Annotated in this window: 53 protein-coding genes, 1 tRNA gene and 1 pseudogene (1 of these 55 only partly in view); 25 read left to right on the top strand and 30 right to left on the bottom strand. The window is 68.9% G+C overall.

The annotated features are described in order from the left end of the window. The 4 genes from Aple_RS17750 to Aple_RS17735 form a co-directional block, all read right to left on the bottom strand. On the bottom strand, positions 1–65 hold the beginning of the coding sequence (locus Aple_RS17750; protein ID WP_155345720.1) for an alkaline phosphatase D family protein. Its footprint begins 1522 nt before the window's first position; the window shows 65 of its 1587 coding nt (coding positions 1–65); the start codon lies at positions 63–65; its stop codon lies beyond the left edge, outside the window. Positions 66–129: 64 nt separating this feature from the next. Further along, a complete protein-coding gene (locus Aple_RS17745; RefSeq protein ID WP_246264553.1) occupies positions 130–1251 on the bottom strand; it encodes an alkaline phosphatase PhoX in 1122 nt (373 codons plus the stop codon). A gap of 192 nt (positions 1252–1443) precedes the next feature. Then, positions 1444–2319, bottom strand: coding sequence for an LLM class flavin-dependent oxidoreductase (locus tag Aple_RS17740; protein WP_155345718.1), 876 nt, complete (start codon positions 2317–2319; stop codon positions 1444–1446). A gap of 156 nt (positions 2320–2475) precedes the next feature. Continuing rightward, positions 2476–3213, bottom strand: coding sequence for an SDR family oxidoreductase (locus Aple_RS17735; protein ID WP_155345717.1), 738 nt, complete (start codon positions 3211–3213; stop codon positions 2476–2478). 95 nt (positions 3214–3308) lie between these two features. Here Aple_RS17735 and Aple_RS17730 point away from each other — a divergent pair, with 95 nt between their 5' ends. Beyond that, positions 3309–4148, top strand: a complete 840-nt coding sequence (locus Aple_RS17730) for an NmrA family NAD(P)-binding protein (RefSeq protein ID WP_155345716.1) — start codon at positions 3309–3311, stop codon at positions 4146–4148. A gap of 133 nt (positions 4149–4281) precedes the next feature. Here the strand turns inward: Aple_RS17730 and Aple_RS17725 are convergent, their stop codons facing one another. After that, complete coding sequence (locus tag Aple_RS17725) at positions 4282–4992, bottom strand: helix-turn-helix domain-containing protein (RefSeq protein ID WP_155345715.1); 711 nt, start codon at positions 4990–4992, stop codon at positions 4282–4284. A 295-nt stretch (positions 4993–5287) separates the two neighbouring features. On the opposite strand from Aple_RS17725, the gene Aple_RS17720 reads away from it, so the two are divergent. Further along, positions 5288–6907: a restriction endonuclease gene (locus tag Aple_RS17720; RefSeq protein WP_170321531.1), complete on the top strand. Its 1620-nt coding sequence runs from the start codon at positions 5288–5290 to the stop codon at positions 6905–6907. Positions 6908–7020: 113 nt separating this feature from the next. On the opposite strand, the gene Aple_RS17715 is transcribed toward Aple_RS17720, so the two are convergent. Both Aple_RS17715 and Aple_RS17710 read right to left on the bottom strand, forming a co-directional pair. Continuing rightward, positions 7021–7440 (bottom strand): hypothetical protein, encoded by a 420-nt coding sequence (locus tag Aple_RS17715; protein WP_155345713.1) that lies wholly within the window; start codon positions 7438–7440, stop codon positions 7021–7023. Then, positions 7437–7877, bottom strand: coding sequence for a MarR family winged helix-turn-helix transcriptional regulator (locus tag Aple_RS17710; protein WP_155345712.1), 441 nt, complete (start codon positions 7875–7877; stop codon positions 7437–7439). Before Aple_RS17710 ends, Aple_RS17715 begins: the two co-directional genes overlap by 4 nt. 252 nt (positions 7878–8129) lie before the next feature. Between Aple_RS17710 and Aple_RS17705 the strand changes: the two genes are divergently transcribed. The 4 genes and pseudogenes from Aple_RS17705 to Aple_RS56275 form a co-directional block, all read left to right on the top strand. After that, positions 8130–9020, top strand: coding sequence for a sigma-54-dependent transcriptional regulator family protein (locus Aple_RS17705; protein WP_155345711.1), 891 nt, complete (start codon positions 8130–8132; stop codon positions 9018–9020). Between the two features lie 444 nt (positions 9021–9464). Further along, a complete protein-coding gene (locus Aple_RS17700; protein WP_155345710.1) occupies positions 9465–10040 on the top strand; it encodes an IS607 family transposase in 576 nt (191 codons plus the stop codon). Beyond that, on the top strand, positions 10033–11460 hold the full coding sequence (locus Aple_RS17695) for an IS200/IS605 family accessory protein TnpB-related protein (protein ID WP_218038378.1): 1428 nt from the start codon (positions 10033–10035) through the stop codon (positions 11458–11460). The genes Aple_RS17700 and Aple_RS17695 overlap by 8 nt, the downstream gene beginning before the upstream one ends. Further along, a pseudogene (locus tag Aple_RS56275) lies at positions 11427–11498 on the top strand (hypothetical protein); the annotation flags it as partial. The gene Aple_RS17695 and the pseudogene Aple_RS56275, both read left to right, overlap by 34 nt. 66 nt (positions 11499–11564) lie before the next feature. Here the strand turns inward: Aple_RS56275 and Aple_RS54460 are convergent. Further along, on the bottom strand, positions 11565–12938 hold the full coding sequence (locus tag Aple_RS54460; RefSeq protein WP_246264551.1) for a hypothetical protein: 1374 nt from the start codon (positions 12936–12938) through the stop codon (positions 11565–11567). Beyond that, complete coding sequence (locus Aple_RS17685) at positions 12935–13516, bottom strand: hypothetical protein (protein WP_155345708.1); 582 nt, start codon at positions 13514–13516, stop codon at positions 12935–12937. The genes Aple_RS54460 and Aple_RS17685 overlap by 4 nt, the downstream gene beginning before the upstream one ends. 140 nt (positions 13517–13656) lie before the next feature. Between Aple_RS17685 and Aple_RS17680 the strand changes: the two genes are divergently transcribed. Further along, complete coding sequence (locus Aple_RS17680; RefSeq protein ID WP_155345805.1) at positions 13657–14199, top strand: RNA 2'-phosphotransferase; 543 nt, start codon at positions 13657–13659, stop codon at positions 14197–14199. A 5-nt stretch (positions 14200–14204) separates the two neighbouring features. On the opposite strand, the gene Aple_RS17675 is transcribed toward Aple_RS17680, so the two are convergent. Continuing rightward, positions 14205–14837, bottom strand: coding sequence for an alpha-ketoglutarate-dependent dioxygenase AlkB (locus Aple_RS17675; RefSeq protein ID WP_155345707.1), 633 nt, complete (start codon positions 14835–14837; stop codon positions 14205–14207). 112 nt (positions 14838–14949) lie between these two features. Here Aple_RS17675 and Aple_RS17670 point away from each other — a divergent pair, with 112 nt between their 5' ends. Next, complete coding sequence (locus tag Aple_RS17670; RefSeq protein WP_155345706.1) at positions 14950–15672, top strand: hypothetical protein; 723 nt, start codon at positions 14950–14952, stop codon at positions 15670–15672. Positions 15673–15676: 4 nt separating this feature from the next. On the opposite strand, the gene Aple_RS17665 is transcribed toward Aple_RS17670, so the two are convergent. Both Aple_RS17665 and Aple_RS17660 read right to left on the bottom strand, forming a co-directional pair. Beyond that, on the bottom strand, positions 15677–17089 hold the full coding sequence (locus Aple_RS17665; RefSeq protein WP_246264549.1) for an ATP-binding protein: 1413 nt from the start codon (positions 17087–17089) through the stop codon (positions 15677–15679). Then, positions 17086–18744, bottom strand: a complete 1659-nt coding sequence (locus Aple_RS17660; RefSeq protein WP_155345705.1) for an NAD(P)/FAD-dependent oxidoreductase — start codon at positions 18742–18744, stop codon at positions 17086–17088. Before Aple_RS17660 ends, Aple_RS17665 begins: the two co-directional genes overlap by 4 nt. Before the next feature lie 132 nt (positions 18745–18876). Here Aple_RS17660 and Aple_RS17655 point away from each other — a divergent pair, with 132 nt between their 5' ends. Further along, positions 18877–20055 carry a thioredoxin family protein gene (locus Aple_RS17655; protein ID WP_155345704.1) on the top strand — a complete coding sequence of 393 codons (1179 nt, stop codon included), beginning with the start codon at positions 18877–18879 and terminating at the stop codon, positions 20053–20055. 37 nt (positions 20056–20092) lie between these two features. After that, positions 20093–20947, top strand: coding sequence for an alpha/beta fold hydrolase (locus Aple_RS17650; RefSeq protein ID WP_155345703.1), 855 nt, complete (start codon positions 20093–20095; stop codon positions 20945–20947). Here the strand turns inward: Aple_RS17650 and Aple_RS17645 are convergent. Continuing rightward, entirely contained in the window at positions 20944–21750 is an 807-nt protein-coding gene (locus Aple_RS17645; RefSeq protein ID WP_155345702.1) for a MarR family transcriptional regulator, read from the bottom strand. The genes Aple_RS17650 and Aple_RS17645 overlap by 4 nt on opposite strands. Before the next feature lie 275 nt (positions 21751–22025). On the opposite strand from Aple_RS17645, the gene Aple_RS17640 reads away from it, so the two are divergent. Together Aple_RS17640 and Aple_RS17635 are read left to right on the top strand one after the other, a co-directional pair. Further along, positions 22026–22574 carry a 2-thiouracil desulfurase family protein gene (locus tag Aple_RS17640; RefSeq protein WP_155345701.1) on the top strand — a complete coding sequence of 183 codons (549 nt, stop codon included), beginning with the start codon at positions 22026–22028 and terminating at the stop codon, positions 22572–22574. Positions 22575–22584: 10 nt separating this feature from the next. Then, positions 22585–23028: a GyrI-like domain-containing protein gene (locus Aple_RS17635; protein WP_155345700.1), complete on the top strand. Its 444-nt coding sequence runs from the start codon at positions 22585–22587 to the stop codon at positions 23026–23028. Positions 23029–23232: 204 nt separating this feature from the next. Here the strand turns inward: Aple_RS17635 and Aple_RS17630 are convergent, their stop codons facing one another. Further along, the gene (locus tag Aple_RS17630) at positions 23233–23985 is read right to left on the bottom strand and encodes a GntR family transcriptional regulator (RefSeq protein ID WP_155345699.1); all 753 of its coding nucleotides are present in this window, start codon (positions 23983–23985) and stop codon (positions 23233–23235) included. Positions 23986–24370: 385 nt separating this feature from the next. Between Aple_RS17630 and Aple_RS17625 the strand changes: the two genes are divergently transcribed. Next, complete coding sequence (locus Aple_RS17625) at positions 24371–24955, top strand: Rossmann-fold NAD(P)-binding domain-containing protein (RefSeq protein WP_218038386.1); 585 nt, start codon at positions 24371–24373, stop codon at positions 24953–24955. Next, entirely contained in the window at positions 24952–25500 is a 549-nt protein-coding gene (locus Aple_RS17620; protein WP_155345698.1) for an NUDIX hydrolase, read from the top strand. Before Aple_RS17625 ends, Aple_RS17620 begins: the two co-directional genes overlap by 4 nt. A 4-nt stretch (positions 25501–25504) precedes the next feature. On the opposite strand, the gene Aple_RS17615 is transcribed toward Aple_RS17620, so the two are convergent. Further along, positions 25505–26731: a DUF4032 domain-containing protein gene (locus Aple_RS17615; protein ID WP_218038376.1), complete on the bottom strand. Its 1227-nt coding sequence runs from the start codon at positions 26729–26731 to the stop codon at positions 25505–25507. A gap of 78 nt (positions 26732–26809) precedes the next feature. Between Aple_RS17615 and Aple_RS17610 the strand changes: the two genes are divergently transcribed. Beyond that, positions 26810–28387 (top strand): DUF885 domain-containing protein, encoded by a 1578-nt coding sequence (locus Aple_RS17610; RefSeq protein ID WP_155345697.1) that lies wholly within the window; start codon positions 26810–26812, stop codon positions 28385–28387. Here Aple_RS17610 and Aple_RS17605 read toward each other — a convergent pair. Continuing rightward, positions 28384–29022 (bottom strand): class II aldolase/adducin family protein, encoded by a 639-nt coding sequence (locus Aple_RS17605; RefSeq protein WP_155345696.1) that lies wholly within the window; start codon positions 29020–29022, stop codon positions 28384–28386. The two genes, Aple_RS17610 and Aple_RS17605, sit on opposite strands and share 4 nt — an antisense overlap. Before the next feature lie 295 nt (positions 29023–29317). Here Aple_RS17605 and ngcE point away from each other — a divergent pair, with 295 nt between their 5' ends. Genes ngcE through Aple_RS17590 form a run of 3 tightly spaced genes read left to right on the top strand, consistent with a single transcriptional unit; the run spans position 29318 to position 32618 of the window. Further along, complete coding sequence (gene ngcE, locus Aple_RS17600) at positions 29318–30766, top strand: N-acetylglucosamine/diacetylchitobiose ABC transporter substrate-binding protein (RefSeq protein WP_155345695.1); 1449 nt, start codon at positions 29318–29320, stop codon at positions 30764–30766. A gap of 4 nt (positions 30767–30770) precedes the next feature. Beyond that, entirely contained in the window at positions 30771–31706 is a 936-nt protein-coding gene (locus Aple_RS17595) for a carbohydrate ABC transporter permease (RefSeq protein WP_155345694.1), read from the top strand. A 3-nt stretch (positions 31707–31709) separates the two neighbouring features. Next, entirely contained in the window at positions 31710–32618 is a 909-nt protein-coding gene (locus Aple_RS17590) for a carbohydrate ABC transporter permease (RefSeq protein ID WP_155345693.1), read from the top strand. Between the two features lies 1 nt (position 32619). On the opposite strand, the gene Aple_RS17585 is transcribed toward Aple_RS17590, so the two are convergent. Then, complete coding sequence (locus Aple_RS17585) at positions 32620–35214, bottom strand: LuxR C-terminal-related transcriptional regulator (RefSeq protein ID WP_155345692.1); 2595 nt, start codon at positions 35212–35214, stop codon at positions 32620–32622. Between the two features lie 107 nt (positions 35215–35321). On the opposite strand from Aple_RS17585, the gene Aple_RS17580 reads away from it, so the two are divergent. Beyond that, on the top strand, positions 35322–35912 hold the full coding sequence (locus tag Aple_RS17580) for a hypothetical protein (protein WP_155345691.1): 591 nt from the start codon (positions 35322–35324) through the stop codon (positions 35910–35912). 24 nt (positions 35913–35936) lie between these two features. Then, positions 35937–36206 carry a 4a-hydroxytetrahydrobiopterin dehydratase gene (locus Aple_RS17575; RefSeq protein WP_155345690.1) on the top strand — a complete coding sequence of 90 codons (270 nt, stop codon included), beginning with the start codon at positions 35937–35939 and terminating at the stop codon, positions 36204–36206. 86 nt (positions 36207–36292) lie between these two features. Here the strand turns inward: Aple_RS17575 and Aple_RS17570 are convergent, their stop codons facing one another. Further along, on the bottom strand, positions 36293–37141 hold the full coding sequence (locus Aple_RS17570; protein ID WP_155345689.1) for a spermidine synthase: 849 nt from the start codon (positions 37139–37141) through the stop codon (positions 36293–36295). Between the two features lie 59 nt (positions 37142–37200). On the opposite strand from Aple_RS17570, the gene Aple_RS17565 reads away from it, so the two are divergent. The 3 genes from Aple_RS17565 (at position 37201) to lat (ending at position 40880) form a co-directional block, all read left to right on the top strand. Beyond that, the gene (locus Aple_RS17565; protein ID WP_155345688.1) at positions 37201–38808 is read left to right on the top strand and encodes a penicillin-binding transpeptidase domain-containing protein; all 1608 of its coding nucleotides are present in this window, start codon (positions 37201–37203) and stop codon (positions 38806–38808) included. 86 nt (positions 38809–38894) lie between these two features. Beyond that, positions 38895–39500, top strand: a complete 606-nt coding sequence (locus tag Aple_RS17560) for an HdeD family acid-resistance protein (protein WP_246264546.1) — start codon at positions 38895–38897, stop codon at positions 39498–39500. A 99-nt stretch (positions 39501–39599) separates the two neighbouring features. Beyond that, positions 39600–40880, top strand: coding sequence for an L-lysine 6-transaminase (gene lat / locus Aple_RS17555; RefSeq protein ID WP_155345687.1), 1281 nt, complete (start codon positions 39600–39602; stop codon positions 40878–40880). 35 nt (positions 40881–40915) lie between these two features. Here the strand turns inward: lat and Aple_RS17550 are convergent, their stop codons facing one another. From Aple_RS17550 to Aple_RS17500, 11 genes are all read right to left on the bottom strand, one after another. Further along, the gene (locus tag Aple_RS17550) at positions 40916–41134 is read right to left on the bottom strand and encodes a helix-turn-helix domain-containing protein (protein ID WP_155345686.1); all 219 of its coding nucleotides are present in this window, start codon (positions 41132–41134) and stop codon (positions 40916–40918) included. A gap of 203 nt (positions 41135–41337) precedes the next feature. Further along, positions 41338–41413, bottom strand: a tRNA-His gene (locus Aple_RS17545). 57 nt (positions 41414–41470) lie between these two features. Then, the gene (orn, locus tag Aple_RS17540) at positions 41471–42067 is read right to left on the bottom strand and encodes an oligoribonuclease (protein ID WP_155345685.1); all 597 of its coding nucleotides are present in this window, start codon (positions 42065–42067) and stop codon (positions 41471–41473) included. A gap of 22 nt (positions 42068–42089) precedes the next feature. Then, positions 42090–43247 carry a DUF2510 domain-containing protein gene (locus Aple_RS17535; protein ID WP_155345684.1) on the bottom strand — a complete coding sequence of 386 codons (1158 nt, stop codon included), beginning with the start codon at positions 43245–43247 and terminating at the stop codon, positions 42090–42092. Between the two features lie 19 nt (positions 43248–43266). Then, a complete protein-coding gene (locus Aple_RS17530) occupies positions 43267–44640 on the bottom strand; it encodes a protein kinase family protein (protein WP_155345683.1) in 1374 nt (457 codons plus the stop codon). After that, positions 44641–46275, bottom strand: a complete 1635-nt coding sequence (locus Aple_RS17525; protein WP_155345682.1) for a serine/threonine-protein kinase — start codon at positions 46273–46275, stop codon at positions 44641–44643. A gap of 138 nt (positions 46276–46413) precedes the next feature. Then, positions 46414–48576, bottom strand: coding sequence for a serine/threonine-protein kinase (locus tag Aple_RS17520; RefSeq protein ID WP_155345681.1), 2163 nt, complete (start codon positions 48574–48576; stop codon positions 46414–46416). 250 nt (positions 48577–48826) lie between these two features. Next, entirely contained in the window at positions 48827–49366 is a 540-nt protein-coding gene (locus tag Aple_RS17515; protein WP_155345680.1) for a hypothetical protein, read from the bottom strand. Positions 49367–49511: 145 nt separating this feature from the next. After that, positions 49512–51113 (bottom strand): sigma-70 family RNA polymerase sigma factor, encoded by a 1602-nt coding sequence (locus tag Aple_RS17510; protein ID WP_155345679.1) that lies wholly within the window; start codon positions 51111–51113, stop codon positions 49512–49514. A 191-nt stretch (positions 51114–51304) separates the two neighbouring features. Next, positions 51305–53086 carry a substrate-binding domain-containing protein gene (locus tag Aple_RS17505; protein WP_155345678.1) on the bottom strand — a complete coding sequence of 594 codons (1782 nt, stop codon included), beginning with the start codon at positions 53084–53086 and terminating at the stop codon, positions 51305–51307. Positions 53087–53581: 495 nt separating this feature from the next. Continuing rightward, on the bottom strand, positions 53582–54220 hold the full coding sequence (locus tag Aple_RS17500) for a cation efflux transmembrane domain-containing protein (RefSeq protein WP_246264545.1): 639 nt from the start codon (positions 54218–54220) through the stop codon (positions 53582–53584). A gap of 113 nt (positions 54221–54333) precedes the next feature. Between Aple_RS17500 and Aple_RS17495 the strand changes: the two genes are divergently transcribed. Continuing rightward, complete coding sequence (locus tag Aple_RS17495) at positions 54334–55137, top strand: TrmH family RNA methyltransferase (protein WP_174889844.1); 804 nt, start codon at positions 54334–54336, stop codon at positions 55135–55137. Here the strand turns inward: Aple_RS17495 and Aple_RS17490 are convergent. Beyond that, entirely contained in the window at positions 55109–55933 is an 825-nt protein-coding gene (locus tag Aple_RS17490) for a D-alanyl-D-alanine carboxypeptidase family protein (protein WP_155345675.1), read from the bottom strand. The genes Aple_RS17495 and Aple_RS17490 overlap by 29 nt on opposite strands. 70 nt (positions 55934–56003) lie before the next feature. Between Aple_RS17490 and Aple_RS17485 the strand changes: the two genes are divergently transcribed. Beyond that, complete coding sequence (locus Aple_RS17485; protein WP_155345674.1) at positions 56004–56201, top strand: YegP family protein; 198 nt, start codon at positions 56004–56006, stop codon at positions 56199–56201. The last annotated feature ends 36 nt before the right edge of the window (positions 56202–56237 follow it).

The raw sequence follows: 56237 nt of genomic DNA, 5'->3' as shown, positions 1-56237 counted from the left end.
GCCCCGATTCCGCCGAGGAAACGGCGACGGTTCGGCACGGAATGCGCAGCAGAGTTCGCGATCACGGCTGTATGACATCTCCCCTCGCCGACCGCCCGGAATCTCCGGCATTGCACCGAAATGAACGGCTCAGGTCTGGGCTCGGAACGGCCCGGTCACCTCGTACGTGATGCCGCCGCTGCCGGTGGAGGAGCCGGACGTGCCGCGCTGGGAGGAGAAGTACAGCCGCGAGCCGTCAGGAGAGAAGGCGGGCCCGGTGATCTCCGACGAGGACTGGCCGAGGATCCGCAGGAACGGCGCCACGACGCCCTCCGGGGTGATGACGTTGATCTCCATGTTGCCCCCGTCCTCGGCGACGAACAGGTCGCGGCTGTTGGGCGCGCCAGTGATGTTGTCCACTCCGGTCAGGGGGGCGGCGCCGCCGGTCACCAGCGAGTCGTCGTAGGCCAGGTCGAGGGTGGAGTTGACGGCGTCGTAGGCCCAGACCCGGTTGTCGCCCTTGGTGGTGAAATAGCAGACACCGTTGTCGTACCAGCATCCCTCACCGCCGTTGAAATGCTGGGCGGCGCCGACCTGGCGGCGGGTGGCCGTCGGGAAACCATCACGATCGGGGATGTCCTGCCAGGTCACCGGCCCGGTGACCTGGCCGGCGGGGGCGCAGAGCACCTGGACCTGGCCGAAGCGGAGGTCGGCCCAGGTGTCGGGGACGAACCGGTAGAAGCACCCGTCCTCCTCGTCCTCGGTGAGGTAGACCACCTGCCGCACCGGGTCGCAGGCGGCCGCCTCGTGCTTGAAGCGTCCCATCCGGGTGCGCTCCTCGCCGGCCCGGCCGCCGCCTGGCCAGGTCTCGAAGACCCGTCCGATGGCGATCTCCTCACAGGACAGCCAGGTGCCCCAAGGGGTGGCGCCGCCCGCGCAGTTGACGTTCGTACCGGACAGGATCCGGTACGCCGACACGATGGAACCGTCCGCGGCGAAGCGCACCGCCGACGCCCCGCCGATCAGCGGGATCTCGGAGTTGGAGACATAGATCCAGCCGGCTCCGTCGGGGAAGCACGCCCCGCCGTCCGGCGCCCAGTGCCACGTGTAGCCGGCCACCCGCCGCCCCGAGCGGGCGATCACCCTGCTGGTGAACCCTGCCGCGAGCTGAATGCCGTTGGCGTCGGCGGCCAGCAGGTCGCCGTAGGGGCTCGGCCCTGGTTGGGCGACGGCGCCGAACGCCTCGCCCCACAGCGCTCCCGAGAACGCCACCCCTCCCACTCCGACGACAGCCGCACGTAAGACGCTCCGACGATCCACCGTTGCCTCCAGTTGACGATCTCAGTCATCAGCCGGAAGGTAGATCAGTCAAGCGAAGCCCCGTCACCCACCGGCGTGAACAGTCGGTGTCCTGTTGGCGGACTGTCGCAGCTCGTCCACTGGCAGACCGCGCCGGTTGCGGCCTCAAGGACTGGTCAGCGCCTCGGCGAAGAGATCCACCTGGGCCACGTCTTCGGCCCAGCAGTAGAACACGACCTCGTCGGCGCCGATGTCGCCCATGTCGGCGAGCGTGTCGCGGATCTGGCCGGAGGTGGTGAGCATGCTGTCCACCGCGCCTTCGGCGAGCCCGGCGGGCAGGTTCATGTAGTGAGGTCCGCTGTAGTAGTCATACAGCCGGTCGCGCGCCTCCTTGATCACGTAGTCCGGTCCCAGGACGGCGTTGAACTGGGCGACCAGCCGAGGGCGGCCGGCGCGGCCTTCGGCCTCCCATGCCTTCTCCGTGGCGCGGAACAACCGGTCGGGGTCGGCCGTGTGTGCCGAGCACACGAAGCCGTCGCCGAAGCGGGCGACGCGCCGGATCCCCGCCGGGCTGAAGGCACCGATGAGCACTTCCGGCCCGCCCGCGCGGGCGGGCCTGGGCCCGATCGGGCCGATCCCCTTCCCGTACGGCTCGCCGGACCACACTCGGCGCAGCACCGCCATCGTCTCGTCCATGCGCGCCCCGCGCGTGTGGACGTCCACGCCTGCCGCCTCGTAGTCATCCCGCCGCGACCCCAGCCCGACGCCCAGCGTGAACCGGCCCCCTGACATGCGGTCCAGCGTCGCGGTCTGTTCGGCCAACAGCACGGGATCGCGCAGCGGCGCGAGCAGCACCTCGGTCTGTACCCGGATCCGGGAAGTGGCCCCGGCGAGCATGGCCAGTGCCACCAGGGGCTCGGGATTGTAGTAGACGAGGCGATCCAGCAGGGCGAGGGTGCTGAACGGCCCCTCCTCCGCGCGCCGCGCCCACTCCAACAGGCTCGCGGGATGGCTGATGGGCAGGCCAAGACCGACGTTCATGTCTCCCCCCTAGCCGATCGTGTACTCCGGCTCGCCCGCGGGGTCCCCCCTCCCACCGGCGGTGCCGGTGCTTCCGTAGTAATCGTGCCCAGTCCGTCCGCAGTGATGCGGCCCAGCAGTCGCGCGTCCGGTCCCGTGACGCCTCTCGAGGTGGCCTCAGCCGCGGCCGACGAATGGCATCGTCGTCGCCGTGATGGTCAGGAGCAGCACGTTGGCGTCCAGCGGAAGATTCGCCATGAGGAGCACCGCGTCCGCGACGTGCGCCGGGTCGAACGTCGGCTCTGGCGGAGGCGCGTGGCCGGTCTGGGCCGCTCCTCGTTCCAGGTCCGCGGTCATCTCGGTGGCCGCGTTGCCGATGTCGATCTGCCCGCAGGCGATCCGGTACGGCCGGCCGTCGAGCGCGATCGACTTCGTCAGGCCGGTGACGGCGTGTTTGGCGGCGGTGTACGCCACGCTGCGGGGGCGGGGCGTGTGGGCGGAGATGGAGCCGTTGTTGATGATGCGCCCGCCCTGGGGTCGCTGCTGTTTCATCATCGCGAACGCGTGGTGGGCGCACAGGAACGCGCCGGTCAGATTCGTGTCCACGACGTGACGCCAGTCGGCCACCGAGATCTCGTCGACGGCGCCACGGGGGCCGAAGGCGCCCGCGTTGTTGAACAGCAGGTCCACCCGGCCCCAGTGCTCCCGTACTCGGTTGAAGAGCGCGGCCACCGAGTCCGGGTCGGTCACGTCCGCGGGCACGACCAGGGCGCCGGGGTGGTCTGCGGCGCTTTCGCGCAGCGGTTCCGCCCGCCGGCCGGTGAGCGCCACCCGATATCCGGCTTCCAGGAGCGCTCTGCTCACCACCCTGCCGATCCCGGAACCCGCGCCGGTCACCACCGCGACACCTGTCATCGTCTCCCCTTACCCAAGGCGGTTTGTCTGGACCCGCGTCGGCCGACCGTCTCCAGAGACTTGTACTCGGGTCGCTATCGACTACCTTCGGGCGCATGACCCCCTACACGGTCACCGTGTTCGGTGCGACCGGCAAGACCGGCCGCCATGTCACCCGGCAGGCAGCCACTATGGGATGGCGGGTGAGAACGGCCGGGAGAAGCCCTTCCGGACACGGCGAATGGGTTCGCTTCGAGTGGGACGACGAAGACACCTGGACGCTCGCGTCCTCCGGCAGTGACGCCGCTTATTTCGTGATTCCCTACAGTCATCCCGGCGCGCCGGAGAAAGCTCCGCGACTGCTGGAGACCATCGCGGCAGCGGGAGTCGACACGATCGTCCTGCTTTCCACCCTCGATGCCGAGAACGCCCCCGACACCGACCCGTCACGGGCGGCGGAACTGGCCCTGGAGAGCCTTCCCGTCACCTCGGCGATCCTGCGCCCCACCTGGTTCATGGACAACTTCACCGCCGGGTCCTTCGCCGCGATGACCGACGCGGGCGAGATCAGACTCCCGGCCGGCGACGGGCGTATCCCCTTCGTGGACGCACGGGACGTCGCCGCGGTCGCCGTGGCGGCCCTGCGGCGCGGCGGCCCGTCGGGCGTGCTTCCCATCACCGGGCCCGAACAGCTTTCGCATCACGATGTCGCCCGCGCCCTCACTCAGGGCCTGGGCAGACCGGTCCGCTACACCCCCGTCGAGCCGGCAGAGTTCATCGACCTGATGATCTCGAAGGGTTTCTCCCGGGATTACGGCCTCTTCCTGGCCGAGGCGCTGTCCGACGTGGCCAGCGGACGGCTCCGCATCCCCGTCACTGACACGGTTGCCCGGACGACCGGGCGCGCCCCTTACACCATCGAGGAATTCGCCCGCACGCGGTCAACGATGGGGTGACCGAACCCCCGGCGGCGCTTGCTGATCGGCTCAAAAGGACATCTCGTCGTAGTACATGGCTACCTCCCGAAGTCGACCTCGACGGTAACCCGAATGGAGACGCCGGCGCGATTGGATTTCGCCGCCGGCCGCGTCACGCGATGTAATCGAACTCTGGCATCGCGAGGATGTAGTCGTAGTTGCCGTCCCCCACCGTACGCTGCAGGGTCTTGATGACCTGCCGCGGCTTGTCGTACGGACCGGACAGATAGAACGGCTTACCCTCCTGGCCGAAGGTGATGGCCGCCGGGCCTGTCCACTCCCCCAGATGACCGGCAGCAGCGGCGAAGTCTTCGTGTGGCTCGAACCCCAGGCTCCGCGCGTAGTCAACGGCACCGAGAACGAGATGCTGAGCAAGGTCGAGCGGCACCTCTTGATATCCCGACGGGTACGCCGAGAAATAGCGCTCCCGGAATTCCCGCATGCTCATTTCGTCTTCCACCTCGGGCGGGCGGGCGTTCTTGACGCCCAGACAGTACACGTCGACCAGGTAGCCAACGACAGTCAGCTTGTCCCAGCCCTGCTTGCGAGCGACCAGCACGCTGGCCTTCCCCGCCGTCCGCTCCTCTTCGGGCGCCTCATCGACCCAGCCCCGGGCTGGATCCACTGTGAGCCCCACACTCCATCCGGCGTTGACCCAGCAACCGACAAGTTCGGGCTCGCCCACCAGTCGCTCGGCTGCGACGGCGCGGATCAGCGGCGTAACCGCGGAGGGAGAGATGCCGAGGGCTCGCGCGATCTGCTTGGGCGACTTGCCCTGCCCGCGTAACTCGCGAACCTGATTGAGGAGAGCGGGGGTATCCATAGGCAAGAGATCCTACGACTTCCAGCCCCATTCGATGCTGCGCAACGGTGATGAGGCTCAACCAAAAGGATCTTCTCCATGCATACGAGCAATACGAGCCCGCTGACCAGCGATTCGGGTCCTCGCGCAGCGCAACTGGGAAGAGAGATGGCATCGCCTTCGAACCCGCGAGGCATCGTGACGGACACTCTCTGTTGACTTAATCTTGACTGGACGTCATATGAGGCTCCGGCCATCGGGGGGCGTACAGGGGAATGCCGGATCTGCCTCGCCTAGACGAACGGAGGCCGATCAGGTGGCGGGTAGCCGGAGCGATTGGGAGCGGTACCAGGCGGCGCAGCGAAGAGAAGCTGAGAGACGCGCGCGCGAGGCGGCCAAACTCGCCAAGGAACAGCAGCGCGTGCTCCAGCAGCAGCATCTCGAACAGCAGCAAGCCACAACCGATAACAGGACCGCCGAGGTCGTGAAGCGAATCGAGGAACTGGATGGGGTCCTGGCCGTAGCTCTCGGCGTGTACCCTCTCGCCTTCGAACAGATGAGGGTTATCCCGCCGCTTCAGCCATTCAGCCCCGGACGCCTCGGCGTTCCAGAGTTAGCCCCCGATTGGGCGTCGTTCGCTCCGTCGCCGCCCACCGGTTTCAGCAAGCTCCTGGGCGGCAAGGCACGGTACGAACGCGACAGTGTGCTAGCCCGGGACAGCTTCGACGCCGCGATGGCGGCCTATCGGCAACGAGAGGCACAGCGCGTTTCCAGGCTCAGCGATGCCCAGGTCGCCCATGATCGTCGCATGGGCGACCTCCGTGACCGGGCGGCGGCAGAGAACGCGCAACTCGACAAACTTCGCGCTGATTTCGTCGCCGGCCAGCCCGAGGCCGTGGAGTGGTTCATCGGCAAGGTACTGGAGAGATCGACGTATCCACACGGGTGCCCCCGCCTCTACCAGGTGGCCTATCGACCCGAAAATCACGATCTCGTCGTCGAGTTCGAGCTTCCTGGACAGGATGTGATCCCCCAGATGCGGGGATACAAGTACGTCAAACAGCGCGACGCCATCGATCCGGTCCCCCGGCCGCAGACGGAAATCCGTCAGAGGTACGCCAAGCTCCTCGCCTGCGTGACCTTGCGGACGTTGCATGAGATCTTTACGGCCACGCCAGCGCAGATCGTCGAAGCGATCGTCTTCAACGGACGGCACAGCACCATCGACCGGGCGACTGGTAAGAACGTCCGCCCCCACCTGCTGAGCGTGCAGGCCGAGCGGCCCTCATTCGAGGAACTCGTTCTGTCTGCGGTCGACCCCATCGCGTGCCTGAAGCGGTTGAACGCCCTTGTCTCGCCCAACCCGTACGACTTGGAAGCGATCGAGCCGTTCATTACATTCGATCTCAACCGCTTCCGGTTCTCCGAAGACATGGATGTCGTTGCCGGTCTGGACTCCCGCCGCAATCTGCTCAAACTGTCTCCTACCGAGTTCGAGCATCTCGTACGGGAACTCTTCGTCGCGATGGGCGCGGAAGCCTGGACTACCATCCCCTCGAAGGACGGCGGCGTGGATGCCGTGGCGACCAGCAAGAACCTCTTTTTCGGCGGCGTCTGCCTCATCCAGGCCAAGCGGTGGGCGGGGCTCGTTGGATTGGATGCCGTGCACGCTCTGACCGGCGTCATGGCCGACCACAACGCCACAACCGGCGTGCTCGTGACGACGTCGTGGTTCGGCCGTGCCAGCGAGAATTTTGCTCAGCGCAACAGGATCACCCTGATCAACGGCGCCGAGCTCAAACACCTCATCAAGCAGCATCTGAATATCGACGTGATACCTGGTACACACCACCGCGAAACGCGCGGGCATCGGACAACACACAGACCGGACGCCCAGGTCCGTCAGTCTGACCCCAGGTGGACGCCAGCGCGTTAGCCGAAGCGATGGGCCCGGTCGGCGTACACGGAAAACACGGCATGAGGGGACGGATCTACGGCCCATTCCGGATTTTCGACGTGAACCTCTCTTGGCGGACGAGGTCAGCCGGGTCAGGTGCTGGCGGAGAGTAGGGCTGTCACGTTGTGGTGGTTGAGGTAGACGACGATGTGCAGGGTGTCCGAGTCGCGGCGTACCAGGAAGGTTGATTCGAGGCGTAGAGGGTCCTGGTTGGCGCGTTCGGCGGTCCAGTCGATGGTCACCAGGGTGTGCTGGTCGTCGAGGCGCAGTTGGCGGGCGTCGGTGCGGTGGATGGAGCCGACTCCGGCGGCGGTGAACATGTTACGGCGGGCCGGTAGCGCGGCCGCCAGCATGGCTGGGGTGAGGGCGATCGCGTGGGCTGGGTCCAGGGCCAGGAAGTTCGGCGCGAACAGTGCCGTGGCCTCGGCGCCCTGCTCGGTGTTGCGGCGGTCGTAGTCCTCGATGAAGGCCTCGATGTCGGGGTCGAGCGGACTCCAGGCAGAGGTGATCATAGTTCGGTCGCTACCTTCTCTAGCAGGGGTACGGCTGCCGCGAGTTGGGCGAGGTCGGCGGCGTCGAGCCGGTCTCGTAGCACCTCCTCGATACGGCCGAGGCTGGCGGCCTCGCGGTGCCGCAGTGTGCGCTGGCCGACGGCGGTGATGGTCACGACCACCCGTCGGCCGTCCTCGGGCGCCCTCGACCGGCTGACCAGTTGCTGGCTTTCCAGGTGAGTCAGCGTCGCGGCGACGGCGGCACCGGTGACCCCTTCGTCGCCGGCCAGGGTTCCCGGGGACGTCGGCCCGGACACGTCGAGGCGGTGCAGAACGGCGAGTTCGAGGAAGCTGAGTCTCTGGCCGGTGTCGACATACATCCGCCGCAGCCGCCGAGCCAGTCGGCCGACGGCCAGGCGCAGATCGCGGGCAAGCTCTGGCGGGTCGCTGTTCGACATATAGTTAATCTAGCTTAACTAATCCAGATTAGACAAGTAGACGATCACACAGGGCCGGACCGCCGTCCGGGCCCGTCCGTACGGCCAGTCGCCCGTTACAGCTTGTTCCAGCACTTTCCGAGGTAAAATGTCCACATTTTCGGTTTGCTCAATTTTTGTTGATTTATCAATAGCATGCGAATTCGATGTGGATTAAAATAGTCGAATTAAACGTTTGCATGTCGCGTTGTCAAAGAACGAGAGGCCGGTGGAGTGAGTGCGATCGCGGATATCTGGGATGACCAGGGATGGCCCACCGGCGAGACCGTGGAGCGGATCCTGAGCGGGCATCCCGCCGGAGAGGCAGTACGTGCTCCGATCCTGAACTCATGGCGGCGTTGCCAGCACGCCGGGCTGACCTCTGGCATCTTCCAGCCGCGCCTGATCGACGACGTGGACTGCGACAACACCCTGGTACGCGCGGCCCGGCCCGTGCTCGACCGGCTCCAGACCACCGTTGACGACAGTCCGTCAGACGTGTTCCTGTGCGATGCGTCCGGAGTGCAGCTCCTGCGCGTCGTGGGCGACCCGTCAAAGTACAGAGGATCGAACGCCGTCCTCGCCGCTCCCGGCTTCAGCTTCGCCGAGTCGGACGTAGGCACCAACGCCGCCGGCTCCACGCTGGTGGAACGGCGAACATGCCAGGTCTCGGGCAACGAGCACCTCTGGGAACCGCTGCGCAGGGGCACCGCCGTGGGCGTACGGGTGTGCCATCCCCTCAGCGGGCGGGTGGAAGGGGTCCTGGGCATCGCCGCCTGGCGCGAGAGGGCGGACGCGCAGATGATGGCCATAGCCCGGCGATCAGCCCACGCCGTAGAGCAGAGGCTGCTAGAACTCAGCACCGAACGCGAGCGGGCCCTGTTGAGGAGGCTCCGCGGTTCGGCCAGAGCCGCGAGCGGCGTACAGGTCTCCATGCCCCGGGACTTGGGCTACCTCGATCGGCTCGCCCTGGAAGACGCTGCCGTGAGGCTGGTCGCGCAGGGCCGGGCGGCTGTGGTGGAGATAGCCCTCTCCGACGGCCGCACAGCCACGCTCGCCGCGCAGCTGGTGACCGATTCCGCCGATCTGACCGGCATCGCCGTACATGCACTGATTTCGGATTAGTCAACTCAGGTTGCTTGAATCTGGCTTTCTTGGGTGCAGCTAACACGCCAGTGACGCGCCGACGCACGGCCAGTCACGCACAAGTCATGCCCAAGGCGGACGAGTCACGCTCGTGAGCGAAAGGTCGTCGCCGCCACTCGGCGAAGTTCCACGGGTCGTTCGCTCACGGGAGACGGAATCATGCGCATGAGACACAAGGCAGCGAGGGCTCCCGCGCAGCCTTGTCGACGCCGGTTATGCCGGCGACAAGAGTCGCCGCTCGGGGTGGGCAGGGGCGACACTTAAGGTCCTCGGGTACGGCGTTGGCCTGGCCCTATCCGTTCCAGGACGACTATTCGAGATCACCCTCGCCGGCCTGCTCATCGCAAAGTGGTTATCAACTGCTCTTCTATAAGAACGTTTAAGTGAGTGTAAGAGTGATTGAGTGAGTGCTATGATCGTGATGTGAATCTGACGGAGTGGGCGAAGACGCAGGGCGTGCATCCGCAGACCGCGTATCGCTGGTTCCGTGAGGGGACGTTGCCGGTACCGGCTGAGCGGGTGGGGCCGCGCACGATCCTGGTGAACATCGAGGCGAACACGTCACCGTCCGTGACGGGTGGTGTGGGTCTGTATGCGCGTGTGTCGTCTCATGATCGGAAGTCGGATCTTGAGCGGCAGACAGCCCGGCTTGCCGGGTGGGCCGCGCAGGCCGGCCACCGGGTGGTACGGGCGGAAGCGGAGATTGGCTCGGGGATGAACGGTGCCCGCAGCAAGGCCCGCCGTCTGCTGGCCGATCCGGATGTGACCACGGTCGTGGTCGAGCATAAGGACCGTCTTGGCCGGATGAACGTCGAACTCGTGGAAGCCGCTCTTGCCGCACACGGGCGTCGCCTGGTAGTGCTGGACAGCGGCGAGGTCGAAGACGACCTGGTACGGGACATGGTGGAGGTGCTGACCTCGTTCTGTGCGCGGCTGTATGGTCGCCGGTCGGCGAAGAACCGGGCGAAGAAGGCTCTTGAAGCGGCTGAGCATGGCTGAGCCGGGGAAGAAGCCGCTCAGGAAGATCGCCCGGCCGTTCGTCGCCGACGGGCCGTCCGGCGTCAGCATCCGGGACCGTCTTAAGGGCCTGACCGCCGAGGACGCGACGGTGCTGCGGCTGGTCGGTGAGCACATGGGCCGGTTGGCTTCGCGGGATCTCGCAGCACGTTGCCGGGATGGCCTGGAGCACTCCACGGACACGTGGGCGGAGCGTAAGCGGGACCTGACAGCCGATTCCTCCTCGCGATGGGCCGGGTCGGTCACCTCCAACACCCACGACCAGTGGGGCCTGTCCTGGCGCGCCCAGCACCAGCACCTGGTGTCGCTGGACGCCGGTATCCGCACCATCCGGCACCGGCTGTCCCTCCCCATCGGGGAGAAGGGATCGAAGGGGAAGCCGGGCGGCTATCGGTCGAAGGAGGAGTGGTTCCACAAGACTCGCCGTCTGCGCATTCTCAAGGGCAAGTCTGAGCGCGTCAGCGCCCAGCGTGAGGCCGGGAAGGTCTCCGTGGTGCGCGGTGGCAGGCGGCTGCTCAAGCAGCGCCACAACCTCACCGCCGCCGACAAGACCGAGGCGCGGTGGCGCGCCGAGTGGGAAGCTGCGCGCTGGTTCCTCACCGCTGACGGGGAGTCCGGCAAGCGCCACGGGAACGAGACGATCCGTGTCACCCCGGACGGCGAAGTCTCGATCAAGCTGCCTGCGCCGCTCGCGCGCCTGGCCAACGCCAAGCACGGCCGGTACGTCCTCACCGCCCGCGTCTCGTTCCCGCACCGGGGAGAGGAGTGGCGCGACCGCATCGGGGCGAACCGGGCCGTGGCCTACCGCATCCACTACGACGTGCGGTGCGGGCGCTGGTACCTCGACGCGAGTTGGACCCGCAAAGACACACCCGTCGTGCCGCTGGAGACCCTGCGGTCGGGCGAGGTCATCGGTGTGGACATGAACGCCGATCACCTCGCCGCCTGGCGTTTGGACACCCACGGTAACCCGCTGGGTGAGCCGCGTCGTTTCGACTACGACCTGTCCGGCACCGCCACCCACCGCGACGCGCAGCTCCGCCACGCCCTCACCCGCCTGCTGCACTGGGCCGCTGACAGCGGCGTTCGGGCTATCGCCGTGGAAGACCTCGACTTCACCGATTCGAAAACCCGCGAGAAGCACGGCCGCAAGCGCCGCTTCCGACGGCTCATCTCCGGCATCCCCACCGGCAAGCTCAAAGCCCGGCTCCTGTCGATGGCCACCGAAGCCGGGATCAGCGTGATCGCTGTCGATCCCGCCTACACCAGCATGTGGGGCGCACAGCACTGGCAAAGGCCCCTCACCACGAAGAACCGCGCCACCAGCCGCCACCAGGCGGCCAGCGTGGCCATCGCACGACGTGCCCTGTGGACCGCAACGTCGGCGTCGACACTGAGCTGATCGAGAAGCTCGGCGGCAATGACCCGTGCCCCTGCGGCTCCGGACGGCGGTTTCCGCCGCTGCTGCCGGTCCACCGGCCGCTTCGACGACAGCCTCGGCCACTACTACGTCCGCGACCGCTGACGAGGGCCGGGCGGAGGGAGAGCCGCGATAGCCGCGGCGAGAACGGGCAGCCCGCCGACCAGCGCGGCGATCGGCCACCACGGAGTGTCAAAGGCTGCCCGTTCGTACGGCTCCCAACTGCTCGACGTAGTAAAAGGCCACACCAGCAACAGCCCGATGGCGCACCCGGCGGCCCCGCCCAGCACCATTCCACCGGCCGCGCTCAACCACGCCCGACACGCCACGACCAATCGCATGGCCGCGCCCGAACCACGCACCCGCACCAGTACGCGCCTGGACCGCGAGTCACCACCCGCCAAGCCACTCGCGGCCAACGCGCCACCGAGGGCGACAAGAGCAGCTACCACGACAAAGCGCAACCACCCTGTCGGAGCCACGAATCCACGCTCAAGGTAGGTGGACGCGGAATCCGCCAACCGGCGATCAAGCCGCTCCTGCTCGATCGCCGAACTCCGATGAAAGGAGGGGTCGATGATCAGCTGTTCCGGCCCCAGATGGAACCCGAGATCCCGCACGATCTTCGCCGGAACGAAGATCCCATCCACGTAAGGTCCGACCGGCCTGACGGTGATCGCCGGGACGGTCCTGGTGGACAGCGAGTCCTCCTTGTCAGACAAGTCGTAGTAAATGACCACCGAATCGGCCTTGACGTTCTCTGTGGTAACCACGACGGCGGTGTTCTCGGCGTACGGCGTCGACGGGTCCCCCGTCAGATAGCGAAGCAGTGCCTGGTCACCGATTTGCGGCGGTAGCCAGCCGTAAGGGTCCAGCGATGACGACTCGACGAACTCGATATTGAGGTGCGCGAAATCGAGTTGGCGATCTCTCTGCGCAATAGGTATTCCAGGCAATTCGCGCTGGACGGCCGCACGTACGGCTGCCGCCTTATCAGCGGGGAACCCGTCTACAACAAGGGCGTCGGGCCGGGCCTCGGGATAATATTCCGCCCTTCGCTGTGCCGCCAACGCGGGTTCGATGATCATTAGCGCGACCGCGAGAGCAGTCGCGATCACCGTCGCCGCCACCGCGGGAGCCGTACGGACAGGATCGCCGGCCACATCGCGGGCCGCCAGCCGAAGCAGAAGCGGCAACCGTCCCGCCCACCACCCGAGAAGCCCCAGCAACGACAGGGTGAGCGGCCCCAGCCCAAGGAGCAGCAGCCCCCCTCCTATCACTCCTGCCAGGGCGGTCATCGCCGACCCGAAGTCGTCATAATGCACGTCTTCATACGTCGACGACGCGGTGATCGCCATCACCCCGATGCCGCTCACCGACAGAATCGCCCCCCAGGCCAGGTATCCCCGGCGCACGCCTGCGTGACGACTGCGGGAGGCGGCCGACGCAGTTTCCGTCACGGTGTGTAGACAGGGAGGGCGCGGAGTAAGGGAGTGAGGGTTTTCTGGGCGTATTCCAGGGTGATGAAGTCCTCTGGGGGAATGGGGATGATCTCGGCGACGTCGAGGTGTTCGTAGATGTGTTCGCCGCGCATTCGGGCCTGGTCGTCGAACGGCCAGTACATGGAGATCCAGGACTTCTTGATGTACGTGGCGTCCGGAGAGGACACTTCCGCGCCCTGGGCGGCGAGGGCGGCGCCCGTTAGGTACCAGTTGAACTGGCATTCGGTCCAGTAGCCGTAGTCGTTGACCACCTGGGTGACGTCGGTGGCCGCGAGCATCACGCCGTGCTGGGACTCGTAGAACGCGCGGACCTCCTCGGTGCCGCGCAGGGTGATGCTCAGGCCGTTGATGTTCATGTAGTAGAGGGGGTTCTCGGCCATCATGTCCTCGGCGAACAGCTCGTCGCCGTGTCCGGTGAGTTCGAGCAGGTAGTGGCGGCGGACGACCTCGGCGATCTGGCGATGCCGGGGGTTGCCGCTCGCCGCGATGAATTCGTCGAGTTCGCGGGGAACGTTGGTGATGTCGAGCTTGGCCATGGCAATGCCTCCGTTGGAGGATCTGTTCCGCGCGGGGTGGCGTTACCGGCAGCGCTCTTGTTCCACCGTTACCGGAGAACCGTCTCCTGATCGAAACCCGATGGCGCCCAGGGGGTGGACTCGGCCACGATAGATGCGTGATGGACGAACGGCGGCTGGTAAGGGTCTCCAAATACCTGTCAAAACACCTGCGCCACCAACCCGAGCGGATCGGGATCACGCTGGACGCCAACGGCTGGGTGCCGGTGCCGGAACTGCTGGCGGCGGCCAGGGCGCACGGCTTCCCGATCTCGCGGGACGAGCTGGCCGACGCGGTCGCGGGCAACGACAAGCAGCGGTTCGCGATCGAGGGAGACCGGATCCGGGCCAGCCAGGGCCATTCGGTGGAGGTGGATCTCGGCCTGCCCGAGGTCGAGCCGCCGGGGTTCCTGTTTCATGGGACAGTCGCGGCGAGCGTGCCGGCGATCCAGGCGGACGGGCTGCTGCCGATGCGCCGCCAGCACGTGCACCTGTCGCCGGATCGGGAGACCGCCACCCGGGTCGGGGCGCGGCGCGGCCGTCCGGTCATCCTGTCGGTTGACTCCGGGGCGATGCACGCGGCGGGCCATGCCTTCTACCGCAGCGCCAACGGCGTCTGGCTGACCGCGCATGTGCCGCCGCCGTTCATCCGTTTCCCCGGCTGATCAACTCAGCGTACGCCCCTGGGACGGAACTGGATGCTGATGCGCGGGCCCATCGCACGCGCGGATTTGGGCACCGCGTGTTCCCAGGTGCGCTGGCAGCTGCCGCCCATCACCAGGAGGTCGCCGTGGCCGAGGTCGTGGCGGAGGGTGGGGCCGCCTCCGCCGCGCGGGCGGAGCAGCAGGCTGCGGGGGGCGCCGATTGAGATGATGGCGACCATCGTGTCCTCGGTCCTGCCCCGGCCGATGCGGTCGCCGTGCCAGGCGACGCTGTCGCGGCCGTCGCGGTAGAGGCACAGACCCGCGGTGCGGAAGGGCTCGCCCAGCTCGGCCGCGTAGTGGGCGTTGAGCAGGGCTTTCGCCTCGTCGAGCGCCGGGTCGGGGAGGGCGTCCTCCTCGGCGTAGAAGCTCATCAGGCGCGGGACGTCGACCATGTGGTCATACATCTGGCGCCGTTCCGCGTGCCAGGGCACGATGTCGGCCAGGCGGCGGAACAGGGTGTCGGCGCCGGTCATCCAGGCGGGGCGGATGTCGATCCAGGCGCCGTTGGTGAGCGGGGTCCTGCGGACGGTGCCGCCGAGCGGTCCCGGGCCGACCTCGTCACCCCAGTCGAGCAAGGACCCTTGGAACAGTGTCTCCATTCCTCGACTGTACAAACAGATGTTCGACTTCGTCATATTAGGGTTGGCTTATAAAGGAACAGGATCGGAACCTCGCGGGCGTGGGCGGTGTAGAACAGCCGGAGGTGCAAAGATGAGACGATTTTTCGTGATTCTTGGATCTATGGCGATGGTGGCCGCGATGGCCGCTCCCGCGTACGCGGGCAACTGGGCGGTCACCGAACTGGATCCGCTACCCGATCGGATCGAGGCCGGCCAGGCCTACACGGTCGGCTACTGGGTGCTCCAGCACGGCACCCACCCCTTCGAGGGTTCAGAGAAACAACTGGGCGACACCGGCCTGCGCCTGACCGACGAGAAAGGCACCGTCCTCACGTTCACCGGCTCCCGCCTGCCCGAACCCGCCCACTACGCGGTAGCCGTCAAGATCCCCCAAGGCACCTGGCGCGTCCAGGGCATCCAGGGCATCTTCATGGAAGACGAGATCGGCACCCTGACCGTCCCCGGCACCCTGACCCTCGCCGCACCCCAGTTCCCCGCCCTAGACGGCGCACAAGTAGAGGACTACTGGGGCGAAATCAAACCCCCAGGCTTCCCCTGGAAGGGCGAGGTAACCAGCCAAATCCCACCCCCATCCCAAGTGGTAGCGGTCCAGCCATCCCCCCAGCCGGTCACTCAGCCCAAATCTGAACCCCCCGCGACAATCCCGCTCTACCTGTGGGCGGTAGTCGCTTTGGTCTCCATCGCCGGCACCCTCCTGGTCCAGCGATTCCGCCCCCGCCGCCGCCAGCCTGTCGAAGAACCCGACCCCACCACTGACGACATCCTGGTCATAGGCGGAACCAAGCGCTCGTAAGTGGTCAGTCCTCGAAGGGGAGGTAGACGCGGAAGCGGGTGTCGCCGGGACTGGAGTCGACGCGGATGTCGCCATGGTGCTTCTTGACGACTATCCGGTAGGAGATGTCCAGGCCGAGGCCGGTGCCCTCGCCGACAGGCTTGGTGGTGAAGAAGGGCTCGAAGATTCTGGGGCGGATGGCGGGCGGGATGCCCGGGCCGGTGTCGGCGATCTCGACGATCAGGTTCTTGGCCTCGCGCGTGGTCCGGATGGTCAGCGTGCCCGTCTCGCCCATCGCGCCGATGGCGTTGTCGATGAGATTCGTCCAGACCTGGTTGAGCTCAGCGGCATAGGCCGGAATCGGCGGGAGCTCGCGGTCGTACTCCTTGACCGTGCGGATGCCTTGCGGGATCTTGGCCTGCAGCATGGTCAGGGTCGCGTTGAGCAGGTCGTGCACGTCGACGATCTGGTGCGGGGCCCGGTCCAGCTGGGAGTACTGCTTGGCCGCGGCGACCAGGCCGGAGATGCGGGTGACCGCGTCGTCGATCTCGCGCATCAGCAGTTCGGTGTCGATGGTGTAGGTGAGCCAGCGGATCGCCGGTTCCAGGTTCTCCGGCCCGATCGCGCCGGCCACCTGCTCCAGCCACTCGGGATCGACACCTCCGGCGACCAGCGTCGGTGCGATGTCCCACCCAGCGGTCACGTCATGATCGTCCAGCCAGTCGGTCAGCTCCTCCTCCGCGTCGGACGTCGCCAGCGCGGACAGCTGCGGCGCGCTGGCCGCGCGTTTCACGGCGGCCTCCTGGAGCTCGACCAGATTGTGCAGGCGGGTTCCGTCCAGGCGCCCGTCGGCGATCATCGCAAGCTTGGTGCGCATGCCGGTGACCCGCTCGCGCAGGATCGCGGTGGCCCGCACCGCCGCCGCGGCCGGATTGTTCAGCTCGTGGGTGAGCCCGGCCGACAGCGACCCGAGCGCGATCAGCCGCTCCCGCTCGCCGACGATGGTCTGGCTGGCCCGCATGCCGAAGAACAGCCCTTCCAGCAGGTGCATGGCCATCGGGAACCATTCCCGGGTCCAGCCCGCGAACAGGTCGGCGGGGATCTCCAGCACCGCGACGTCGCTGATCGCGTGCATCGTGTTCATGTAGATCTGCTCGACCTGCTCGCCGAGATAGGCCTGGGTCGCTCCGCCGTACACACCGCGCTGTTCGGTTCTGGCGACTTCCACCTCGTCGCCGTGGATCAGCCGGGTGAGCGTGATCACCCCGCCGAGGAGCACGATGAAACACGTCGCCGGTTCGCCCTCGCGGTAGACCGTCTGCCCGGCCGGATACCGCTCCACCCGCCCGTGCTCGGCCAGCACCGCGAGCTGGTGTTCGTCGAGCTTCTCGAAGAGGAACAGCGTCCGCAGTTCCGCCGGGGTCAGCAACTCGCTCACTGCGCCTCCAGATAGCGGTGGATGAGCGACACGGCCATCGCTCCCTCGCCCACGGCGGAGGCCACCCGCTTGACCGAAGCGGAGCGCACGTCCCCGGCCGCGAAGACCCCCGGCATGCTGCTTTCCAGATGGTACGGATCACGCGGCAACGTCCACCCCGGCGGACGTTTACCCTCGCAGAGCAGGTCAGGCCCGGTCAGCACGAAACCGAGCCGGTCCCGCAGCACCGCGTCGTCCAGCCAGCCCGTCCTGGGCTCGGCCCCGATGAAGATGAACAACCAGGACGTGTCCACGTCCCGAGTATCCCCGGACCGCGGATCGCGCACGGTCAGCCGCTCCAGATGGCCGTCCCCGTGCGCCCCGGCCACCTCGCTGTGCGGCCAGACCGTGATGTTGTCGATGGCCTCGATCTGCTGGATCAGGTAGCTGGACATGGAATGCCGCAGGTCGGACCCTCTGATCAGCATGTGCACGCGGGAGGCGTACCGCGCGAAGTGCACCGCTGCCTGTCCCGCCGAGTTGGCCCCGCCGACGATGTAGACGTCCTGCTCGATGCAGCTCGGGGCCTCGGTCGAGGCGGAACCGTAGAAGACGCCGCGGCCGGTCAGCTCGTCCAGGCCTGGCGCGTCGAGCATGCGGTAGGAGACGCCGGTGGCCAGCACGACCGTGTGGGCGGCGATCGAGGTGCCGTCGCCGAAGCGCAGCAGCCGGCTGGTGCCGCCGGACTCCAGGCCGACGGCCTCCCGCGTGGTCAGCAGCTCGGCGCCGAACCGCAGCGCCTGCCGCCTGGCCCGGTCGGTCAGCTGCGCGCCCGAGACGCCGTCGGGGAAGCCGAGATAGTTCTCGATCCTGCTGCTCTGCCCGGCCTGCCCGCCGGTGGCGCGCTGCTCGACCAGGACCGTACGCAATCCTTCGGACGCGCCGTACACGGCCGCGCCCAGACCGGCGGGGCCCGCGCCGACCACGACCAGGTCGTAGAACTCCAGCGACGGGGTGGTGGTGAGCCCGACGTGCACCGCCAGATCGGTTTCGCTGGGCGCGGCCAGCGTCTTGCCGTCCGAGGTCAGCACCAGCGGCACGTCGTCGGCGGTGAGCCCGGCCGCGGTCAGCAGCCGCCCGCCCTCCGGCTCGTCGGCCAGCAGCCACCGGTACGGCACCAGGTTCCGCGCCAGGAAGTCCCGCACCGCGAACGACGGCGCCGACCAGCGATGCCCGACCACCCGGACCTCCGAGGCGGGCGGCTCGGGGCTGGCCCGCCAGGCGTCCAGCATCGAGTCCACCACCGGGTAAAGCTTCTCCTCGGGCGGGTTCCACGGCTTGAGCAGGTAATGGTCGACGTCGACCAGGTTGATGGCGTCGATGGCCGCGTCGGTGTCCGCGTACGCGGTGAGCAGCACGCGGCGGGCCAGCGGGAACAGATCCATGGCCGATTCCAGGAACTCGATCCCGTTCATGTGCGGCATGCGGTAGTCGGCCAGCAGGACCGCCACCTGCTCGCCGCGCAGCTTGATCTCCCGGAGCGCTTCAAGTGCGGTGTCGCCCGAGTCGGCGCGGACCACCCGATAGCGGTCGCCGTACCGGCGGCGCAGGTCCCGGGAGACGGCCCGGGAGACAGCCGGATCGTCATCGACCGTAAGGATCGCGGGGTTCGGCATACCCCCACGGTATAGCCACCCGGCTGGAAAGAGGACCCCGAAAGAGGACACCGCAGTCCGCTCCAGCGAACCTTCGCATAAATCATCTTGCCTGGCGTTTGTCCTGGTCATCAGCCTGGGCATCCACCGATCATGGGGGAACTTCGTGGCACTGGTATAGACAGAACCGTCCGTTTTCCGGATGTATGCCTCCCGGGCGTCATCCGCTACCTGATCCTCGACGACCTGCCCGCCGATCAACTCTCGGGTGAGTTCGATCCGGTCGGCACGGTGGACGTGCCGGGGCACGTCGAGATCACCTACGTGGCCGACGGCCCCGCGCGGCTGGCCGAGGTGCCGGACGTGGACGGCCTGGACCTCGACAACGTACGCGATGAGGACCTGCCGGTCGTGGCCCGCATGGAGGGGCTGCGCGACCTCAGCCTGAGCGGGGACTTCACCGACGATGGGCTGATCGCGCTGGGGTCGCTGCGCCGCCTGGAGACGCTCAACCTGCGCTCCGACCGCATGACCGGCGACGTCGCCTTCCCCGATTCGCCGCTGCTCACGGTCAGACTGCGCGGGCGCGCCCTCACCGACCAGGTGTTCTGGCGGGTCTCCGAACTCCCGCTCGCGGTGCTGGCCGTGACCGGCGACGGGATCACCGGGTCCGGCCTGGGGGCGCTGGTGACGCCGCCGCACCTGGGCTACCTGCGGCTCGGCGGGCTGCGGCTCGATCCGTGCCAGCTGCGGCGGCTGGGCCGCACCCGCAGCTTGCGGGTCTTGTCGCTGGCCGGCACCGTGGACGCGGACGCCGTGCTCAGCCTCTCCCCGCCGCTGCGCGAGATCGACCTGGACCGGGTGCCGAGGGCCGCGTGCGCCCGCTTCCTGTTCGCCGGTCTCGCCGTCAACGGCCTGTACGCCGCCCCGGAACACGCCGACGCGTACGCCAGGATGCTGGCCGACTACGACCCGGGACCGCTCACCGCGCCGCAGCGCCCCCTGATCAGCCGGCCCCACGAGCTGCACGCGCTGCTCGGCGGCCCGGCGCCGGTGCTGGTCGACTTCAGCGCCCCCGACTCGCTGGCCTGCGAGCGCCTGCGGCCGGTGCTCGACCGGATCCTCGCCGAATACCGGGGCGAGCTGGCCGGGGCCGCCATCGACATCGAGCAGTCGCCGAGCGCGGCCGAGTATTTCGGGGTCGAGTCGGTGCCGACCGTGCTGCTCCTGAACGGGGGGCACGAGCTGCTGCGGCTGGCCGGGTCGCCGGCGCCCACCGACGTCATCCAGCGGGTCACGGCCGTGCTGCAGAAGGAATCGCTGAGCGTATGACTTGCCCGGCATAGAAACAGAATGGAATTCTGTTGCCATGCGAACCACCGTGCACGGGATCGACATCGAGTACGAGGTCTTCGGGACCGGCCGCCCGCTGCTGCTCATCATGGGTCTGGGCATGCAGATGGTGGCCTGGGACGAGGAGTTCATCGAGCTGCTGGTGGCCGAGGGGCACCAGGTCGCGCGATTCGACAACCGGGACATCGGGCTTTCCACCCATGTCGGCGGGCCGGCCGATCTGATGGCGGCGCTGGGCGGGGACGCGTCGGCGGTGCCGTACACGCTGGAGGACATGGCTGCGGACACGGCCGGGCTGCTGGACACGCTGGGGTGGGCGAGCGCGCACGTGGCCGGCGTCTCGATGGGCGGGATGATCGCGCAGACGCTGGCCATCACCGCGCCGGAGCGGGTGCGCAGCCTCACCTCGATCTCGTCCACGCCCGCGCTCGCGCTCGCGTCCCCCACCGACGCGGCCATGGCCGCGCTGCTGGGCACGCCCGCCAGGAACCGGGACGAGGCGATCCAGCGCGCGCTCGAGGTGTTCCAGGTGATCGGCTCGCCCGGATATCCGAGCGAGCCGGACTGGATCGCGCGCATCGCGGGCGTCAGCTACGACCGCTGCTACGACCCGGTGGGCTCGACCCGGCAGCTCATCGCGATCATGGCCGCGCCGGACCGGACCGAACGGCTGCGCGAGCTGAACATGCCCGCGCTGGTGATCCACGGTGACGGGGATCCGCTGATCACGTCGCCGGGGGGCGTGGCCACCGCCGACGCCATCCCCGGCGCCAAACTCCTCACCTATCCGGGCATGGGCCACGATCTGCCCCGGCCGCTCTGGCCGGAGTTCGTGGCCGCGATCACCGAACTGACCGGGAGGGTCGGCTAGCGCAGAGCCTCCAGCGCGTCCCGCAGCCGGATGAGCAGATTCACGTCCGTCGGGTCTCCGGTGGTCTCCGGCGTGATCGGGCGCGACGGTGTGCCGAGCCCCGGCCGCAAACCCGATGATTCGGTACGGCGCGGCAGGAGCTTCTCCGGTTCCGGACGCATGAGGAGATCGGCGGCGGCGAGCTCGCGGACGGCCACCAGCGTCGCGTACGCGGACAGGCCGATCTTCTTGGCCAGGTCGGCGGGCGTGCTCTCGCCATCGGCGGCCAGCAGGATCTCCCACTGCGTCGCCGACAGCACCACCTGCTCTGAGCCGATCCGCCGCACCGGCCGGACCGGCAGTGTGTCCATTTCGGTCGACGGCCAGACACTGTCCAATCGGGCCTTCCTCCTCAAGCATTCCCGCAGCAGCGCCGGCACGTCGAACGACCAGTGCGTGCCCAGCCAGTGCCGGTCCCCATCTTCGAACCTGAGCTTCGGCCCGGTCACCCCGAACAGGAAGAACGACGCGTCCAGGGTGGCGCCGAGCACGCAGAGCTGGAGCTCACCCCGGGTCAGCACGCCCCGTCTGACCAGCTCCTCGCCGCCGTTCCCCGCGGCGTCCCGCCGGGTGGTCCTGACCGCGTCGGCACTGATCCGTCCTGAGGCGGTCAGCAACTCCGCCACGCTCGGCGTAGTCGCGCACTCGGCGTGGTTCACGCGTCCCTCGTGCAGGTAGACCGTCCCGGCCCGCCCCGCGCGCAGGGCGCCGGTCACGCCGTCGCCCGCCAGCCTGGTCAGCGTCGCCTCGATGGTGTCACCCATGCGCGATCGTCTCGATGGCGGTCCGGGTCGCCTGGTTCACGAGGATCGCGCCCAGCGCTCCATGGATCGCCTCGGGACATTTCACCCGTCTACTCCTCACTGTCCGTCAGTGCAACCTGGCCTACAGTAGGGAAAGACCGGAATATCGACTAATCCAATCCGCGAGGCCGCTGAGGCCGGATGGAAGGATTAATCCTGATGAGTAAGGATTGCTCCCCTGAATAGAAGGAATCGAATTCGCTCGGCGCGATGTCCGGGTGGGGGAGAATAGGACGATGGACCGCATACTGGTCAGCGCCTGCCTCCTCGGCAGCCGCGTCCGCTACGACGGCAGAGCCAAGACCAGCGAAGACACCCTGCTCGCGGACTGGCGCGCCGAGGGAAGACTGGTTTCGTTCTGCCCCGAAGTAGCCGGCGGCCTACCCGTACCCCGCCCACCCGCTGAAATCGAACGCGGCTCGGGCGGCAACGCCGTCCTCGACGGCACCGCCCGCGTCCTACGCCCCGACGGCACCGACGTGACCCCCGCGTTCGTCACCGGAGCCCACGCGGCCCTCGCCACCGCCCGCCGCCACGGCATCCGCTTGGCCATCCTCAAAGAGGGAAGCCCATCCTGCGGCCCCCTGAAAATCTCCGACGGCACCTTCAGCGGCCACACCACCCCCGAACAGGGCGTCACTGCCGCCCTACTGACCGCCCACGGCATCCGGGTCTTCAACGAGCACGACATCGCCGCCGCAGCCACCTATCTGGCGCAAACACACCAGAAGCCTGACCCGAGTCCGGAGAATTCGACTTCCAGCATTCCAGCGATAGACGGCTGAAGGAGCGTCGATGACCTACCAGGTAACCGTCACCGACGCCACCGCCCGTCCGACCGCGGTAATCGCCGCGACAACCACATGGCAGGAGTTCCCGACCCTGTGGAAGGAACTCCTCGACGAGGTGTGGACATGCCTGCGCGCGGCCGGTATCCATCACGGCTGCCGCAACATCATGCTCTACCACGACGACGTCCCACACATCGAGATCGGCGTCGAGCTACCCCACCCATGCCCACTCACCGGCCGGGTGGTGCCATCGACCCTCCCCGCCGGAAGAGCAGCCACGACCGTCCACCGCGGACCCTACACAGGCCTCGCCTCAGCCCATCAGGCCGTCCTCACCTGGTGCACCACACAGGACCTACAACCACTCGGCCCACGCTGGGAGATTTACGGCCCTCACCACGACGACCCCACCAAAACACAAACCGAGGTCCACTGGCTATTGCCGTAAGGGGTAACCGGTCTCGATTTATCCCCTGATTGGGCGCTTTCATGCCAGAAGATGATCGCGCCGGTGGTAACGGTGCAGGTGCCTCCCAGTTCGGAGGCGCGTTCCCGTATCAAGGTGGGGTACGAAAGCTGTGCTGGCACCGTGGATGGCGAGGCGGAGCAGGGCGGAGGTCCGAGCTCGAGACCAAGTGTGTCATCGCCACTGCTACGTCTGACGGTTGATCGCGTATCGGACCTGGAACCGGGAGGCGTCGCGGCGAGTCAGGTTGACCTCCACGACGCGGCCCTCCGCGCTTCCGGCCGTCGCGATGGTCATCCGGGTGACGCACAGCACCGGCACGCCGGGTTCGAGACCCAGCAACTCCGACTCCTCGGGGGTGGCGGGCCGCGCCGAGATGGCGCCCTCCCAGTCGAGGGAGCCCCAGCCCAGATCGTTCTCCATGCGGTCGTAGATACCGCCAGGACCCGTGTCTGCCTGGGCCAAGACGGTGCCGTCGGCTAGGTCGGCCGGGAGGTAGGAGGTGGCCAGTTGCATGACCTTGCCGGTGTCGGGATCGCCCATCACACGATCGCGGATCACGACCGGCTCTCCGAACCCCAGCCCGAGCAACGGCGCCACGTCCGGCGGACAGGGGCCGCTCTGCACTGTGGGTGTGCGCAGTGCCCGCCATGGCTGTACGGCCTGGCTGAAGTAGTACCCGAGATCGTCACGGTAAGCCGTGGTGTCCAGCCCGACGCTGGCGCGGTCGGCCTGGGCGCGGACTTTGGTTCCGCCCCTACGTACAGGCAGAACCAAGCCCTCGGCGGTGAGTTGTGCGATGGCCCGGCGGACGGTGGTCCGACTGCAGGAGTACATCGCCTCCAATTCCGCCTCGCGGGGGATCTTCGTGCCCGGCTGGTACTTCCCAGAGGCGATGGCACCACGTAGTGCGGCAGCGACTTCATGCCAGAGTGCTATGGTAACCCTCCTCCTTATCTCATTAGATCACTATCTATTGACGGGTTGGCCACCCTACCGCACACTCCCGAATAGATAACTACCTATCGAGGAGGTGCCCGCTGTGGAGGACTTCGAGCGCGGTCGCGTTGCCGCGTTTTCCGCCGTACAGCCGCCCTGATCCCGACCACCACGCGGCCCACGACCTTGGTCATCACCCACTTGCTGGCCCCGAGCGTCCCGCGTTCCTGCACGCCGTCGAGCGGATCGCCGACATCGGCGCCGTGCTTCCCAAGCCGAAGTCCATCAATGACGCCGCAAGGCGCGAAATCGCCACCGTGATGCGGGTCGATCCCCTGGACCGAGACCAGTTCGCCAACGCCGAGAACGTGCTCGCCTACCTCGAATCACGCGCCCCCGGCAAGCCGGTCGTCCTACTCGACGTCGGTGGCTACTTCGCCCCCGCCCTGGGCCACCTGACCACCCATTTCTCCGGCGCGGTACTCACCCCGGCATCGATCCCGTACGCCGAGTTCAGGCTCTCTCTCAGGGTTACCGCACCGCCTCCACCCTCGCCGAGGGCCTTGCCGGGGCAGGGATCGTGGTCTGCGCCACGGGCAACCTCGCACTCAGGGAAGATGACTTCTCTCGCCTCGCCAATGGTGCCTATATTGCCTCGGTCACCAGCTCCGACGATGAACTTGAACTCTCGGCCCTGGGCGGGTTGTACGCCAGAACCCCGGTAGGAGACCACATCACCCGCTACGCGCGCACCGGCCACTACTTCTACATCCTGGCCGACGGAAACGCGGTCAACTTCCTGCACGGTGCCTCGGTCGGCGCATTCATCCTGCTCGTCCAGGCCGAGATCCTGTGCGCCCTAGCCCAGATCTGCGCGGGCGCCCTCGACCCGGGCATGTGGGAGGTTTCCTCCGAAGTCCGGCAACGGATTGCGCGAATCTGGCTCAGATACTTTTGTGAGGTGGCATGACCGTCACTCGCGAGCAGATCCGAGCCGTGCTCGACGTTTACCTGAGCCATCATCCTGACCCCAGCGCTGACGTCGAACCCCTGGCACTCGCGCTGGCGACCGGTCCCGACGACCTGGCGTCACGCTCGACCTTCCCGCTGCACGTGACCGCCAGCTCCGCCGCCATCAACGAGGACGGCCAGATTCTGATGATCCGCCACCGCGCCCTCAATCGATGGCTGCTTCCCGGTGGGCACGTGGAACCGGGTGACGCCAGCCTGTACGCCGCCTCGCTGCGCGAGCTGGAGGAGGAGACCGGCATCCCTTGGCAGCGCGCGGTCTCTCCGCCATCGAGCGACGTGGTGCCTCTGGACATCGACGTCCACACGATCCCTGCCAACGCGGGCAAGGGCGAACCAGAGCACCTGCATGCGGACTTCCGGTTCGCGTTCTGGGTCAAGCCCACGGTCATCGAACTGCAGCTGGCCGAGGTCGTCGACTACGCCTGGCGCCCCGCCGAGGACCTGCCGACCGTACGGCTCTCCTCGGCCGTGGCCGCGCTGTAGTCCGTCAGTAGGCGGGCTGGTCTGTGGCTGTGATGATCGCTTTCTCGTCGGGTTTGTGGACCAGGACGGTTTTGATGTACGAGGCGACGGCGGCGGGGAGGCCTACGTCCTTGCCGGCGGCCTCGGAGAGGTACCAGCGGTGGTCGAGGACCTCGTGGAAGAGTTGGGCCTGTTCGAGTTTGCGGCGGAGGGGGGCGGGGACGGCGCTGACGACGGGGTGGAAGACCTCGGCTAGCCAGCGGTGGGCGACGATGGCCTCGTCCTCGTGGCGGAGGTCGTTGGCGGCGCGGAAGGAGTCGAGGTCGTTGAGGAGGCGGCGGGCCTGGTTCTCTTCGACGTCGAGGCCGGTGAGGCGGAGGAGGCGGCGCTGGTGGTGGCCGGCGTCGACGACCTTGGGGCGGACGATGAGGCGGCCGGTGCCGGCTTTGCGGCGGACCATCATTTCGGCGACGTCGAAGCCGAGGGAGTTGAGGCGGCGGATGCGCTGCTCGACGATGTGCCAGTCGACCTCCTCGATGATCTCGTCGGAGTTGAGCTCGCCCCAGAGGCGGTGGTAGCGCTCGACGATCTGCTCGGCGAACAGGAGCGGGTCGATGGAGGCGTGGAGCAGGCCGCCGGCCTCCAGGTCGAGGAGCTCGCCGTAGATGTTGATGTGGGCGACGTCGATGTCGTGGTGGCGCTGGCCCTCGCTGATCATCGGGTGGAGTTCGCCGGTTTCGGCGTCGACGAGGTAGGCGGCGAAGGCGCCCGCGTCGCGACGGAACAGGGTGTTGGAGAGGGAGCAGTCGCCCCAGTAGAAACCGGTCAGATGCAGCCGTACCAGCAGGACGGTGAGGGCGTCGAGCAGGCGGGTCAGGGTTTCCGGGCGGAGGGTGCCGGACAGGACGGCGCGGTAGGGGAGGGAGAACTGGAGGTGGCGGGTGATCAGCGCGGAGTCGAGGGGCTGGCCGTCGGCGTTTTCGCGGCCGGTGACCACGGCGACGGGTTCGACGGCGGGGGTGTCGAGGCGGGCCAGGTCCCACAGGAGCTTGTATTCGCGTTTGGCGTAGCGCTCGCTGATCTCCTTGATCGCGTAGACGCGGCCGGCCAGGCGGGCGAAGCGGACCACGTGCCGGGAGATGCCCCGGGGGAGGGCCACCAGGTGGTGTTCGGGCCAGTCTTCCAGCGGAATGTCCCAGGGGAGCCGGATCAGGTCGGGGTCGCTGGGGGCGCCGGTCATCTGCAGAGGCACCGAATTGCTCCAATTTAGGGGACTTACGGGAACAGTGTGACGGATGTCCGTGCGGGCGGGGAAATGTAGGGTCACGGCATGACGCTGCTGGATGAGTTCGTTGACTGGTACCTCGATCAGCATCCGGTCCGGGCGGATCTGCTCGGGGCGGATGGATATGACCGGACCCTTGGGGACTTTACCGAAGAGGGGTTCGCCCGGCGGGAGCGCGCGTCGGAGCTCTGGCTGGAGCGGCTGGAAGGGGCGGTTCCGGCCGATCTGGATGATCGGATCGATCACGAGCTGGCGCTGTCGTACCTGCGGGGAGCGGTCGCGAGCGCGCGCTGGCCGGACTGGCGGCGCGATCCCGCGCCCTACCTGGGGACCGTGTTCGGGTCGCTGTACACGCCGTTCCAGCAGCGGCTGCGGCCGGAGGCGGAGCTGGTGAAGGCGGCGCTGTCCCGGCTGGCCGAGGTGCCGGACGTGCTCGCCGCCTGCCGGGCCAACCTCGATCCGGATCTCGCCGCCGAGCTGCTCGTCACGCGGGGGCTCGACCAGGCCCGTACGGCCCGGCGTTTCCTTACCGAGACGATCCCCGGCGTGGTCGAGGATCCCGCCCTCCGGGCGCGCCTGGCGGAGGCGGCGGAACCGGCGGCCGCCGCGTTCGACGAGCTGGCCGATTTCCTGGCGGAGTTCAAGGCGGGCGGCAGCTGGCGGATGGGCGAAGAGCTCTACTCGACGCTGCTGCGCGAGCGGGAACTACTCGGGTACGGCGCCGCCGAGCTGCACGAGAAGGGCAAGGCCGAGTGGGCCGCGCTGGATCTGCGGATGAGTGAGGTCGCGCGCCGGTTGGGCGCGGACGACTGGCGGGCCGCGATGGAGTCCCTGATGGACGACCATCCGCCGACTCTGGCGGCGATGCGGGAGGAGTACGAGGCCGAGACCGTGCGGGCGCGTGACTTCGTCCGTGATCACGAGCTGGTCACCTTCCCGGACGGGGAGGAGTGCTTCGTGCTGCCCTCGCCGGAGTTCCAGCGCCCGATCCTGGCCGTGGCCAGCTATCTGGCGCCGCCGCCGCTGACGCCGTCCCGCACGGGGGTGTTCTTCGTGCCGTACACGCCGGACGGCTTCTCCGCCGAGCAGGTACGGCAACGCCTGCGCACCAACTCCCGCGCGCAGATCCCGTCGATCGCCGTGCATGAGACCTATCCGGGGCATCACTGGCATCTGGCCTGGATGGCGGGCAATCCCCGGCGGGTACGGAAGGTCTTCCGGACGCCGTATTTCGCGGAGGGGTGGGCGCTGTACGTCGAGCGGATGATGCACGAACAGGGATATTTCACGACTCCGCAGACGGAGCTGGCGCATCTGGACTGCCGGATCTTCCGGGCGGCGCGGATCGTGGTGGACACCGCGTTGCACTGTGGCGAGATGACCGTCGAAGAGGCGGAAACGTTCATGTCGACAAAGGCGTCGCTGTCGCCGGGAACGGCCAAGGGTGAGGTCAGCCGGTATTGCGCGTGGCCGACGCAGGCGCCTTCCTATCTGACGGGAGCGATCGAGATCGAGAACATCCGGGCAGACTTCGACGGCGATCTGCGGACATTTCATGATGTGCTCGCGGGGAGCGGAGGGTTGCCGCTCGGATTGGCGAGGATGGCTGCACTGGGAAATTAGTCCCTGCGGGGGAACGTCGGTGGGTTGAGGGCGCGGGTGATTACGTCCGTTAGTTGGTCTTCGGTGAGGATGGTGGGTTTGCCGATGGTCAGGGAGCGGACGTAGAGCTCGCAGAGCCATTCGAGGAGGCGGGTGGAGTCGAAGGCCTCGGTGAGGGTGGTGCCGATGGTCATGCCGCCGTGGTTGGCCATGAGGGCGGCTTTGCGGCCTTCTAGGGCGATGCGGACGTTTTCGGCTAGTTCGGGGGTGCCGTAGGTGGCGTAGGGGGCTACGCGGATGGGGCCGCCGAGGAGCAGGGCGTTGTAGTGGATGGGCGGGAGTTCGGTCAGGGTGCTGGCGACGACCGTGGTGAACATGGCGTGCGTGTGGACGATCGCGGTCGTCCCGGTGGCGGCGTAGACCGCCAGGTGCATGGGGGTTTCCGAGGACGGCTGGAGGTCGCCCTCGACGAGGTGGCCGTCCAGGGAGACGATGGGGCAGTCGCCGGGCTGGAGCGCGTCCAGGGCCACGCCGGAGGGGGTCACCGCGACGAGGTCTCCGGAACGGGCGCTCAGGTTGCCCGAGGTGCCGATGACGAGCCCGAGTTCGACGGCGCGGCGGCCGTACCTGCACAGATCTCGCCGCAACTCCAACATGCCGGTCAATCTAGGCAATTGTCCGATATAACACCAGCCGGTCTATACCAGTTACCGTTATGGTGGACCCAACACACCTTCAAGACAGCAAACCATCCTCCGGTCATCCTACGTTTATAAGTAGGCATAACCAGGCAAAACGGCGGGAAGGAGTGCGTGGACTGTGCGGATTCATCGCAATCGGGTTACGGGTTGGTCTAGACCGGTCCCGAAGCCTTGACGCCTCCGTGAGCTAGCCGTACGTTCCTCAAACGTTTAGGAAACTTTCCTAATTGATCCCCGCCAGGAGAGTTGCATGACCAACACGCCCCGCGAGATCACGCGTCGCCAGATGTTGCGTCGCGTCGGCCTCACCGCCCTTGTGGCCGGCCCCGCCGCCGGTCTGCTGAGCTCGTGCGCCACCTCCGGTGGCCCGGAGGCGGCTCCTACGACCGCCGCGTCCACCGCCGCCGCCGTGTCCGCCAGCAACCCGTTCGGGGTCAAGGCCGACGCTCCGCTTGAGGTCGTGATCTTCAAGGGTGGGTACAGCGACGAGTACGCCACCCAGTCGCACGAGCCGTTGTACAAGAAGGCGTTCCCCAGCGCCACGATCAAGCACCAGGGCATCCAGACCATCGGTCAGACCCTGACCCCGCGCTTCGCCTCCGGCGACGTGCCCGACGTGGTGAACAACTCCGGCACCGACGCCCTGGACGGCGGCGCCCTGATCGGCGCCGGCCAGCTGCTGGACCTGACGCCGCTGTTCGAGGCCCCCTCGGTCGACGACCCGGCCAAGAAGGTCAAGGACATCATCGTCCCCGGCACCATCGAATCCGGCCTCGGCGGCGACCCCGCCAAGCCGTACACGCTGAACTACGTCTACACCGCCTACGGCCTCTGGTACGACTCGGCGCTCTTCGAGAAGGAGGGCTGGACTCCGCCGAAGACCTTCGAGGAGTTCAAGACCTTCGCCGAGGCGGCCAAGGCCAAGGACATCGTGCCGTTCGCGTACGCGGGCAAGAACGCCTCGTACTACGCGTACTGGATGATCCTCATCTCGGCCGCCAAGATCGGTGGCAACGAGATCCTGCTCAACATCGACAACCTGGTCGATGGCGCGTGGAACAACGACGCGATCAAGCAGTCCGCGGCGGCGTGGGCCGAAATCGGCAAATACATGGACAAGTCCTACGAGGGCCTGATCCACACCGAGGTGCAGACCCAGCAGAACCAGGGCAAGATCGCCCTATACCCGTCGGGTTCGTGGCTGGAGGCCGAGCAGGCCAAGGACACCCCGGCCGAGTTCAAGTACGCGGTCGCCCCGACCCCCAGCGTCACCGCGGCCGACAAGATGCCGTACGAGGCGGTCCGCGCCGCCGCGGCCGAGGGCTTCGTCGTCCCGTCCAAGGCCAAGAACGCGCAGGGCGGCCTGGAGTACCTGCGCCAGATGTTGTCCAAGCAGGGCGCCAAGGACTTCACCGAGCGCACCAAGAGCCTCACCGTGGTCATCGGCGCCACCGAGGGCCTGACCCTCTCGCCGGGCCTGCAGAGCGTCGCCGACATGCAGACCGCGGCCGGCCAGAACGTGGTCACCTTCTCCACGTTCGAAGGCTGGTACAAGGAGCTGGAGACCGAGCTGCGCAAGCAGACCAACGCGCTGATGTTCGGGCGCATCTCGGCCGAGGAGTTCGCGACCAAGATGCAGGCGGCCGCGGACAAGACCAAGAACGACTCCTCGATCACCAAGCAGACCCGGAACGTGTGACCCGATGCGGCATGGCAAGCTGACGCCCCCGGCGCTCCGCAGGTACGGCTTCATCGTCTCGTTCCTGATCGCGCCGCTGCTGCTCTACATCGTCTTCTTCGTCAGCCCGAACCTCCAGGCCATCCAGCTGGCGTTCACGAACTCGCGCGGGATCTCGCCGACGTTCGAGTATGTCGGGTTCGAGAACTTCACGAAGCTCTTCGACGACGAGGTGTTCTGGGCCGCGGTCCGGCACCACGGGGTCATCCTGCTTGCCATGCCGCTCGTGTCCCTGCTGATCGCCCTGTTCTTCTCCTTCCTCCTGAACCTGGGCGGCGGGCAGCGGAACGGGCGCATGGCGGGGGTCTGGGGCTCGGGCTTCTACAAGGTCGTCTTCTTCTTCCCGCAGGTGCTGGCGGTCGCCATCGTGGGCGTGCTGTTCCAGGCGATCCTGCGGCCGGACAAGGACGGCATCCTCAACAGCGCGCTCGGCCTGATCGGCATCGACCCGGTGGGCTGGCTGATCGACCCGAATCTGGCGCTGTGGACCATCATCGGGGTGGCGGTCTGGCAGGCGGTCGGCTTCTACGTGGTGCTGTTCTCGGCGGGCATGGCCTCGGTGCCGAAGGAGATCTTCGAGGCCGCCGCGCTGGACGGCGCGGGCCGGTTCATCATGTTCTTCCGGGTCACCATCCCGCTGATCTGGAACACCGTGCAGGTCGGCTGGGTCTACCTGGGCATCGCCGCGTTCGACTGCTTCGCCCTGGTCCAGGTGCTCTCGGTGGACCGCGGCGGGCCCGACAACGCCACCACGGTGCTGCCGCTGGAGATCTGGCGGCAGGCCTTCACGTACTACAAGTTCGGCTATTCGTCCGCGATGGGCGTCGCCCTGGTCTTCCTGGTGCTGACGTTCGCGGCGCTCACCCTCCGGGTGACCCGGCGCGAGAGGATCGAGTACTAGATCATGGCCACTCGCACCGTGACCAGAGACTCGGGGACCAAACGCCCGGGGACCAGACGCCTGGAGACCAGACGCTCGGGGCCCGGCGTCTTCGGCGGGCTGTCGCACCTCGCGCTGTTCATCTGGACGATCCTCACGGTCGCCCCGATCGTCTACACCTTCCTCAGCTCGTTCAAGACCAACACCGAGCTGTTCGGCGGGAAGTCGCTGGCGCTGCCGGCCAACTTCCACTGGGACGCCTGGGGCCGGGCCTGGGAGAAGTCCAACATCGGCCAGTACATGATCAACACCGTGATCGTGGTGGCCATCTCCACATTTTTCACCATGCTGCTGGGCTCGATGGCGGCGTACGTCCTGGCCCGCTACCGGTTCACCGGCAACCGCCTGATCTACCTGCTGTTCGTGTCAGGCCTGTCCGTCCCCCCGTTCCTGGCGCTCTCCTCGCTGTACAAGGTGGTCCAGAACCTGGGGCTGCTCGGCACCCACGTCGGCGTCGTCCTGGTGTACGTGGCGTTCTCGATGCCGTTCACGGTCTTCTTCCTGGCGGCCTTCTTCAAGTCGCTCCCGGACACGGTCGCCGAAGCCGCCGTGATGGACGGCGCCTCGCACACCCGCACGTTCTTCCAGATCATGATGCCGATGGCCAAGCCCGGCCTGATCAGCATCACGATCTTCAACGTGATCGGCCAGTGGAACCAGTACCTGCTCCCCATCGTGCTGCTCCCCGGCGACAAGCAGGACCTCTGGCTGATCACCCAGGGCATCGCCAACATCTCCACCAGCGCGGGCTACGAAGCCGACTGGGCCGCCCTGTTCGCGGCGCTGAGCATGGCCATCATCCCCATCCTGATCGTCTACGTCATCTTCCAGCGCCAGATCCAGTCCGGCCTCACCGCCGGGGTGGGCAAGTAGGTCAGTTCAGCAGCACCCTGGCGAGGGCCGCGCGGGAGGAGACGCCCAGCTTGCGGTAGACGCGGGCCAGGTGGTCGTCCACCGTGCGGCTGCTGAGCAGCAGCTTGGTCGCGATCTCCTTGCTGGTCATGCCGGTCATCGCCAGCTCGGCGATCTGGCGTTCCCGCCGGGTCAGCAGCTCGCCCCGGCGCGGCGCCCTGGCGGCCAGGCGGCGCTGCTCCCGCTCGGCCTCCTCCACCAGCACGGTGGCCCCGATGTCCAGCGCGATGTTCCTGGCGGTGGCCAGCGCGTGGTGGGGGTCGGTGCGGGCGCCCGCCGTCATCAGCAGGGTGCGCGCCACATGCGGGCGCATGTTGACGTCGCTGAACAGGCCGACCGCCTGCTCGGCGAGGGCTTCGGCGGTGCGCTGGTCGCCTTCGGCCAGGCGGACGCAGGCCTGGGCGCGCAGCGCGAAGGCCCGCTGCGCCGGCAGCGTGAGAGCGTCGGCGGCGGTCATGGCGGCGCTGGCGGCGGCGCTGGCCCAGGCGATCTCGTCGCAGCCGAGCGCGGCCTGGGTGAGCGACTCCAGCCACATCGGGCGGTAGCCGGGCTGGCACTGCGGCATGCCGACCCCGCCGCCGATGCCCAGCAACATCCAGCGGGCCCGGTCGGGTTCCCCCGCGACCAGCAGGACCTGGGCGGACAGGCAGACGGTGGTGGCCGACCACCAGCCGTCGACCCCGGCCACCGACTCCCCGGCCCGGGTGGCCAGGTGCACGGCCCTGCTCAGGTCCACGAAGGAGAGGGCTTCGGCGTGGATGGCCTGGACCAGGGCGAGCAGGGTGGGGCTGCCGGACTGGTGGGCGACGTCCTCGGCCTCCTGGCCGAACGTGATGGCCTCGGCCAGGCGGCCGGTGCGGCCGCAGATCTGGGCGGCGGCGGTGAGCACGTCGGCCAGGATGCCGCTGCGGCCGAGCGGCCGGGCCAGCGCGAGCGCGCGGCGGGCGTGCCGTTCGGCGTCGGCGTGCAGCTCCATGAAGAGCTCGGCCCAGGCCAGCCGGGACAGGCAGGTGAGCTCGCGCATGACCTCGGCGTCGCTGAGGCCGTCGGCCAGCGCGCGGGCTTCGGCGATGGCCTCGCCTGAGGACTGCGGATTGCCCTCGTAGGCGGCGGTGAAGGCCAGCAGGGAGTGCGCCGCCGCCTCTTCCTCGGGGGCGGCCGCGGCGGCGATCGCCTCGGCCACCTCCGACAGCGCCCCGCCGACGTCGCCCATCTGCAGCCGCAGGGTGGCCAGCTCGCGGTGCAGCCAGGCGCCCTTGCCGCCCTGCCCGACCTCGGCGGCCAGCAGCGAGGCCGACTCCTGGTAGCGGCCGAGCAGCCGTTCCACCACCGCGCAGGCGGCCACCACCTCGCCGCGGCTGCCCACCGGCAGGTGCGGCAGCAGCTCGTGCATGGCGGCCCTGGCCGCCTCCAGCTGCCCGTCGAAGGTGTACGCCCTGGCCAGCAGCACGCGCAGCTCCACAGACGCGGGATCGGTGAGGTCCCCGACCAGGGGCAGGGCGGCCGTCAGCCAGTCGATGGCCGCGGCGGGGGCGACCATGATGGCCTCCCTGGCGGCCTCCATCAGCGTCTTCAGGTCGCCGGGGTCGTGCCTGCTGGCCGTACGGGAGACGTGGTGGGCCACCTCGCGGACCGGCGCGCGGAGCAGGGTGAGCTCGCGGGCGGCCACCCGGTGGGCGCTCATCCGCCAGGCGGGGTCGGCCTTCTCGTAGATCAGGCGGCGGAGCAGGGGATGCCGGAAGCGGAACCTGCCGTTGCCGTCGGGGCGGATCAGGTCGCGCGCGGCCAGCCGGCCGAGGGCCTCGGTGTGCGGGGAGTCGAGCACCATGGCGACGTCGTCGGGGGTGAACTCGTCGCCCAGGATGGCGGCCGACTGGGCCACCAGCAGCTCGGTGGCCGACAGCAGGGCGATCTCGCCGAGCAGCAGGCCGGTGAGGTCGTGGCGGTGGCCGGAGCGCGACACCACCCGGTCCTCCTGGCCGGCCAGGGCCTCCAGGTAGAGGGGGTTGCCGCCGCTCTCGGCGTAGAGGGCGCGCAGCCCGGGGCGGTTGCCGATCAGGGCCTCCGCGTCGGCCAGGGCCAGCGGCGGGACCTCGATCCGGGCGTGTGGCACGGCGGCGGGCCCGGCTTCGGCCAGCGCGGCCGGGAGCCGTACGCCGCCCTGCCGGTCGCGGTAGGCGCAGACCAGCAGCACCCGCTCGGAGGGGAGCGGGCGGCGGAGCAGGTAGGCGAGCAGCTCGATCGAGCCGGGGTCGGCCCAGTGCAGGTCGTCCAGGATCAGCACGGCCGGGGCCGCCGCGGCGAGCCGCGCCCGCACCTCCCGGGCGAGCACCAGCCGGTCGCCGGTCGGGAACGGATCGAACGCCTCCTCGAAGGCGCGGTAGGGCATCTCCCGCTCGTACTCGGTGGCCCGGCCGCGGCGCACGGTCAGGCCCTGCTTCTCCGCGCGCCGGGCGAACTCGGTCAGCAGCCGGGTCTTGCCGATCCCAGGCTCCCCGACCACCTCAGCGAGACCGCCACGCTCAGCCGCCTCAGCGAGCGCAGTCAACTCCGTCACACGTCCGACGAACACGGGACCCAGTAAAGTCCCGTAATACTACGGATGCTAGGAGTTCGGGGGACCTGACACCGTGATGTCACCGATTCCGCCGTCTGGGAGATCAGATGAATGAATTTCCCTTCCCCTTCTTCGGGGCAGGCGAAGCCAAGTACTACATGTGGGCCGAGGTCCACGTGCGTTTCGAGCGAGAACCCTCGAGTTACCAGCGCACGGCCATCGAATCGAGCTGTCCTGGACCGCTCCAGGACACGATCGACTGGTCCGAGGGGCGCCAGCTGGTCGTCGCGAGTGGGTTGTTTCTGCACGGTGCGCTGGCCAGGGCCTACCCGGCCAAGTCCGGCGATGAGGATTACCTGGGGGACGACGGCTGGTTCTACGCGGCTGTCTCACGTGTGGAACGGTTCAATTCGGCCATCGAGTCCTGGCTCGGTTACGCCAACGATCACTGTCCGGTCATGATGGCCTACCGGGGCGAGGACAGCGACAGCGGCGGCACCGAGTTCTCCCGATGGCACGAGTGGAGCGTCACCCAGCTGCCCCGGCTGATGCCGGAGCTGGAGCCGATCCTGGCCGAGTCGATCGCGACCAGGCAGCAGACCCACGCCACCCACATGGTGCGCGGGGTCATGTCCATGGCCCGCCGGTCCCGGGCGAAGACCTCGCCCGCACCGGGGAGTGGCGCTCCGATGTTCTGAGCGGGGGATGGTTAGGCTCGGGCCATGAACAGTGAGCCCGAGCCGCCCACCTGGACGAGGGACGGCAACACGTTGCGCCGCACGGTCACCGCGCCCGACTTCCCGACCGCGATCGGCATCGTGACCGCCGTGGCGGTGGAGGCGGAACGCATGAACCACCATCCGGACATCGACATCCGGTGGCGTACCGTGCATTTCGCGCTCACCACGCACGACACCGGCGGGCTCACCGACATGGACTACCAGCTGGCCGGGCACATCGACCGGATCGTGGCCGAACAGGGTGGCTCCTAATTAATTAGAAAGTCGTGATCTGGACAGCCGCAGCGGCGAATCGCTTGGTCGGTGGCTATGCGGCTGGCTATGGGACGGGTTTCTGATTAATGACCGAAGACGTCCGGGGGCGGCACGGGGGCGACCACCGGCTCGCCGTCCCGGATCGGCGCGGCTCCGGCGACGAAGTTGACCAGGGCTTCGCCGTGCACGCAGCGGGCCTGGGTGAGGCCGCCCGCCGCGCTGCGGACCAGCCGGTCCACCGGCAGCTCGCGGGCCGACCCGACCAGGATCAGGTTGCCGAACCTGCGCCCGCGCAGCACGCCGGGCTCGGCCAGCAGCAGCACGTGCCGGAACGCGCGGCGCAGCGTGGCCACCAGCCGCCGCGCGAACATCAGGCCCTTGCCGTCGGCCGCGTTGACCAGCAGCGTGCCGCCCGGCCGCAGGATCCGCGCGATGTCGGCCAGATATTCGGTCGTGGCCAGCTCCACCGGCATGATCGCGCCGGTGAACGCGTCCAGCACGACCAGGTCGGCGGACGCGTCCTCGATCCCGGTCGCGCCCCGCCGCCCGTCGGTGATCCTCACCTTCAGGCGCGGTACGGACCGGAGCCCGAGCTGCTCGCGAACCAGCTGAACAAGCCCTTCATCCGGTTCGATCACGATCTGCCGGGACCCCGGCCGGGTGGCCGCCACATACCGGGGCAGCGTGAACGCCCCGCCGCCCACGTGCACCACATCCAGCGGCCCGCCCGGCAGGACGTCGATGACCGTGCCCATGAGCTGCACATACTCGAAGTCCAGGTAGGTGGGGTCGGCCAGGTCCACATACGACTGCGGCACCCCGCCGCTGCACAGCACCCACCCGTACGGCCGGTCGAGGTCGCGCAGGAGTTCCACCTCGCCGTAACTCACCGGATACCGTCCCGGCAGGGGCTCCTTCACAACCTTCGCCATTCTGTCTCCTATGCGTGATATATCCAGGAGTGCACTCTCCAACGTCCAGGAGAAACCGTATGCGCAGGCGGCCGCTGCTCATTCTGATCTCGGTGGCACTCGCCATATTCCTCTCCGGCGTGATCGGCCTGATCATGAGCGGCCGGAGCGAACCCGGCGCCACCGACACCATAGCCACGCCCACCGCCCCGGCCAGCGTCCCGGTCGATGACCCACGGGTGGATGAGGAGGGGGACACCCCGGCGGAGGTCGGCACCGCGTACCTGCAGGCCTGGGCGAAGGGCGACATGGACGCGATGACCGAACTGCTGGTCGACGTGCCGCCGGAATTCGCCACCCTGCACCGCGAGTTCCGCACGGCTGTCGGAGCCGACTCGATCGTGCTCTCGCCCGGCGGCCCCACTCCGACCGGCCCGAACAGCGCGGAACTTCCCTTTACCGGCAAATGGCAGCTGAAGGGCGATGAGGAGATCATCTACCCCTCGGTGCTCCGGCTGCTGAAGTCCGGTCCTGGCTGGAAGGTGGACTGGCTGCCCGACGTCATCCACCCCGACCTCCAGTTCGGCGGCCACGTGGTGCGCAGCCCGATCCCCGGCCAGGCGCCCCGGCTGGCGACCCGGGAGGGCGAGCCGCTGCCGCTGGACAGCGGGGCCGAGCCGTACGTGGCGGATCTGATGCAGGGGGCGCACCCGGGAGAGGCGGGGTGGATCGCGGAGATCCAGAATCCCGGGGAACCGGGCATCGAGCTGGTCCGCGAGGAGGGCGACGGGCCCGCGCCCCGGGTCACCACCACGATCGACCGCTACATCCAGATGTCGGCCGCGCGGGCGCTGGACGGCGTGGCCAATCCGGCCGCCCTGGTCGCCATCCGGCCGTCCTCGGGCGAGGTGCTCGCGGTCGCCGACCGGCTCGGCGGCAAGGGCGCCTTCCAGCAGAAGTTCCCGCCCGGCTCCACCTTCAAGATCGTCACAGCGGCGGCGGTGCTCGGCACCGGGCTGACCACCGACACCCCGGCGGCCTGCCCGGGGCGCTACCAGATCCCGAACGGCCGGTTGATCCTCAACTACCAGGGCAGGGACCTCGGCACGCTCTCCCTCCGGCAGGCGTTCGCACAGTCCTGCAACACCACGTTCGCCCAGCTCGCGGTGGAGCGCCTGACCGCCGACACGCTGGTCGCCGAGGCGGGCAGGTTCGGCTTCGGCGGCGACCTGGCCACCGGCGCGGGTGGCACCTGCGGGTCGCTCACGCCGCCAGGCAACGACGACGCGATGGCGGAGGACTCTTTCGGGCAGGGCACGGTGGAGGCCAGCCCGCTGTGCATGGCGGCGATGGCGGCGGCCGTGCAGAACGGGACCTGGCGCTCGCCGCACCTGCTGCCCGCCGCCCAGCTCCCGCAGCCGATGCCGCGCGAGCTGCCCGCCGACGTGGTGGCCGGGCTGCGTGTGATGATGGCGGCCGTGGTCACCGAGGGCACCGCGATGAACGGCGGGCTGCCCCCCGGGGTGGCCGGGAAGACCGGCACCGCCGAGGTCGGGCAGGGCCGGCCCGATCACGCCTGGTTCGTGGGCTACCAGGACGATCTGGCGTTCGCCGTCTTCGTCGAGAACGGCGGCACGGGCGCGGGCGCCGCGGTCCCGGTCGCGGCGCGCTTCCTCAACGCCCTGTAGTTTGTCATGATTGACGGCAATTTGGGTGATATGAGGGCTTGGTGACGGCCTCCTGGTGGACATGTATTAGGGATGGAGGTGGCGTCATGGCCAATAGGAATACCGACATCCACTCCGGGGCCACGGGCACGGGGATGGCGCCAGAACGATGGTGGACGCTGGCCGTTCGCGGCGTAATGGCGATCATCTTCGGTCTCATCGCGCTGATCTGGCCCGCGATAACCCTGACCGCCCTGGTCATCGTCTTCGGCGTGTACGCGCTGATCAACGGAGCCGCCACGATCCTGGGCGCGTTCCGGGACCGGCCCAGCGGGGAACGCGGCTGGCTGATCCTCTCCGGCCTCGTCAGCCTGGCCGCGGGCATCGCGGTCCTGGTCTGGCCGGGCATCACCGCCCTGGTCCTGATCTGGCTGATCGGGGCCTGGTTCCTCATCACCGGCATCGTCGAGATCGTGGGCGCGGTGATGCGGCGCAAGGAGGTCGAGGGTGACTGGAGCATGATCCTGAACGGCGTGCTCGCGGCGATCTTCGGCGCGATCCTGATGCTCTGGCCGGGCGCGGGCGCGCTCGCCCTGGCCGCGCTGATCGGGATCTTCGCGATCGTGCTGGGCGCCGCGATGCTGGTGCTGGCGTTCCGGGCGCGGCACGTGACGCACCACCCTGGACATCGCGCGCACCCGATGGCTGCCTGAAGAACATCCGGGAATAGACCTCTATAGGAGGAAGCTATTCACATTTCCTGCCGTGTGTGAGGCAATCATGTTGTCCGTACGACTCGATGGGGAGACGACATGGATGACGTGCACGCGCGGCTGGGGCGGCACCTGCTGGTCGACGGGTATCGGCTGGTTCTCGATCTGGAGCGGAGCAAGGGCTCCTGGCTGGTCGATGCCCGCGACGGCAGGAAATATCTGGACTTCTATACGTCGTTCGCCTCCGCGCCGCTGGGGATGAACCCGTTCGACGACGAGCCGGAGTTCCTGGCCCGGCTGGGCCGGGTGGCCGCCAACAAACCCGCCAACTCCGACCTCTACACCGAGGAGCTGGCCGGGTTCGTGGAGACCTTCACCCGGGTGCTGGGCGATCCGGAGCTGCCGCACCTGTTCTTCGTGGAAGGCGGCGCGCTCGCGGTGGAAAACGCCGTCAAGTGCGCCTTCGACTGGAAGAGCCGCTGGAACGAGGCGCACGGCCGGCATCCCGGGCTCGGCACCCAGGTGCTGCATCTGAGCCGCGCGTTCCACGGCCGCAGCGGCTACACCCTCTCGCTGACCAACACCGAACCGGTCAAGACCGACCGGTTCCCCAAGTTCGGCTGGCCCCGCGTCGAGGTCCCCGCGATCCACTTCGGGAATGTCGAGCGGGCCGAGGAGCGCGCGCTGGACCAGGCGGCGGAGGCGTTCCGGCGGCATCCCCACGACATCGCCTGCTTCATCGCCGAGCCGATCCAGGGCGAGGGCGGCGACAACCACATGCGGCCCGAGTTCCTCCAGGCCATGCAGGGGTTGTGTCACCGGCACGAGGCGCTGTTCGTGCTGGACGAGGTGCAGACGGGGGGCGGGCTGACCGGGACGCCCTGGGCGTACCAGCAGCTGGGGCTGGTCCCGGACATCGTGGCGTTCGCCAAGAAGACGCAGGTCGGCGGGATCATGGCGGGGCGGCGGGTGGACCTGGTGCCGGACAACGTGTTCCAGGTGAGCGGGCGGATCAACTCCACCTGGGGCGGCAACCTGGTGGACATGGTGCGATCCCGGCGGCTGCTGGAGATCATCGAGCGGGACGGGCTGATCCCGCGCGCCACGATCCTGGGCGAGAAGCTGCTCGGCGCGCTGCGCGGCCTGGAGGACGAGGGCCTGGTCGAGCACGCCCGTGGCCGGGGGCTGATGTGCGCCTTCGATGTGCCCGGGGACAGTCCCGCCGATCGGGGCGAGCTGATCAGGAGACTGCGCGAGGACGAGGGCGTCCTGATGTTGCCGTGTGGCGAACGCTCGGTCCGGCTGCGTCCGGCGCTCAACCTCGCCGCGGAGGACCTGGACTTCGGGCTCAGCCGACTGGCCGCCGCGCTGCGGTCCTGACGCGCCTACTCAGCGGTGTTCTACTCAGCGGGGTTCTACTCAGCGGTGTTCGCGGCGCGCCAGAGGTCGATGGCGGTGACCCGGGAGTCCACGCCGAGCTTGGAGTAGATCCGGTTGACGTGGTTCTTCACGGTCTTCTCACTGAGGAACAGCCGCTGGGCGATCTCGCCGTTGGAGTGTCCGGTGGCGATGAGGTCCATGACCTCGGTTTCGCGCTTGCTGAGGCTCGTTCCGGTCCGGTCATCGACTCTCATCCGGCCTCCGTGGGCAGAGTCAAGGCGCCGAGGCCCCCGCGCGTCCGGCGTAGCGGTTGTGGCTAGCGGTTGAGTGCGAGCATAACCCGCGATACGGACCTTTGGGGCGATGTCGGCCGACTACTCGCGCGCAATTGCCCGGTTGGCGGTTCCGCGGGCGGGAAAAGCGGAAGGCCGGTCCCTAAGGGACCGGCCTCTCTCGCTGGGGTGAGTGATGGGACTTGAACCCACGACATCCAGGACCACAACCTGGCGCTCTGCCAGCTGAGCTACACCCACCATGTCCGCCGCTTGATCGCTGCGTACAAGGATGAGTGTAGCGGTTTCAGGTGCCAACTACGAACTTGTAATCGCCTCGGCCACGTCACGTGCCGTGGCCGAGTCGGGACCGGGCTGCGGCACGAAGACCGCGGCCCGGTAGTACCGCAGTTCCCGGATGCTCTCGGTGATGTCGGCCAGGGCCCGATGCCCGCCCTGCTTCTCGGGCGAGGCGAAGTAGACCCGCGGATACCAGCGCCGGGCCAGCTCCTTGATGGAGGAGACGTCGATCATCCGGTAGTGCAGGAAGGCGTCCACGATCGGCATGTCGCGGGCCAGGAACGAACGGTCGGTCGCGATCGAGTTGCCGCACAGCGGCGCCTTCTTCGGCTCGGCCACGTGCCCGCGGATGTACTCCAGCACGATCGACTCGGCCTCGGCCAGCGTCACCCCCTCGGCCAGCGCCTCCAGCAGCCCGGAGGCGGTGTGCATGGAGCGCACGACCTCCGACATCTGCTCCAGCGCCTCCGGCGGCGGTTTGATCACGACATCCACCCCGGCGTCCACCTGGTTCAGCTCACCGTCGGTGACCACGCAGGCCACCTCGACGAGCGCGTCCCGGCCGAGGTCGAGCCCGGTCATCTCACAGTCGATCCAGACCAGCAGGTCGTTCATGACCTAAGAGTAGTGCGCGTGGTCAGCCCGCTTGGAGCGAGTCCAGCACCTGGTCAAGTACGGACACGTTGAGATTGTCGGGAATCGAGGCGTAAAACAGGGAAGGCCGCTGCCCCGGACCCTGATCCACCAGCACGAACGCGCCCGGTTCGGTCTTCCACTTCCAGTTGTTGGCCTTGGATTGCTCGGTGAAATCCATCACGTACGAAACGATCCAGGCATCCTTCCCGCTCACCTTGATCGCCTCATTCTTGACGATCTTCCGCTCATGCGCCGGCCGGTAAAAAATCGGTTCGTACGCGACGAGTAGCGCACTGGTCACATTCCGCAGATCCTGCGGCCCGCTGTACGGGAACATCTCGGGCAACCGCGCGGCGTAGACCGAGCCCACCCAGGCGCTGCCCTCGTTCCCGTCGAAGTTCTCCTGCGAGATCGCCTGGTAACCGCTGGTGAACACCGGCATCGAGGGATTGTTCGGCGCGTTGACGCTGTCCGCCTTCGGCACCGTCCACGGGTCACCGGGGAACAGATAGGACAACCCGGCCAGCGGGTCCTGGATCCGGTCCCCGGTCGGCTGCGGCAGCTCGGTGAGCGGCTGCTGGCTCGGCGGCGGCGAGGGCTCCTCGGTTGGCGGGTCCTGGGGCTGGGTCTCCGGCGGCAGCGCAGGCTCGCTCGTGGTGGGCTGCGCGACGGGCGTCTCCGTCCCCCGGTTCACGAACACGAAGATCGCGCCGCCGATCAGGGCGAGCGCCACCACGATCGCGACCCCGCCCAGGATCCACGGCGCCGGCGAGCTCTTCTTCGGCGGCCCGAACTGCGGCTGCGGCATCATGGAGGTCGGGTTCGGCTGCCCCCACTGCGGCTGCCCGCCGGGGTCGGTACCCCACTGCTGCTGCGGCTGGGGCCCCGGCTGCCCGCTCGGCTGATTCCAGGATCCCGATGGCGTCGCCCAGGGCCCCGATGGCGGTGTCGATGGCGGGGTAGGTGATGTCGGCGGCGTCGACGGTCCGGGCATCGGCTGCACCGCCGTGGGCGCGGCCGCCGCGGGATCGGCTGGGGGCGTCGCGGCGGGCTGCTGCTCAAGCGGATGGGTGGCATCGGTCCACTGCGAACCGTCCCACCAACGAAGCTGGGGGGAGCCGTAAGGGTCGGGGTACCAACCGGCCGGGGTCGTCGTCATGCCCGAAAGCCTAGTGAAATCAGCATTTGTACGAGAAGCTCGCTCTGTCCTGAATGGGTTTCCCGGTAGCGGTGTGATCCAGGATCCGCAGGGTTGCGGTGCCCTTGAGGCTACCCGGCCCTGTCACCTTCCAGAGCAACGGCAAATCCACCGATTTCGTATCAGACTCCACCCGCTGCGTTTCCCGGATCTTGCGCCCGTCGCTCTGCTCCCACACGTAGGAGAAGGTCCCGGCGCCGCCGTTGGTGCTGACCACCGCGACGATCCTGGCGGTGGAGTCGCAGCCCTGCACCTTCTTCGGGGCCCGCACGTCCACCTTGGCCACCTCCAGGGCCAGCCCGGGCGCCTGCCGGATCCACAGGATCACCGCGGCGACCAGGATGGCCAGCAGGATGCTGCCCGCCCAGGCGGTGCGCCGCCGGGTCGGCCGCTTGGCCGCGGCCGGGCCCACGTGACCGCGCAGGTCGGGGGTGTGCTGGGTGGACTGCCCCTGCCGCCAGATCTGCGCGGCCGACGTCTCGACCGGAACGCCGGGACCGAACCGCAGCCCCTGCCCGTCCGAGGAACCCGGCTGCGTCGGGTCCTGGCCGCGGAACACGGCGGGGTCGAGCAGCGTGCGCATCTCGCCCGTCTCCGGCACGGCGGCCGGCGGCGGCGAGGTCGGCACGCTGGCGGAGGACCACACGTGCAGCGTCTGGACCAGCCGCTCGCGGGTGGTGAACCCGGTCGGCAGCACGTCCCGCCCGCCCAGCAGGGTGTCCCTGGCCGCGCCGAGACCCCGGGTGGCGGCCATGGCAGCAGCCCGGTCCAGCAGCTGCGCGGACTGGCCGGCGGCCCAGCTGGCGGCCAGGCCCCTGGCCAGGCCCGACCAGGCGGCCACGTCCCGCTCCACCGAGGTGGGCTCGCTGCGCAGCGCTTCGAGCAGCCCGCGCTCGGCCAGCATGGCCGTGCCGTCCTCGCCGATCACGATCGTGCCCGGGTGCAGCGCGCCATGGGTGAGACCGGCGGCGTGCACGGTGAGCAGGGCCTGGGCCGTCTCCACCAGGATGGTGGCGGCGCTGCCCGAGTCCGGCGTGCGCCCGCCGTCCGCCAGCAGCTCGGCCACCGTGGGCATGGCCCGGCGCCCGCTGATCAGCCAGACGTCGCCGCGCGCGGTCACCAGGTCGGCCACCGGCAGCAGGCCGGTGTGCCCGCCCTGCTGCAGCCGCCGGTCCGCGCTGGCCGCCGCCACCAGCCGGTCCCGCGCCGCGGGATCGGCCAGCAGGCGCTGCTCGAAACGCAGCAGACCGGACGGCGTGCCGTCCGGCGCCACCGCGTCATGCCAGGTGCCGACCTCGCTGATTCGGACCCGCCCGGTCAGCCGGTGCCCGGCGACGCTCCCCCCGTCGTGCATTTACCGCCGCCTCCGATGCCTTCCCACGAATCGCCTCACGGCAAGTGTGGCGGGAATCAGGCCCGTCGTCATCAGGCCGACGGCGAACACCCCGGCCGCGGCCGTGGCCAGCGGGCTCTCGCTGGGCTCGGTGTCCGGGCTGGCGAGCGTGATGGTCGGCTCCTCCCGCGGCGTGGTCGGCGGCGGCGTGGTCGGCGGGGGAGTGGACGGGGGCGGCGTGCTCGGCGGGGGAGTGGTCGGCCGGGTGGTCCGCGTGGGCGTCGGTGTCGGCGTCCGCGTCGGGGTCGAGGACGGGTTGCCCGGGATCGTCGTCGTCGGGTCGGGCGCCTCCGGGGTGGGCGACTTCGACGGCTTCTTGGTCGGCTTGGGCGTCGGCTTCTTCGTCGGCGTAGGCGTCGGCGTCGGGGTCAGGCCGGGCTGCGGCGGGGCCTGGGTGGTGGGCGCGGTGGTCGGCGGGTCGGGGTCGGTGGGTTCCTCCGCCGGTGCCGTCGACTCCTCCGGGACCACCGGCTCCGCGGTGTCCTCGACCTCCTCCACCGGGACCTCGGCGTCCACCGCCGAGGCGGTCGGCGAGACCGTGGTCTCCCCGGCCGACAGGGTGGTGCCGCTGAGCGACCCGACCACCACCGCGGTGCCCCCGGCGATGACGGCCATGCCGACCACGGTGAGGCCGATCTTCATGATGGCCTTGCTGAACAGGCCGCCGCCCAGCTTGCTCTCGTTCAGCGTGGTGGCGACCTCGGGGGCCTCCTCGGTGAGCGGGAAGAACGGCAGCAGCAGCCCGGCCAGCGCGGCCAGGCGGCGCCGCCCGCGCTCCTCCCAGTTGTCGCCGTACGCGTCGGCGGCGACGCCCTCCAGCTCGCGCAGGAAGGACTCGGCCGAGCGCGGGCGGTCCGCGGGGTGCTTGGCCATGCCGCGCTCGATCAGGCCCTGCAGCTGGGGCGGGACCTCCTCGATCGGGGGCGCGGCGGCCTGGTGCTGGCGGGCCAGCGCGGCCAGGTTGGTGGCGCGGAACGGCCGGGTGCCGGTGAGGCACTCGAAGAACACCACGGTGGCCGCGTAGACGTCGGTGGCCGGGCCCGCCGGCGCGCCGGACCACTGCTCCGGCGCCATGTACGCCGGGGTGCCGGACACGTTGGTGCCCTCCCCGGCCCGGGCGGCGATGCCGAAGTCGACCAGCTTGCTGGTGCCGTCGGCCTCCACCATCACGTTCTCGGGCTTGAAGTCCCGGTGCACGATGCCCATCTCGTGGGCGATCCCCAGGCCGATCACCGAACCCTTGAGCACGACCAGCGCCGCCTCGGGACCGGTCGGGCCCTCGGAGCGGAGCATCGCGCGCAGCGAGACGCCGTCCACGAGCTCCATCACGATGGCGGCGCCCTGGGGGTGCTCGACGTACTCGTAGAACCTGGCGGCGTGCGGGTTGCGCTCCATCAGCGCGAGCAGGCGGGCCTCGTGCCGGAAGCGGGCCACGAAGCTCAGGTCGGAACGCAGCTCCTCGGACAGGTATTTGATCGCCACCAGCGTGCCGTCGGCATCGTGTCTGGCGAGAACCACCTGCCCCGCGCCGCCGGTCCCGAGCTCGCGCATCTCGGTGTAGCCGGGAACGCGCCAGGCGGCCGGTCTACCGTACATAACGGTCTCCTTACAATCCCCGGGCCCCCGCCACGACGAACACGTATCTTAGTGATCCACAAGACGGTGATACGAATAGTCACGACATAGTCGTGGATGGTGTCAGAAAGAGACCATTGTGGCGTACGTGACGAAATGTCATTCGATGATCGCGCAATTGGCGACTTTTTCGGCCCTGGTTGGCGAGCGCCCGAAGGCGGGGTCGGTCACCGCGGCCAGGCCGTAGTAGGTGTCGCAGAGCATGCCGAAGTCGAACCTCACCGTGACCGTGTAGCTGGTCTGGCCCGACAGCGTGAAGGTCTGCGTGTTCACCGGGTTGGAGCCGCCCTGCCCGCGCGCGTAGGTGGTGGTCAGCTTGACCGTGCCCGGGCCGTCCGTGGTCACCTGGACCGTGCTCGTGATGTCCCCGTTGCCGTCCCGCTGCCCGCCCAGGCTCACCATGAGGCCGGTGACCTTGACCTCGCACTCCGCCTTGACGTCTTTCTTCACGCTGCCGGCGGGCCCGCCCGGATCGGTGCTCGCGGTGAAGCTCACCGAGCCCGTGCAGACCGGCTTGGTGAAGGTGTAGGTGAAGGTCCTGGTGTAGGAGCGCTGGCCGGCCAGGCGCAGGGCCGACAGGGTGGAGGACTGGCTCGCGCCGGTGAAGTCGCCGTTCAGCTCGATCCGGCCGGTGCCGTCGGTCTCCACCTTGACGGTCGCGGTGGCGGTCTTGCCGTTCTTGTCGATCGCGACCGACTGCACGGCCAGGTCGGTCACCTGGGTCGGGCAGGCGGCGACCTTGGTGGTGGCGGTCACGGCGCCGGTGGCGGCGGCCGGGCTGGTGGTGGCGACTATGCCCCAGGTGCCGGTGCAGGGCCGGGTGCCCAGGTCGCGGCTGACCGCCTTGGTGTATTTCTTCGCCCCGCTCAGCGCCATCGACTGGGAGCCGACGACCTTGCCGTTCACGGTGAACTTCACGGTCAGCGTGGTCTTGGCGACGCCGTCGGTGACCACCGAGACCGTGCCCTTGGCCAGCGGCGCCGACGCCGAGGAGGCCAGCGAGAGACCGCCCACGGCCACCCCGAGCACCTTGGTCGGCGCGTCCTTCGTGGGAGTGGGGGTGGGCGTCGGATCGGGATCGGGCGTCGGTTCCTGCGTGGGTTCCTCGGTTGGCTCTTCCGTGGGTTCCTCGGTCGGTTCCTCGGTGGGTTCCTCCGTCGGCTCCGCGGTGAACTCCTCGATCGGGGACGGCGTTTCCTCCGCCACCACCGGAGTCACCTCCTTGATCGGCTCGTCGCTGGAACCCAGGACGTACGCGGTGATCCCGCTGCCCGCCACGACCAGGGCCACGGCGCCGATGACGACCTTGCCCAGCAGGCTGCGCCCGAACGCGCCGAGCGAGGACTTGAACAGCGTGGTGCCCACCTGCGGCACGCCCCCGCCGCCGCTCATCGGGAACAGGCCCGCGACCAGCCCGGCCAGCGCGGCCAGCTTGCGGCGGCCGGTGGCCTCCCAGTCGGGCCCGTACGCGGCGACGGCCACCGCCTCCAACTCGGCCACGAACATGGCCGCGGTGGCGGGCCGCCGACGCGGGTCCTTCGCCATGCCCCGCTCGATCAGGCCGCGCACCGGCACAGGCACGTCCCCGGCCGGGATCGCCGCGGTCTGGTGCAGGTGCATGAGCACCGCATGCTCGGTTGCCTGGTACGGCCGCCGCCCGGTCAGGCACTCGTAGAACACCGCCGTGGCGGCGTACACGTCGGTGGCGGGGGAGGCGGGATGCCCGGCCCACTGCTCCGGCGCCATGTACGCCGGGGTCCCGGCCGGGGTACCGGCGTCGCCCGCCTTGACCGCGATGCCGAAGTCGACCAGCTTGCTGCTGCCGTCGGCCGGGACGACCACGTTCTCCGGCTTGTAGTCGCGGTGCACGACGCCCCGCTGGTGGGCGGCGGCCAGGCCGAGGAGCGAGCCCTTGAGCACGGCCAGCGCCGCCTCGGCCCCGGTGCCGCCCTCGGCCCGCAACAGCGCGCGCAGCGGCGCGCCGTCGATCAGCTCCATCACGATGGCCGCGCCCTCGGGTGTCTGCACGTATTCGTACAGTTTCACCACGTGCGGGTCGTCGACCTCGACGAGCAGGCGGGCCTCGTCGCGGAAACCGTCGAGGAAGCCCGGCTGCCCACGCAAGTCCTCGGAGAGGTACTTGATGGCCACATGGGCGCCGGACGCCTCGTGCACCGCGAGCACGACTCGGCCTCCGCCGCCGACTCCGAGAGTGCGCACTTCGGCATAGCCGGGTACGCGCCAGTCGCCGGGGGGAACCATGGAGGCCTCCTGTGGTGGTGCATGAAGTAGACGCCCTGCCGGACCGGTCGGTTGACCAGATTGTTCGGAATTGGCATGTGAAGCCGCGTGAGCGGATCAACGCTAGGGCGTCAAAAGGAGACCTCTCGGACTATGTCCGCTTTTGTAAGAACAATGGACCACTCTGGACAGCACCACTTCGCGCGGTCCGGAGACCGCGTCAAAGAGAACGCCAAAGAGAACGGTCGAGCCGCCGGCGGCAGCCGTACCTTTAGATCACCCGTTCCAGGAGGCGGAGTTCCTCGCGTGGACGGGGGACCTCAAGGGCGGCGGGGGTGCCCAGGATGCGCCGTACGTCGATCGCGCCTGGATCGCCCTCGCGAGCCCCCGGCACCTGGGAGTGGCCGAAATGCCCTCCTCGCGCCCACAGGCGGCCATCGCCTCCGCCTGCGAGGGAGTGCGGGAACGGCAGGGGTGGACCGGCCGGCCAGCGGCGGGGCACCTCCCAGGAGTCCAGCCAGGCCAGGATCTCGTCCAGCCCGTCGAGCTTGCTGTCGGTGAAGGGTTCCTGTACCGAGCCGAGCACCCTGATCTGGATGCACGCCCGGCCATGCCGGTTCAGGTCGCCGCCCAGGCCGCACGCCGCCCGGGAGGGCGGGAGCTGCTGGACGATCTGCCCGAGCACCGGGTTCCACACCAGGTGCGCGGGGCGGTTCAGCTGGACGAGCCGCTGAGCGACGGACTTGGCCGAGATCCCTTGTGGGTCGGTCGGCCAGATGAACCAGACCACCCGGGGCGCGCCGCCGTTCATGGGGCCGGCGTCCTGGGGAGCGGGAATTCGACTGGCAACGGGTAGCCATGCCTGGGCCACTGTGCCCCCTCATGTCCTTGGTCGCCTGTTTTCTCCCCTTGTGATCTCTGCGCGAAACTTATGATCTCTGGACGTGTTCGGGGGGTTATGTGGGCTCGCTCGCGGCGGGCACCGTCGGGGTCGGGGACGCGGACACCGTCGGCGACGGGCTCGGCGCGCGCGGGGTCGTCGTCTGCTGGGGCACGCCGTCCGGCGGCGTCTGGGCGTTCTCGCCGCGCCACCACACCTTGCACACCGGATTGCCGCCCGCGGACCGGAACGCGACCGTCGCGCTCCCCGCCTCGCCCGGCTCGCTCACCGTGAGCGTCACCCTGCCGGTCGCGCCCGCCTTCAAGCGGCCCTTCCTGGCCGAGATCGTGGCCCCGCCGGAGACCGTCGCCGTCCAGGACAGGGCGGCGTTGCGCGCGCTCAGCCAGATCACGTCGCCGGTGGTGTCGCCGATGTCGCCGGGGCAACTCAGGCTCAGCGCGGGGGAGGTGGGCCGGGCCGTCCGGCTCTTGGTGGGCGTCGGCGTCGGCCTGGCCTGGGCGATCGGGGTCGGCTGGACCGCGGGGGCTGATCCTGGCGCGGCGGTGGAGCTCTCCGGCGGATCCTCGGATGGGATCTCCGACGGGGTCTCCTCAGGACCTTGGATCGATCCATCTTCGGACGGCAGGTCGAGCTGCGGCTGCGTGCTGGGCGGCGGCATCGCCTCGATCCTGATGCTGCCGGCCGCGTCCTGGCCGCTGACCCACGCCAGCGACCCGGCCGCCGCCACCACGCAGGCCAGCGTGGCCACGATAGGCGTGACCTTGCGCCGCCCCCGCGCCCTGCGCCGGTCGGGCGCGGCCCGGCGGCCCCGCCTCGGCCGGAACTCGGCGGTCACCGGGAAGCCCTCCCGGTCGAACCGGTCGGCCCGCTCGGTGATCAGCACCCGGGTCTGGTCCCGGTCCGGGTTGACGCAGGTGTCCACCACCCGGCGGCGCAGCGACAGCGGCGGATACATGATCGGCACCAGGTCCAGCAGCCGCGTGGCCGCCACGTGCTTCTGGCGGCCCTCCGCGCAGACCTCGCAGCCCGCGATGTGCCGGGTCAGCTTCTGCCGCAGCAGCGCGCTGAGCGGCCCGTCCCAGGAGTCGAGCAGGGCCGAGACCTGCGGGCAGTGCGCCCGGCCCACCCGGGCCAGGATCACGGCGGCGGCCGCGTTCTCCAGGTGGTCGCGGCCCCGGGTCAGCCGCTGGGCGGCCTGCCGCGCGGTCAGCCCGAGCACCGCGCTCACCTCCGCCGGGGCAAGACCATGCCGGAGCGTCAGCTCTAGCACCTCGCGCTCCTGGCGGCTCAGCTCGCCCAGCGCTTCGTGCACGGCCAGGCTCAGCTCCGGGTCCTCGGCCTCCTCCACCGCCGGGATCGCCCCCGTGGCCGTACGGCCGGAGGAGCGGGCGGCGCACTGGAAGCGGACCAGCGCGTACAGCCAGGCGCGCAGCCGGATCGGCTCCTTCAGGCGGTGCACCGAGCTCTGCGCGGTGACCATGGCGTCGTGCACGGCGTCCGCGGCGGCGTCCAGGTCGCGCAGGCAGGTGTAGGCGTAGTCGGTCAGCCGGTCCGCGTACGCGTCGTAGAGACTGGCGGGTGCGTGCGCGTCGGCCTGGCGCAGCGCCTCCAGTAAACGGTGATCGTCGGCGCGGCCGACGTTCGGCCATCCGGGCAACGGTGTCCTCCCCGAGATCGGGACCAGTAACGAAATAGGCGTGCTCTGCCAGGCCCCTCGCGATAAAGACGCTCGTTTCCGGACGCGCGTTTACGGCGCAGTGATCCATGCCCAAGTGGCATGAGCTGGGAAAACAGGGACGCCGGGCCCCTGGTGGGACCCGGCGTGCCGGTGGTGCGGATGGGACCGCGCTACTGCTGCGTGGAGGGGCAGTTGGGAGTGCAGAGACGGCGGGCGATGCCCTTGAGGAAGATGTTGCGGATCTCCAGCACGGTCTGCGGGAAGTAGGCCGTGCCCCCGGTCGTGCGCGCGATCCGGGTCATCTGGGTGCGGTTCCCGTCGGCCTCGGTGTTGAACGAGATGATCAGGATGCTGACCGGTTTCTGCGGGTCGAAGGCCGCCTTCAGCCGCTGCAGGATCCCGGCGTTGGAGATCCCGCCGGACGGGTCGTCGTTGCCGACGCCGTCGGTGAAGAGCAGGATCGTGTTGATCTTGTCGGCCTGGTACTCCTTGGTCATCTTCTGGTAGGCGGCCCACAGCGTGTCGTTCAGGCCGGTGTTGCCGGTCGGGATCGCCTTGAGCTCCGCCAGGTTCTTGGCGACCAGCTCGCGCCGGGTGATCCCGTTCAGCTGCTGGGCCAGCGGGCCGATCGGGATCGTCTCCTTCCAGTCCACCTTCGGGCCGTCCAGGTTGTCGGAGAAGACCCAGGTGCCGATCTCGGTCTTTTCCGGGAACAGCTTGAGACCCTCGGTGGCGACATCGGCGATGGCCTTCATCCGGGTCACGCCGGTGTTGTCGGCGGGCAGCGCCATCGTGCCGGAGATGTCGACGAGGGAGAGCAGCCGGGTGCCGAGGCTGACCCGCTTCCAGGACTGGGCCAGGGTGGTGACGGTCTTGGCGTCGGGGAGGGGCAGGGCGGTGGGGGCCTTCGGGTTCAGGCCCTGGGCCTCGGTGAGCGCGCTGCCGATGCCGTCGGGGGTGCGGAAGCCGTACTCCTGGATGGTCTTCTTGGACGCGGCGGACCCCAGCTCGGTGACGAACTCCTTGGCGGCCTTCGCGGCCCCCGCGTCGTTCTTGATCGTGCTGACGATCGGGTAGTCCAGGTTGACCGTGCCCTCGGCCGGGTAGAGCGCCACCGCCGCCGCGTCGTTCTTGGCGTTGAACGCCCAGACCGACTGCTCGCTGGTGACGCCGATGGGCACCCGGTTGGCGGCCTTGGCCAGGGTGGCGAACAGGCTGTCGGGGGAGGTCACCTTCGACTCCGACAGCTGCCGGAGCACGCCCACCAGCAGCTCGTCGGTGTTGGCGGCGCCGCTGGCCTTGAGCACTCCGGCGGCGGCGGCCAGCGCGCCGAGCCCGGCCGCGTTCAGGCCGGGGTCGAGCACCAGCACCCGGACCTTCTTGGCCAGGCCGTCGGGGTTGGCGGCGTTGGCGGCGTTCACCATGCCGGTCCAGCTCGGGGTGAAGGCGGAGGCCAGCTGCTCGGCGGCGGCCTTGGGCGCGGTCAGCACCACGGGGGACTGGGCCACGTTGCCGAGCACCTCGGGCGCGCCCTCCTTGGGCAGCCCCGCCAGCCAGAGGCTGGAATCGGGGATCCACAGGTCGGGCCGGGGCGCGTCGCCGACGCCGGAGAACGCCGCCGCCACGCCCGCCGAGTCGGATCCGGACACGGTGACCGCCATGCACTTGCCGTCCACCGTCTTGCCGGACTTGCCGAACCGCTCAGCGATCTTCGCCACCGCCGGTTCGACGTCCTTGGACGTCACCACCTTCAGGGCGACCTTGTCCACGCCGCAGCCGGGGCCCTCCTTGTTGACCACCACATACGCGGCCACGCCGAGCAGCACCGCGAGCGCGACCGCGCCGGCCAGCGGCACCAGCACCTTGCCCGCGCCGCCGCGCCGCCGCGGCGGGGGCTCCGGGTAGGGGTTGTAGCCGCCTTCGAGTTCATCGGTGCGATGGCGTCCGCCCACGGTGGCCTCTTTGGTGTCGATTGACTCCCGACGGTACGCGCCAGCGTTACGCCATATAGGGAGATTCTCCGTAATGCTTACGGAACGATAGCGGCAAGCCTAAGAACGGCAAAACCGCACTTCTAGTGCAACGATTACTTTCCGTATATATAGGGATTTGGTCTGTATTGGAGGACGCGATACATCTTGACATGGCCAAGACGCGATGTATCGTGATGCCAACGGTCATGAAATTTCGTGTTTTGGTGCAGGGGTTGCTGTGCAGGGGGAGCCGCGAGACGTGGTGGTCAGGCGCCGTTCAGGCGACCTGTTACTGATCCAGTTCGCGCCGCCCGGCGTCACCCCCGCCGTACGGCACGGCCTGCGCGGCCTGGCGAATCTACGCGAAATCGTGATGAAGGAACGGCTCTGCCGCGCCTGGACCGACCCCGGCGGCGCCCAGTGCGTGATCCGCGAACTCCGCGCGGCCGGTCTCGACCTCGCCGTGGTGACCCTTCAGTGGCAGCAGGAGTGGCCACGCCAGGCCTTGCGCCCCTCGTGCACGGCCGCCGCCGCCAGTATCAGCGCCACCGCCGGATCCACCCACCACCAGCCGATCGTGTTCAGCGCCAGCCCCAGCAGCACCCCCGCCGCGGTCACCGCGCAGAGCAGGTTCTGGGTGCCCTCACCCTCCGTGGCCGCCGAGCCGAGCCTGGCCCCGACCCGCCGCTTGGCCAGCCCCAGCAAGGGCATGCTCACCAAGCTGATCGTCGTGACCACGATGCCCAGCGCGCTCGGCGTGGCCCGGTAGCCCTCGCTCAGATCGTGCGCCACGTGCAGCACGAGATAGGGCGCCAGCAGCCAGAAGCTCACCGCCACCGCCCGGGACGCGGTCTGCTCCGCGTTCAGCGAGTGCAGCCGGGCGCCGGTGAACCGCCAGATCACGATGAGGCTGGCCAGCGCCTCCACCAGCGCGGAAAGACCCCAGCCGACCAGCGCCACCGAATGCGCCCGCGTCCCCGACCACAGCCCGAGCAGGCTCTCGGCGCCGAGCCAGCCGAGGGTCGCCACGGACAACAGGCGAGCCCGGCGCGCGTCCCTCAGCCAGCCGGCTTCCTGCACGGCCGGATGTACGTGCGTTCGCTGGTCAGGCACCTTGACCTCCGATCGTCGCCCACCCGGCCACATGCAGCGGAGAGTACTGTATCGGTCACGATTGGTAATCGTCGACTGGCGGCTTAAAGGAGCGGCAACGGTACGCTGGCCTGATGGTCATCGAGGTGGACTCCGCCGCCGACCCGCGGATCGCGGACTACACCCGCCTGCGCGACACCGACCTGCGCAAGGCGCTGGAACCCGAGCAGGGCCTGTTCCTGGCCGAGGGCGAGAAGGTCATCCGCCGCGCCCTGGCCACCGGCCACCCGCTCCGCTCGCTGCTGACGACCCGCAAGTGGCTGCCCTCCTTCGCCGACCTGCCCGCCGACGCCCCCGTCTACGTCGTCTCGGATGCGGTGATGGAGAACATCACCGGCTTCCAGGTCCACCGGGGCGCCCTCGCGTCCATGTGCCGCCTGCCGCTCCCGGCCGTCCAGGACCTGCTGGCCGGACCCGCGCGCCGCGTCCTGGTCCTGGAGGACCTGGTCGACCACGGCAACGTCGGCGCGATCTTCCGGTGCGCCGCCGCGCTCGGCGTGGACGCGGTCGTGCTCTCGCCGCGCTGCGCCGACCCGCTCTACCGCCGCGCGGTCAAGGTCTCCATGGGCGCCGTCTTCGCCATTCCGTACGCGCGGATGGCCGACTGGTACGGCGGCCTCGCCGACCTGCGCCGGGCGGGCTTCCAGACCCTCGCCCTCACCCCCGACCAGAACGCCCCCGCGATCGACAAGATCCCCCTCGCCGACCGGGTCGCCCTGCTGCTGGGCTCCGAGGGCGACGGCCTGTCCTCACACTGGCTGGCGGAGGCCGACCACGGCGTCTCCATCCCGATGAGCCCGAACGCGATGGCCCTCGGCGTCGACTCCCTCAACGTGGTGGCCGCCGCCGCTATCGCTTGCCACGCGCTGCTGCGCTAGTCTCGCCGACCGCCCAGTTGATCATTCTGCGGGCGCTGGCGTAACGCCGGGCCTCGGTGGCCTCGCCGAGCACGACCCCCATGTAGGTGTGGCCGGACTTGGTGGCCACGAAGCTGAGGCAGTAGCCCGCCGCGCTGGTGTAACCGGTCTTCAGGCCGATCACGCCGTGGCCCAGCAACTCGTTGGTGTTGTGCCAGGTGTGGCGGCCGAACTTGCGCGCCTTGGTCCTGGCGATGGTGGCGATCACCGGGTCCCGCATCGCCACGCGGGCCAGCGCGACCTGGTCCCGTCCGGTCGAGTACGCCCCGGACGCGGGCAGCCCGTCCGGATTGACGTAGTGGGTGTTCCGCAGATTCAACCGGCGCGCGGCGGCGTTCATCTTGGCCACGAACGTGCGCGTGCCAGGGCCGTACCGTTCGGCCAGGGCGTGCGAGGCGTCCGCGCCCGAGTTGAGGAGCAGGGCGTACAGCAGGGCGCGCACGGTGAGGCGCTCGCCCGCGCGCAGCCCGCCCGTGGTGGCGCCCCGGGCCGCGGCGTAGCTCACGTCGGCCCGGGTGATCCTGATCACGTCGTCCAGCGAGGACTCCCGGCGGACCACGTAGGCGGTCATGACCTTGGTGAGGCTGGCCACCGGGACCCGGCGCGTCTGCCGCTTGGCGTAGTGGATCGTTCCCGTGGCGGCGTCCACCAGGTACGCGACACGCGCCGTGACGGGAGGCGCGGGTGCCGCGACAGCCGTACCGGGAAAGGCGAGGATCAGAATCAGTGCGAAGAGGGCCCCGAGGCGCATACGCATGTGGTCATGATCGCATGCCGACCGGTCGGGGTAAGGCTGCGAAACAGCCGGTTCGTCTCGGGGGGATTAGATGGCAGGACGTTTCATCATCAGCAAGGACAAGGGCGGCGTTTTCCGGTTCAAGCTGGTCGCGGGCAACGGCCAGACGCTCGCGGTCAGCGACGGCTACGCCAGCAAGGCGGCGTGCGTGAACGGGGTCGAGGCGGTACGGCGGCACGCCGTGGACGCCAGGATCGACGATTCGGCGCTGGAGCCGCTCCGGCTCTAGACCTCGGCGGGTTCGTCCTCCCGCGCCGCCGGGGCG

The organism is Acrocarpospora pleiomorpha (assembly GCF_009687885.1).
Classification (GTDB): Bacteria; Actinomycetota; Actinomycetes; order Streptosporangiales; family Streptosporangiaceae; genus Acrocarpospora; species Acrocarpospora pleiomorpha.
Note: the sequence above shows the minus strand (reverse complement) of the source record. Positions and strands in the feature narration are given on the sequence as shown.

Coding starts and splice junctions, on each gene's coding strand:
- Aple_RS17715 (WP_155345713.1), bottom strand. CDS start 7,440: ATGATCACCTCTGCCTGGAGTCCGCTCGACCCCGACATCGAGGCCTTC.
- Aple_RS17530 (WP_155345683.1), bottom strand. CDS start 44,640: ATGCACGACGGGGGGAGCGTCGCCGGGCACCGGCTGACCGGGCGGGTC.
- Aple_RS17590 (WP_155345693.1), top strand. CDS start 31,710: ATGGCCACTCGCACCGTGACCAGAGACTCGGGGACCAAACGCCCGGGG.
- Aple_RS17525 (WP_155345682.1), bottom strand. CDS start 46,275: ATGTACGGTAGACCGGCCGCCTGGCGCGTTCCCGGCTACACCGAGATG.
- Aple_RS17660 (WP_155345705.1), bottom strand. CDS start 18,744: ATGCCGAACCCCGCGATCCTTACGGTCGATGACGATCCGGCTGTCTCC.
- Aple_RS17650 (WP_155345703.1), top strand. CDS start 20,093: ATGCGAACCACCGTGCACGGGATCGACATCGAGTACGAGGTCTTCGGG.
- Aple_RS17620 (WP_155345698.1), top strand. CDS start 24,952: ATGACCGTCACTCGCGAGCAGATCCGAGCCGTGCTCGACGTTTACCTG.
- Aple_RS17685 (WP_155345708.1), bottom strand. CDS start 13,516: ATGGCCAAGCTCGACATCACCAACGTTCCCCGCGAACTCGACGAATTC.
- Aple_RS17580 (WP_155345691.1), top strand. CDS start 35,322: ATGAATGAATTTCCCTTCCCCTTCTTCGGGGCAGGCGAAGCCAAGTAC.
- Aple_RS17710 (WP_155345712.1), bottom strand. CDS start 7,877: ATGTCGAACAGCGACCCGCCAGAGCTTGCCCGCGATCTGCGCCTGGCC.
- Aple_RS17670 (WP_155345706.1), top strand. CDS start 14,950: ATGAGACGATTTTTCGTGATTCTTGGATCTATGGCGATGGTGGCCGCG.
- Aple_RS17565 (WP_155345688.1), top strand. CDS start 37,201: ATGCGCAGGCGGCCGCTGCTCATTCTGATCTCGGTGGCACTCGCCATA.
- Aple_RS17730 (WP_155345716.1), top strand. CDS start 3,309: ATGACCCCCTACACGGTCACCGTGTTCGGTGCGACCGGCAAGACCGGC.
- Aple_RS17735 (WP_155345717.1), bottom strand. CDS start 3,213: ATGACAGGTGTCGCGGTGGTGACCGGCGCGGGTTCCGGGATCGGCAGG.
- lat (WP_155345687.1), top strand. CDS start 39,600: ATGGATGACGTGCACGCGCGGCTGGGGCGGCACCTGCTGGTCGACGGG.
- Aple_RS17635 (WP_155345700.1), top strand. CDS start 22,585: ATGACCTACCAGGTAACCGTCACCGACGCCACCGCCCGTCCGACCGCG.
- ngcE (WP_155345695.1), top strand. CDS start 29,318: ATGACCAACACGCCCCGCGAGATCACGCGTCGCCAGATGTTGCGTCGC.
- Aple_RS17605 (WP_155345696.1), bottom strand. CDS start 29,022: ATGTTGGAGTTGCGGCGAGATCTGTGCAGGTACGGCCGCCGCGCCGTC.
- Aple_RS17495 (WP_174889844.1), top strand. CDS start 54,334: ATGGTCATCGAGGTGGACTCCGCCGCCGACCCGCGGATCGCGGACTAC.
- Aple_RS17610 (WP_155345697.1), top strand. CDS start 26,810: ATGACGCTGCTGGATGAGTTCGTTGACTGGTACCTCGATCAGCATCCG.
- Aple_RS17695 (WP_218038378.1), top strand. CDS start 10,033: ATGGCTGAGCCGGGGAAGAAGCCGCTCAGGAAGATCGCCCGGCCGTTC.
- Aple_RS17595 (WP_155345694.1), top strand. CDS start 30,771: ATGCGGCATGGCAAGCTGACGCCCCCGGCGCTCCGCAGGTACGGCTTC.
- Aple_RS17535 (WP_155345684.1), bottom strand. CDS start 43,247: ATGACGACGACCCCGGCCGGTTGGTACCCCGACCCTTACGGCTCCCCC.
- Aple_RS17520 (WP_155345681.1), bottom strand. CDS start 48,576: ATGGTTCCCCCCGGCGACTGGCGCGTACCCGGCTATGCCGAAGTGCGC.
- Aple_RS17675 (WP_155345707.1), bottom strand. CDS start 14,837: ATGGAGACACTGTTCCAAGGGTCCTTGCTCGACTGGGGTGACGAGGTC.
- Aple_RS17560 (WP_246264546.1), top strand. CDS start 38,895: ATGGCCAATAGGAATACCGACATCCACTCCGGGGCCACGGGCACGGGG.
- Aple_RS17680 (WP_155345805.1), top strand. CDS start 13,657: ATGGACGAACGGCGGCTGGTAAGGGTCTCCAAATACCTGTCAAAACAC.
- Aple_RS17655 (WP_155345704.1), top strand. CDS start 18,877: ATGGGGGAACTTCGTGGCACTGGTATAGACAGAACCGTCCGTTTTCCG.
- Aple_RS17740 (WP_155345718.1), bottom strand. CDS start 2,319: ATGAACGTCGGTCTTGGCCTGCCCATCAGCCATCCCGCGAGCCTGTTG.
- Aple_RS17550 (WP_155345686.1), bottom strand. CDS start 41,134: ATGAGAGTCGATGACCGGACCGGAACGAGCCTCAGCAAGCGCGAAACC.
- Aple_RS17575 (WP_155345690.1), top strand. CDS start 35,937: ATGAACAGTGAGCCCGAGCCGCCCACCTGGACGAGGGACGGCAACACG.
- Aple_RS17515 (WP_155345680.1), bottom strand. CDS start 49,366: ATGAACGGCGGCGCGCCCCGGGTGGTCTGGTTCATCTGGCCGACCGAC.
- Aple_RS17640 (WP_155345701.1), top strand. CDS start 22,026: ATGGACCGCATACTGGTCAGCGCCTGCCTCCTCGGCAGCCGCGTCCGC.
- orn (WP_155345685.1), bottom strand. CDS start 42,067: ATGAACGACCTGCTGGTCTGGATCGACTGTGAGATGACCGGGCTCGAC.
- Aple_RS17570 (WP_155345689.1), bottom strand. CDS start 37,141: ATGGCGAAGGTTGTGAAGGAGCCCCTGCCGGGACGGTATCCGGTGAGT.
- Aple_RS17490 (WP_155345675.1), bottom strand. CDS start 55,933: ATGCGTATGCGCCTCGGGGCCCTCTTCGCACTGATTCTGATCCTCGCC.
- Aple_RS17725 (WP_155345715.1), bottom strand. CDS start 4,992: ATGGATACCCCCGCTCTCCTCAATCAGGTTCGCGAGTTACGCGGGCAG.
- Aple_RS17485 (WP_155345674.1), top strand. CDS start 56,004: ATGGCAGGACGTTTCATCATCAGCAAGGACAAGGGCGGCGTTTTCCGG.
- Aple_RS17645 (WP_155345702.1), bottom strand. CDS start 21,750: ATGGGTGACACCATCGAGGCGACGCTGACCAGGCTGGCGGGCGACGGC.